The 57,671-nt window shown below is 45.8% G+C and carries 52 protein-coding genes and 3 pseudogenes (2 of these 55 only partly in view); 33 read left to right on the top strand and 22 right to left on the bottom strand.

The features are described 5' to 3' along the window. A protein-coding gene (locus SOHN41_RS15140) for a hypothetical protein (RefSeq protein ID WP_007650634.1) crosses the window boundary here: on the top strand, positions 1–303 show its end. The gene continues 1,068 nt to the left of window position 1, outside the view; 303 of the gene's 1,371 nt are visible here — the last part of the coding sequence; its start codon lies beyond the left edge, outside the window; the stop codon is at positions 301–303. Positions 304–538: 235 nt separating this feature from the next. Next, positions 539–1,660, top strand: a complete 1,122-nt coding sequence (locus SOHN41_RS15135; protein WP_007650626.1) for a sterol desaturase family protein — start codon at positions 539–541, stop codon at positions 1,658–1,660. A gap of 88 nt (positions 1,661–1,748) precedes the next feature. Here SOHN41_RS15135 and SOHN41_RS15130 read toward each other — a convergent pair whose 3' ends face one another. Further along, positions 1,749–3,170, bottom strand: a complete 1,422-nt coding sequence (locus SOHN41_RS15130; RefSeq protein WP_007650622.1) for a LysM peptidoglycan-binding domain-containing protein — start codon at positions 3,168–3,170, stop codon at positions 1,749–1,751. A gap of 208 nt (positions 3,171–3,378) precedes the next feature. On the opposite strand from SOHN41_RS15130, the gene SOHN41_RS15125 reads away from it, so the two are divergent. The 3 genes and pseudogenes from SOHN41_RS15125 (at position 3,379) to SOHN41_RS15115 (ending at position 6,853) form a co-directional block, all read left to right on the top strand. Beyond that, entirely contained in the window at positions 3,379–4,734 is a 1,356-nt protein-coding gene (locus tag SOHN41_RS15125; protein WP_037459354.1) for a leucine-rich repeat-containing protein kinase family protein, read from the top strand. Between the two features lie 398 nt (positions 4,735–5,132). After that, positions 5,133–6,139, top strand: a pseudogene (locus SOHN41_RS15120) (NAD(P)H-quinone oxidoreductase). Between the two features lie 309 nt (positions 6,140–6,448). Next, positions 6,449–6,853 (top strand): hypothetical protein, encoded by a 405-nt coding sequence (locus tag SOHN41_RS15115; RefSeq protein WP_007650614.1) that lies wholly within the window; start codon positions 6,449–6,451, stop codon positions 6,851–6,853. Positions 6,854–7,055: 202 nt separating this feature from the next. On the opposite strand, the gene SOHN41_RS15110 is transcribed toward SOHN41_RS15115, so the two are convergent. The 5 genes from SOHN41_RS15110 to cutA form a co-directional block, all read right to left on the bottom strand. Continuing rightward, positions 7,056–8,090, bottom strand: a complete 1,035-nt coding sequence (locus tag SOHN41_RS15110; RefSeq protein WP_007650612.1) for an aldose epimerase family protein — start codon at positions 8,088–8,090, stop codon at positions 7,056–7,058. A gap of 144 nt (positions 8,091–8,234) precedes the next feature. Then, a complete protein-coding gene (galK, locus tag SOHN41_RS15105) occupies positions 8,235–9,380 on the bottom strand; it encodes a galactokinase (RefSeq protein ID WP_007650610.1) in 1,146 nt (381 codons plus the stop codon). Positions 9,381–9,679: 299 nt separating this feature from the next. Beyond that, positions 9,680–11,320, bottom strand: coding sequence for a cation:proton antiporter family protein (locus SOHN41_RS15100; RefSeq protein ID WP_007650609.1), 1,641 nt, complete (start codon positions 11,318–11,320; stop codon positions 9,680–9,682). A gap of 160 nt (positions 11,321–11,480) precedes the next feature. Continuing rightward, complete coding sequence (locus SOHN41_RS15095) at positions 11,481–13,316, bottom strand: protein-disulfide reductase DsbD (protein WP_007650607.1); 1,836 nt, start codon at positions 13,314–13,316, stop codon at positions 11,481–11,483. Further along, entirely contained in the window at positions 13,313–13,636 is a 324-nt protein-coding gene (cutA, locus tag SOHN41_RS15090) for a divalent-cation tolerance protein CutA (RefSeq protein ID WP_007650605.1), read from the bottom strand. The genes SOHN41_RS15095 and cutA overlap by 4 nt, the downstream gene beginning before the upstream one ends. A 211-nt stretch (positions 13,637–13,847) precedes the next feature. Between cutA and SOHN41_RS15085 the strand changes: the two genes are divergently transcribed. Beyond that, a complete protein-coding gene (locus tag SOHN41_RS15085) occupies positions 13,848–14,468 on the top strand; it encodes an FxsA family protein (RefSeq protein WP_007650603.1) in 621 nt (206 codons plus the stop codon). Between the two features lie 189 nt (positions 14,469–14,657). Beyond that, positions 14,658–15,038, top strand: a complete 381-nt coding sequence (locus SOHN41_RS15080; protein WP_007650602.1) for a hypothetical protein — start codon at positions 14,658–14,660, stop codon at positions 15,036–15,038. Between the two features lie 178 nt (positions 15,039–15,216). On the opposite strand, the gene SOHN41_RS15075 is transcribed toward SOHN41_RS15080, so the two are convergent. Then, entirely contained in the window at positions 15,217–18,300 is a 3,084-nt protein-coding gene (locus SOHN41_RS15075) for an efflux RND transporter permease subunit (RefSeq protein WP_007650601.1), read from the bottom strand. Between the two features lie 3 nt (positions 18,301–18,303). Next, positions 18,304–19,401, bottom strand: coding sequence for an efflux RND transporter periplasmic adaptor subunit (locus tag SOHN41_RS15070; protein ID WP_037459351.1), 1,098 nt, complete (start codon positions 19,399–19,401; stop codon positions 18,304–18,306). A 133-nt stretch (positions 19,402–19,534) separates the two neighbouring features. Between SOHN41_RS15070 and SOHN41_RS15065 the strand changes: the two genes are divergently transcribed. Then, positions 19,535–20,512: a LysR family transcriptional regulator gene (locus SOHN41_RS15065; RefSeq protein WP_037459328.1), complete on the top strand. Its 978-nt coding sequence runs from the start codon at positions 19,535–19,537 to the stop codon at positions 20,510–20,512. Between the two features lie 17 nt (positions 20,513–20,529). Here SOHN41_RS15065 and SOHN41_RS15060 read toward each other — a convergent pair whose 3' ends face one another. Next, entirely contained in the window at positions 20,530–21,897 is a 1,368-nt protein-coding gene (locus SOHN41_RS15060; protein ID WP_007650598.1) for an MATE family efflux transporter, read from the bottom strand. Positions 21,898–22,123: 226 nt separating this feature from the next. Between SOHN41_RS15060 and SOHN41_RS15055 the strand changes: the two genes are divergently transcribed. From SOHN41_RS15055 to SOHN41_RS15045, 3 genes are all read left to right on the top strand, one after another. Then, entirely contained in the window at positions 22,124–22,414 is a 291-nt protein-coding gene (locus SOHN41_RS15055) for a co-chaperone GroES (RefSeq protein ID WP_006086113.1), read from the top strand. A 57-nt stretch (positions 22,415–22,471) separates the two neighbouring features. Continuing rightward, positions 22,472–24,109, top strand: coding sequence for a chaperonin GroEL (groL, locus tag SOHN41_RS15050; RefSeq protein ID WP_007650592.1), 1,638 nt, complete (start codon positions 22,472–22,474; stop codon positions 24,107–24,109). A gap of 323 nt (positions 24,110–24,432) precedes the next feature. After that, positions 24,433–25,284, top strand: a complete 852-nt coding sequence (locus SOHN41_RS15045; RefSeq protein ID WP_007650590.1) for a DUF2971 domain-containing protein — start codon at positions 24,433–24,435, stop codon at positions 25,282–25,284. Positions 25,285–25,396: 112 nt separating this feature from the next. Here SOHN41_RS15045 and SOHN41_RS15040 read toward each other — a convergent pair whose 3' ends face one another. The 5 genes from SOHN41_RS15040 to SOHN41_RS15020 form a co-directional block, all read right to left on the bottom strand. Then, complete coding sequence (locus SOHN41_RS15040; RefSeq protein WP_237703925.1) at positions 25,397–26,263, bottom strand: hypothetical protein; 867 nt, start codon at positions 26,261–26,263, stop codon at positions 25,397–25,399. Positions 26,264–26,331: 68 nt separating this feature from the next. Continuing rightward, a complete protein-coding gene (locus tag SOHN41_RS15035) occupies positions 26,332–26,895 on the bottom strand; it encodes a recombinase family protein (protein ID WP_007650586.1) in 564 nt (187 codons plus the stop codon). Between the two features lie 171 nt (positions 26,896–27,066). Next, positions 27,067–27,762: a DarT1-associated NADAR antitoxin family protein gene (locus tag SOHN41_RS15030; RefSeq protein WP_007650584.1), complete on the bottom strand. Its 696-nt coding sequence runs from the start codon at positions 27,760–27,762 to the stop codon at positions 27,067–27,069. A gap of 5 nt (positions 27,763–27,767) precedes the next feature. After that, positions 27,768–28,388, bottom strand: a complete 621-nt coding sequence (locus SOHN41_RS15025) for a DarT ssDNA thymidine ADP-ribosyltransferase family protein (RefSeq protein ID WP_037459321.1) — start codon at positions 28,386–28,388, stop codon at positions 27,768–27,770. Positions 28,389–28,509: 121 nt separating this feature from the next. Next, entirely contained in the window at positions 28,510–29,796 is a 1,287-nt protein-coding gene (locus SOHN41_RS15020) for a tyrosine-type recombinase/integrase (protein WP_007650580.1), read from the bottom strand. Positions 29,797–30,766: 970 nt separating this feature from the next. Here SOHN41_RS15020 and SOHN41_RS15010 point away from each other — a divergent pair. The 5 genes from SOHN41_RS15010 (at position 30,767) to SOHN41_RS14990 (ending at position 34,238) form a co-directional block, all read left to right on the top strand. Beyond that, complete coding sequence (locus SOHN41_RS15010) at positions 30,767–31,306, top strand: protein kinase domain-containing protein (protein WP_037459317.1); 540 nt, start codon at positions 30,767–30,769, stop codon at positions 31,304–31,306. Then, positions 31,282–31,800 (top strand): hypothetical protein, encoded by a 519-nt coding sequence (locus SOHN41_RS15005; RefSeq protein WP_037459315.1) that lies wholly within the window; start codon positions 31,282–31,284, stop codon positions 31,798–31,800. The genes SOHN41_RS15010 and SOHN41_RS15005 overlap by 25 nt, the downstream gene beginning before the upstream one ends. A 1-nt stretch (position 31,801) precedes the next feature. Then, on the top strand, positions 31,802–33,283 hold the full coding sequence (locus tag SOHN41_RS15000) for a hypothetical protein (protein WP_007650574.1): 1,482 nt from the start codon (positions 31,802–31,804) through the stop codon (positions 33,281–33,283). Between the two features lie 68 nt (positions 33,284–33,351). Further along, on the top strand, positions 33,352–33,660 hold the full coding sequence (locus SOHN41_RS14995) for a hypothetical protein (RefSeq protein WP_007650573.1): 309 nt from the start codon (positions 33,352–33,354) through the stop codon (positions 33,658–33,660). 179 nt (positions 33,661–33,839) lie between these two features. Continuing rightward, positions 33,840–34,238 (top strand): carboxymuconolactone decarboxylase family protein, encoded by a 399-nt coding sequence (locus tag SOHN41_RS14990; RefSeq protein ID WP_007650571.1) that lies wholly within the window; start codon positions 33,840–33,842, stop codon positions 34,236–34,238. Positions 34,239–34,297: 59 nt separating this feature from the next. Here the strand turns inward: SOHN41_RS14990 and SOHN41_RS14985 are convergent, their stop codons facing one another. Both SOHN41_RS14985 and SOHN41_RS14980 read right to left on the bottom strand, forming a co-directional pair. After that, entirely contained in the window at positions 34,298–34,822 is a 525-nt protein-coding gene (locus tag SOHN41_RS14985; protein WP_007650569.1) for a hypothetical protein, read from the bottom strand. 212 nt (positions 34,823–35,034) lie between these two features. Beyond that, positions 35,035–35,286, bottom strand: a complete 252-nt coding sequence (locus tag SOHN41_RS14980) for a DUF2999 family protein (RefSeq protein ID WP_007650566.1) — start codon at positions 35,284–35,286, stop codon at positions 35,035–35,037. 397 nt (positions 35,287–35,683) lie between these two features. Between SOHN41_RS14980 and katG the strand changes: the two genes are divergently transcribed. The 5 genes from katG to SOHN41_RS14955 all read left to right on the top strand — a co-directional run bounded on the left by katG (position 35,684) and on the right by SOHN41_RS14955 (position 41,369). Further along, positions 35,684–37,906: a catalase/peroxidase HPI gene (gene katG / locus SOHN41_RS14975; RefSeq protein ID WP_007650560.1), complete on the top strand. Its 2,223-nt coding sequence runs from the start codon at positions 35,684–35,686 to the stop codon at positions 37,904–37,906. Positions 37,907–38,078: 172 nt separating this feature from the next. Beyond that, positions 38,079–38,825 carry a hypothetical protein gene (locus SOHN41_RS14970; protein ID WP_037459312.1) on the top strand — a complete coding sequence of 249 codons (747 nt, stop codon included), beginning with the start codon at positions 38,079–38,081 and terminating at the stop codon, positions 38,823–38,825. Between the two features lie 99 nt (positions 38,826–38,924). After that, entirely contained in the window at positions 38,925–40,409 is a 1,485-nt protein-coding gene (locus SOHN41_RS14965; RefSeq protein WP_007650556.1) for an ATP-binding cassette domain-containing protein, read from the top strand. 160 nt (positions 40,410–40,569) lie between these two features. Beyond that, positions 40,570–40,866, top strand: a complete 297-nt coding sequence (locus SOHN41_RS14960) for a DUF134 domain-containing protein (RefSeq protein WP_007650554.1) — start codon at positions 40,570–40,572, stop codon at positions 40,864–40,866. Beyond that, positions 40,863–41,369 (top strand): NifB/NifX family molybdenum-iron cluster-binding protein, encoded by a 507-nt coding sequence (locus tag SOHN41_RS14955; RefSeq protein ID WP_007650551.1) that lies wholly within the window; start codon positions 40,863–40,865, stop codon positions 41,367–41,369. Before SOHN41_RS14960 ends, SOHN41_RS14955 begins: the two co-directional genes overlap by 4 nt. Before the next feature lie 2 nt (positions 41,370–41,371). On the opposite strand, the gene SOHN41_RS14950 is transcribed toward SOHN41_RS14955, so the two are convergent. Together SOHN41_RS14950 and SOHN41_RS20645 are read right to left on the bottom strand one after the other, a co-directional pair. Next, the gene (locus SOHN41_RS14950) at positions 41,372–41,719 is read right to left on the bottom strand and encodes a thioredoxin family protein (RefSeq protein WP_007650549.1); all 348 of its coding nucleotides are present in this window, start codon (positions 41,717–41,719) and stop codon (positions 41,372–41,374) included. A 112-nt stretch (positions 41,720–41,831) separates the two neighbouring features. Further along, positions 41,832–41,882 (bottom strand): excalibur calcium-binding domain-containing protein, encoded by a 51-nt coding sequence (locus SOHN41_RS20645; protein ID WP_420705325.1) that lies wholly within the window; start codon positions 41,880–41,882, stop codon positions 41,832–41,834. 358 nt (positions 41,883–42,240) lie between these two features. On the opposite strand from SOHN41_RS20645, the gene SOHN41_RS14945 reads away from it, so the two are divergent. Then, positions 42,241–42,627, top strand: coding sequence for a PadR family transcriptional regulator (locus tag SOHN41_RS14945; protein WP_007650545.1), 387 nt, complete (start codon positions 42,241–42,243; stop codon positions 42,625–42,627). Between the two features lies 1 nt (position 42,628). After that, positions 42,629–43,585 (top strand): hypothetical protein, encoded by a 957-nt coding sequence (locus tag SOHN41_RS14940; RefSeq protein WP_007650543.1) that lies wholly within the window; start codon positions 42,629–42,631, stop codon positions 43,583–43,585. A gap of 23 nt (positions 43,586–43,608) precedes the next feature. On the opposite strand, the gene SOHN41_RS14935 is transcribed toward SOHN41_RS14940, so the two are convergent. Beyond that, positions 43,609–45,582: a sensor domain-containing diguanylate cyclase gene (locus SOHN41_RS14935; protein ID WP_007650541.1), complete on the bottom strand. Its 1,974-nt coding sequence runs from the start codon at positions 45,580–45,582 to the stop codon at positions 43,609–43,611. Between the two features lie 293 nt (positions 45,583–45,875). Continuing rightward, positions 45,876–46,691, bottom strand: coding sequence for a hypothetical protein (locus SOHN41_RS14930; protein ID WP_037459309.1), 816 nt, complete (start codon positions 46,689–46,691; stop codon positions 45,876–45,878). Positions 46,692–46,988: 297 nt separating this feature from the next. Here SOHN41_RS14930 and SOHN41_RS14925 point away from each other — a divergent pair, with 297 nt between their 5' ends. The 6 genes from SOHN41_RS14925 (at position 46,989) to SOHN41_RS14900 (ending at position 54,034) form a co-directional block, all read left to right on the top strand. Further along, a complete protein-coding gene (locus SOHN41_RS14925) occupies positions 46,989–48,485 on the top strand; it encodes an alkaline phosphatase (RefSeq protein WP_007650535.1) in 1,497 nt (498 codons plus the stop codon). 44 nt (positions 48,486–48,529) lie between these two features. Continuing rightward, a complete protein-coding gene (locus tag SOHN41_RS14920; protein WP_007650533.1) occupies positions 48,530–50,167 on the top strand; it encodes an alkaline phosphatase in 1,638 nt (545 codons plus the stop codon). Positions 50,168–50,310: 143 nt separating this feature from the next. Continuing rightward, the gene (locus SOHN41_RS14915) at positions 50,311–51,081 is read left to right on the top strand and encodes a hypothetical protein (RefSeq protein WP_007650531.1); all 771 of its coding nucleotides are present in this window, start codon (positions 50,311–50,313) and stop codon (positions 51,079–51,081) included. 216 nt (positions 51,082–51,297) lie between these two features. Then, the gene (locus SOHN41_RS14910) at positions 51,298–52,140 is read left to right on the top strand and encodes an AraC family transcriptional regulator (RefSeq protein ID WP_007650530.1); all 843 of its coding nucleotides are present in this window, start codon (positions 51,298–51,300) and stop codon (positions 52,138–52,140) included. Between the two features lie 253 nt (positions 52,141–52,393). Further along, positions 52,394–53,104, top strand: coding sequence for a LysE family transporter (locus tag SOHN41_RS14905; protein WP_007650528.1), 711 nt, complete (start codon positions 52,394–52,396; stop codon positions 53,102–53,104). Between the two features lie 99 nt (positions 53,105–53,203). Further along, complete coding sequence (locus SOHN41_RS14900) at positions 53,204–54,034, top strand: hypothetical protein (RefSeq protein ID WP_007650527.1); 831 nt, start codon at positions 53,204–53,206, stop codon at positions 54,032–54,034. Between the two features lie 421 nt (positions 54,035–54,455). Here the strand turns inward: SOHN41_RS14900 and SOHN41_RS14895 are convergent. Beyond that, positions 54,456–54,725, bottom strand: a pseudogene (locus tag SOHN41_RS14895) (IS110 family transposase); the annotation flags it as partial. A gap of 130 nt (positions 54,726–54,855) precedes the next feature. Between SOHN41_RS14895 and SOHN41_RS14890 the strand changes: the two are divergent. The 4 genes from SOHN41_RS14890 (at position 54,856) to SOHN41_RS14875 (ending at position 56,600) form a co-directional block, all read left to right on the top strand. Further along, complete coding sequence (locus SOHN41_RS14890) at positions 54,856–55,287, top strand: SRPBCC domain-containing protein (protein WP_007650526.1); 432 nt, start codon at positions 54,856–54,858, stop codon at positions 55,285–55,287. Positions 55,288–55,323: 36 nt separating this feature from the next. After that, positions 55,324–55,635, top strand: a complete 312-nt coding sequence (locus SOHN41_RS14885; protein ID WP_007650525.1) for a hypothetical protein — start codon at positions 55,324–55,326, stop codon at positions 55,633–55,635. Between the two features lie 122 nt (positions 55,636–55,757). Further along, a complete protein-coding gene (locus SOHN41_RS14880; protein ID WP_037459304.1) occupies positions 55,758–56,063 on the top strand; it encodes an NIPSNAP family protein in 306 nt (101 codons plus the stop codon). A 123-nt stretch (positions 56,064–56,186) separates the two neighbouring features. Continuing rightward, a complete protein-coding gene (locus tag SOHN41_RS14875) occupies positions 56,187–56,600 on the top strand; it encodes a GFA family protein (protein ID WP_007650523.1) in 414 nt (137 codons plus the stop codon). Between the two features lie 251 nt (positions 56,601–56,851). Here the strand turns inward: SOHN41_RS14875 and SOHN41_RS14870 are convergent. After that, a pseudogene (locus SOHN41_RS14870) lies at positions 56,852–57,671 on the bottom strand (EAL domain-containing protein) (it continues 1,120 nt past the right edge of the window).

Below are 57,671 nucleotides of genomic sequence, written 5' to 3'. Positions count from 1 at the left end.
TATAGCTTTAAGTTTGACATAGTAAGTTTTGCCGATAAAAGCAATCTCACTGTGTATTTCTTAAAAGCAAATGACACGATTGAAACTGCGGCAAATAAAATCACTGCGGTTAATCCTGCGAGCCCTCAGTCAGTGACTGTGCCTGCGGGCGAATATTCCATTAAGGTTATCGCTGTGGAAAACGGTACCAAAACCGTTGTCTACGCATCGGATCTAATGGATTTCAGCAATGAAGACAATGTCACTATGGTGTTGAATAAAGATCCTTCTACTAGCTTTGGTTATAACTTGATTAAGATCTAACCATTAAGGTGTAATACAAGAGCGCTACTTAGGTAGCGCTTTTTTTTTTGCTGTTTTTTGTGCTCGTTTTAGTGGGCTTAGTAGATTGAGCATTATTGTCTTAGCATTCACTTTTTATTGATTGTGGTCGAGGGGTTAATGTAGGCTAATCGGCAAAAATTAAGCCGATTGATTGTTGTGTGAATAGCGCTGTGGTGTGAATAACGCGAGCAATATAGGAAAAGGAGTTCACTGTATGAGTAAAGGATTTAAAGACGGCCATTTCCAAATCGGTGAAGGCAGTATTAGTGGCGCCATAGCGTGTATGTTAGCGATATTATCATTTCTGGGTGTATTGGCGTTTCATTTCCCCGAATATCTCACTACCCCCGAATTACGCCAAAGCTATAGTGTCGATGTTATTCGCAGCTTGATATTTGTCGCCTTAGTGGTATCGGGCAGCTTAGGTTTATTGAATTTTATTCGAAATAAAAATAAGCGTTTCGGCTTTGTGGCTTGGGTATTCGTGAGCTTAGCGATTGCCTTTGGAGGCCATCAAGTCGAGGTCGAGCCTTTTGCCAATCATAAGGTCTCACTGGGTTTAGATTGGTTTATTTTAGACTTATTAGGCTCAACGTTAATTTTCATTTTTATCGAGAAATGGTTACCCCATAAACCAGAACAGCCAATATTAAGACCCGAGTGGCAAGGGGATTTAAATCATTTTCTGGTGAATCACTTAGCGATTGGATTTGTATTATTGGTGGCAAACCAATTTGTACAGTCGACCTTTTCTTGGGCTATTTCCAGCACAGTGCAAAGTGTTATCGCGGGTCTTCCCTTTGTGTTGCAACTGCTGTTGATTCTATTGGTCGCCGATTTAATGCAATATGCGGCGCATCGCGCTTACCATGAGATCCCTTTCCTGTGGCGCTTCCATTCGGTGCACCATAGTGCGAAACATTTAGACTGGTTGGCTGGGTCAAGACAGCATATGGTTGAGTTGATCGCCACCCGTTGTTTAGTGCTCACGCCGATTTTTATCTTGGGATTCTCTAAAGATATCATCAGTATTTATGTGATTATCGTTGGCGTACAGGCGGTCTTTAATCATGCCAATGTGCAGGTTAACTTTGGCTGGTTACGTTACTTAATCGTCAGCCCGCAGTTCCACCATTGGCATCATGCTTCCGATAAGGCGGCTATCGATCGTAACTATGCTGCCCACTTTTCATTTTTAGATTATCTATTTGGAACCGCAGTTCGAGGTCAGCAAGAATGGCCAGAGAAATATGGGGTTGTCGGTGATTATATGCCCGTTGGCATGCTTAAGCAGCAATTGTATCCCCTCGGTTTAGCGAAGAAAAACACAAAATAATAGCGCTAAGAGTGGGACAGAAAAAAGCCCAACACAGCGTGTTTAATTCGCGCTGTGTCGGGCTTTTTTGCTGTTAACACCGCAAGTGTTATTCGCTGATTTTCAATTCTTGGCCGGGTTTAATAATGCTCTTAGCATTGAGCTGGTTCCACTTCATTAAATCAGCCAGTTTAACTTTGTTTTTACGGGCAATTTTATCCAAGGAATCGCCAGATTTCACCTTGTAGGTCGTCGCTTTTGCCGCTGGCTTATCAACGGGTTTAGCGACTGCATTTGGCGTGTTGCTCGCTTTTGCCTTGGTCGATGACTCCTTACTCGTGTTCGTTTGAGCTTCATCATTTGCGGCCATAGGCGTTAATAGTGTGAGCTCTTGGCCTACTTTTATCCGGTCCGATGTGAGGTTATTGGCTTGTTTTAAGGCACTGACTGACATATCAAATTTAGCCGCAATTGCACCTAAGCTATCACCAGATTTGACTATGTAGCTTTGACTGTCATAGCGTTTTTGGGCGTAGAGCTTATCGTGATTTTCCTGATATGGACCTATGTTTTCCAGCGGCAGTGCGATTTGATATTTGCCTTTGCTCGGGGTCACGCCTTGGCGAAATCCAGGGTTATAGGTTTTAAATTCTGCCTTGCTAAGCCCTGCTGCATTGGCGATTTGGCCAATATCCACGCCATTGGGGGCAGGGACTCTATCTAAGAAAGGACGGTTGGCAATCGGTGGCAGTGTGAGATTGTAATGATTTGGGGTGCGAATAATCTGGATAAATGCCAACCACTTAGGCACAGTTTGTACTCGCTTGGCAGGGATGCCCAGTGACCAAAAGTCTGTCGGTTTTCCCTTGGCTTTGTTCTTGTCTATAGCGGCCTTAATCACCAGTTCACCGGTATTGTAGGCGGCGACGGCGTTGATCCAGTCGTTATCTAAGGTATCGTATAAATGCTGTAAATAGTCGAGCACTGCATCGGTTGAGGCCAGCGCATCTTTACGGCCATCGTAGGCTGAATTGATGGTGAGGCCAAAATTACGCCCTGTGGCGGGGATCATCTGCCACAGTCCTGCGGGGCCATTGGCTTGGGCCAGCGGATTATAACCACTCTCGACTATGGGCAATAACGCCAATTCCAATGGCATGTTACGTGCTTCGAGCTGGCTGACGATGTAATACAAAAAAGGCTCGGCGCGTTCGCCGACTTGGTTCATAAACTTCTGTTTATCATCGAAAAAGTTACGCTGTTTGCGCACTTCGGCATCGTCATGGACGTCAATAGCATTGGCGTGTTGGATCTTTTCCCAAACGTCGCTGTACTGCTCAACCACAGCGGGTGGTGTGTGCTGCTGGTGTTGTGGCGAGTGGTCGTTAGCGTTACTCACATCATTTGCTGTGGTACTGAATTCCGTGGTCGATGGGCTTGCCGACGTGGCCGCGCAGCCGCTCAATTGGGCCACGAACATGGCTAGCATAAGCACGGTAAAAGAATGAATTTGGCGAAAATGTTTCCGCATGATTGTCCTGTGATGAGTTAACTTGGCATTCCATATTGGTGCACATGCTAATCTGTTTTCGCATTTCTGGATAGCTCCCCACGCTTTCCTCCTATTTACAGCACCCGCCTAAAGCCGAACACGTAGCATTTTGGCTGGGATCTTGCGTTTAGCTTTAGCCATTAATGCGCTACCATAGCGGCGATTTTTCATTGACTTGGGCAGTAAAGTGCAGACATTAGCGCAGTTAAGGGCAGGGCAGTTACAGGGGATCACGCGTCTACAATTGGTCGAGGAGCTGACCGAGTTTCCGCGGGAAATTTTTGACTTGGCCGATAGCCTCGAAGTTCTCGATTTGTCGAATAATCAACTGAGCACTCTGCCAGAGGATCTGCACCGTTTAACGCACTTAAAGATAATATTTGCCTCTAATAATCGCTTCGATCACTTACCCGTGGCATTAGGGCGCTGTGCGAATTTAGAGATGATTGGCTTTAAGGCGAATCAAATCCGCACAGTGACAGCCGCCGCATTACCGCTACAAACCCGCTGGCTTATCCTAACCGATAACCAAATCGAGACGCTGCCTGCTGCTATGGGTGATTTAACTCGTCTGCAGAAATTAGCCTTGGCGGGCAACCGGTTAATGGCATTGCCCGAGTCGATGGCCAATTGCCGTAACTTAGAGCTAGTGCGTCTTTCGGCCAATCAGCTGCAGGCGCTGCCAGCTTGGCTACTGGGTTTGCCTAAGTTAACTTGGCTTGCCTTTGCGGGTAATCCGTTCAGCCATACCTTGGTCGATCCCCATGCCGATGTAGCTACAGTGGCAAATGTGACGCTGGATGATATCAGCTTGGCCGAGAAGCTGGGCGAAGGCGCCTCCGGGGTGATTTACCGTGGCGATTGGTTGAGTCAGGCCATGATAGCCGCGACGGGGTCATCGCAGATCGCGGTCAAACTCTTTAAGGGCGAAGTGACGAGCGATGGTTATCCTGCCGATGAGCTAGATTGCTGTCTCACAACGGGAGATCACCCGAGCCTGATCAAAGTCGTAGCGCACATTAGCCAAAAAGATCAATTGGGTTTAGTGATGGAGCTTATCCCGCCGGGGTTTAGTAACTTAGGATTACCGCCAAGCCTAGCGACTTGCACTCGAGATACCTTTAACGCCGATACCCAGTTCAGCCTTGATGATGTGGCTAAGATTGCATTCCAACTGGCCGATGCGATGGCGCACATGCACGCCAAGCAAGTGAGCCACGGCGATGTCTATGCCCATAACATTATGGTGGATCAACAGATGAACTTGTTGTTTGGTGATTTTGGTGCGGCGTCCAATTTACGTAATCTATCGACGGTAGAGCGCTTGGCGATGGAGGCGATTGAAGTCCGGGCGCTTGGTTGCTTGATTGAGGATCTGTTGGCCTATGTGGATGCGTCGGCCTATGTGAGTGCCTCGATTGGCCCTCTGCGCTACAGGCAGTTGAGTATGATTAAGGACGAGTGCATGCAATTAGCTGTAACTCAGCGCCCCTGTTTCACCGAGGTGAAAAAGGCCATCGGAGCCCTGCTAAAAGGCGAGTAGTGGCTTGCTAACAGGCTGGCTTTCCATCTGTTTCTCGCTTGTTGTGGTTTATATTTCTTTGAGTGGTTTAAGTTTTTTATATAGCTGTTTGTTTTATTTTAATATCCTATCTGGTTTTTACTGGCAATCTCTGGGGCCATACCTTTAGGCTATGGGCCCAAACCACCGCCAGTTGGCTGTCAGGTATCAGCGCTCGCACCTTTATGGTCATCAAGAATAAATCTGGCCATTGGGCTTGAAATTGCGTTAGCTTAGCCCAACAAACCCTATGACGACTTGCTTATCTTTGGTCGAAAACCGTCTCCTATTCCATAGATTAAACCTTAGAATATCTCTGAGTGTCATTGCACGCTGAGATAACTCGGGGGGAGCAGGAACAAAAATTTTAGGAGCTATCTATGCTAGCTTTACCAAGCGAATACACCCATATCCATGTTGAGCAGCCCGGGGGGGCCGAGGTGATGCAGCTATCGCGCTCACCTTTACCTGTGCCTGCCGCAGGCCAAGTGTTAATCCGTGTGCATGCCGCGGGGGTGAATGGTCCGGATATCAAACAAAGAGTCGGGGCTTATCCGCCACCACCTGGGGCATCACCTATTATTGGGCTTGAGGTCGCTGGGGATATTTGTGCTCTGGGTGAGGGGGGTTTAGCCAATGGCAAATCGGCGATAAGGTATGCGCCTTAGTGCCGGGCGGTGGTTATGGTGAGTATGTGCTCACCTATGCGGCCCATTGTTTGCCTATTCCAACGGGTTTTAGCTATGTGCAGGCGGCCGCGTTGCCTGAAACTTTCTTCACCGTATGGGGCAATCTATTCATGCGTGCGGGACTGAAGGCGGGCGAGACAGTGCTGATCCACGGTGGCTCGGGTGGTATCGGCAGTACGGCGATTCAGCTCGCTAGCGTATTAGGTTCAAAAGTGATTGCGACCACGGGGCAGGATGAGAAGCGTGAATATTGTTTGAGCCTCGGTGCCCTAGAGGTGATCAATTATCGCACTCAACATTTTGTCGAAGCTGCTATGGCATTCACCCAAGATAAAGGGGTCAATGTTGTGTTTGATATCGCGGGTGGCGACTTTATCAACCTCAATTTACAGGCACTCGCAATGGATGGCCGCATGGTCTCTGTCGCCATGCAACGTGGCCCTAGGGCCGAGATCGAACTTTTTCGTTTGATGGCCAAACGCATTGTCTGGACGGGGTCGACCCTAAGACCGCAGAGTGTTGAAGCCAAGGCCGAGATCGCTAAACAGTTACGTGAGCGTGTGTGGCCGCTGCTCGATAGCCATCAAATAGTGCCCAATATTTTTGCCACTTTCCCGCTTAGTGAGGCTGCTAAGGCCCATGCATTAATGGAGTCGGGAGCACACAGGGGAAAAGTGGTCCTCACATTGGGCGAATGAAGCGCTTTATTCACCTTAGGTGAGTTTTTCTTCGGCGAGTAACATGGGGCGAATAAAACTTGCTGCGATGATTTTTTCGACTAAAGTCGTTAGTGAGCAAACTTTTTAGGGACTTTGGTCGAAATTAATGCGTAATAAGTGAAAATTTCATGGTATGAGGCATTGATTATCGGAAATATTCTGTAAAAATACCCAGTTGAAAACGTCAGAGACTTTCCGGCGCTATTCGTGGATCAAAGCAAGCGACGCTTCGCTTATTCAGACTAAAAAACTCATAGTGTATGTGTTGATTTAAGGGTATTGGCATATATGTATAACACAGCAAAGAAACAGGTTTGGTATGGTGAGCTGAGAACATCGAAAGGCAACGCGATTGTCGTGCATGACAACCAGCTGCCAGACGCCTCCCCCGGACGTATCTATTTATACAACACAGATCGTGATGCGATCATTGAGTATGTTGAAGATATAGTCAAAGTGAACCTATATGACTTAGATGAGGCTGCGTTAAAAGCTGCTGAGGCTAAGTTTGGTGGGGCATGGAAGGCGGCTAGGGCTCAATTCATGAGTAAGCATCAAGCTCGTATCGACCTGAACAACGTTAAGGAAACTGGGCCTGTGCGTAAGGCCAAACCTGAAGTTGAGCCTGAAATTGAAACCGACGCTATCGGCGCGGATTTTGATGACGATTGGGGCGATGATTTTGATGATTAACACAGCGCCAGCCTAAGGGCTGACTCTGTGAGTGTAAGGGATAAAATAGTGTTTATTTTATTCCTTATCGCTGCCTTTCCCTACTGCACCTCGTTCCCTGGCGTAAACAACCTCATCCCCGTTCCTCGCCCATTTATGTTAAGTCTTGGACCCGCACAGTCGATCACTTTTTAGGGTGATGTAGCCTATTAGGCCCAATGATTTAGGCATCAATATCAAATTGATAGCGGCTAATATGATGATAAATCTTACCCGGAACTAGCCACACTGCATCGCCAAATAACTCGGTTTGATTGGGCGAGTCTGGCAGCATTTGCGGCTCCAAACATACGCCATGGTGTTGATGCAATACCTGTTGATTACGACCCAGAGTTCCTTCTAAGAAGTTGGCGCAGTAGAGTTGTACGCTGGGTTGGTTGGTGAATAAGGTCATAGCGCGGCCACTGATAGGGCTACTCAAACAACCAACACGGGCGAGTGAGCCGTCGGCATTATCCATAAGATAACAGTGATCATAACCGCGGGTACTTTCAAGCACGGGATCATGAAGTTTATCCCCAAGAGTGACTCCTTGAGTCAAATCGAAAATGGTTCCCTTGGCGTTGGCAATCCCCGTTGGCACTCCGACATCATCCATGGTGAGATAACGTGTCGCATCAATTTGCACTAGATGATCATGGTTAGTGTTTGAGCCATCGAGATTGAAATAGCTGTGCTGGGTTAGACTCACTGGGCAGGCTTTATCCACAGAGGCTAAGATTTCCACAAAGAGATTATTCGCCGCTAGGCGATAATCTAATTGCACTGTGCAATTTCCAGGAAATCCCATATCGCCATCAGGGCTCATTAAGGTCAGGCGAACACCATCGGGTAGTGGACCTAGGTGCCAGTTCTTGCGATTAAAACCTTCGCTTCCACCGTGTAAGCAGTTAGTCGCTTGGTTGACATCTAATTGATAGTCTTGCCCTTGATAGTGCATTTTGCCGTGGGCTATTCGGTTGGCAAAACGTCCGGCGATGGCACCTAAATGGGCATTTTGTGTTAGGTAATCTTCGGCGCTATCGCAACCTAATACTATGTTGCCACGCTCGCCGTGTTTATCTGGAGCCCATAGGGAGCGGATAATACCGCCTAAGCTGATGATTTCTAATGCAAGTATGCCATTATCGATCCTTACCCGTTCGATATCGCCACCGCGGGGATCTGTCCAAGGATCTAATACGCTGAAATGTACCATTTAGCTTCCCTCTATATTGAATATGTCAGAGTAACTGTTTGATTTTGCCTTTTAAAAATAATGAATACCATAGGAACCCTAGCTGAATTCGTATGGTATTGAGGGCTATTTAGGCTGTGACTGTGGGCGCTTAGGCCGAATGACTCAACTGTCGATGCGGCTGGCTCCAGCACTGGCGGAGCAGAGGTAAACAGTTGCATCTATTCCCGTTTGATCGAGGAACTCATGTTCTACAGCTGCGACCACTGCATCCGTCAATTCATGGTCAACCAAGGCCACCACACAACCATCGGTCATGCGGATACCACCACGCTCGCCAATCACTTGGCTGACAATATCGACTAAGGTATCAAACTCTGGCAGTGTCACCTCAAAATCATCCCGCAACGAAGCATGGGACTGTGCCATTAAATGACTGAATTTTTGGATATTATTTTGCTCCAGTGCGCGGGCTGCACTCTGAGTTCGTTGATTCTCTGTGACTACGTGTTTCGCTCTGCGGTATAACACCTCATCCAAATCAGCCTTGGCACCTTCTAGTTGACGTAAATCGAGGTGGCGCAGTGCATCTAAGCCAAAGTGCTCGGCGGCTTGGGCACACTCATCGCGGCGTTGCTGGTTAGTCGCGGCTAAACGTTGTTTCTCTATATGGGCATCTATGATGATCAGGCTTAAATTTTCTGGGATGGAAATGGCTTCACTGTCCAGATCTAAGCAGTCAATCAGCAGGGCATGATCCTGTTCACCCATAGCGCTGATCATATGATCCATAATGCTGTAAGCCGAGGCGACATAGCGGTGTTCACCGCGTTGGGCTAATTGCGCCACTGCCATTGGGGATAAGTGCAGTTGGCTACTGTCGCTAATCGCAGTGCCAAAGGCCACCACTAAGGCGCCGGAGGAAGATAAACCCGCCGCTAGTGGTACATCACCTACCACGGCTAAGTCTAAGCCCTTGGCTAATAACCCCGTGTGGGCCATAGCGGCGGTGAAGCCCTTTAGATAATTGACCCAACCGTCTTCCGGGTTCATGTCGGTTTCTTGACCAAAGGTCCACTCTTTAATTTGTCCGGGAAAGGCGTCGGCAACGGCACGAAATTTAGTGTCTTCACGGCGTTTTACCGCAATAACAGTGTGAAAATTAATGGCGGCGGGGAGTACGAAGCCGTCATTGTAATCTGTGTATTCACCGATCAGATTAACGCGGCCAGGAGCTTGGTATAAATCGTCGGCTTTAGTGCCAAAGGTTTGGACAAATAACTTAGTGGCGCGTTGCGCAGGATTTGACATGCTGTGAAAACTTCCAAAAAAGCTGAGCTCATTTCGTTCTTGTCTTCGATTTATATCACGACTGAGTCGGCTATGTAACTGAGATTTTGTATGGCAAAAGCGTTATCCTCATCAGACAAAACCGACACGGATTTTATGCGTGGCAATGCTACCCTAGATTATCTATCTAGTAGATTGATTTAAAAGGAGTAGATGGTCATATCGAGGATAGAAATACCGAATCAGGGAGAGATTTCTCTGAATCGGTATCGTGTGTTATTAAGTGATTTTAATTCAAGGCAGCTTTAGCTGTAGCATCACTAGACTTGGGGTGTCACACTGGCGTTGAGAGTGGCTTTATTATCAGCATCCTCACTCTCTGAGCCTGACAGCAGCTCTTCGGCCACATGGTCGACAAAACCCGCACCCGCCGCTTCATAGAGGTTGTATACGCTATGGACACCGGAAGCTCGCAGGGAGGCCGCATCATCGCCATACTGGACTATGGCGCTGAGCTTACCCTGATAATTGAGCTTTTTGAGTTGCTCAACGGCGAACAGATTCCCCGTATGTTGGGGCATAGCGAGTAGTACCAATTCGAGATTGGGGGCTCTGTCGAGCTTCTCCCAAAAATCGGTATCGGCGGCGTCGCCCTGTACCACGTTACGGCCTTTGGCTCGATGCAGATCAACGATTTCCTGTTTATGTTCGATCCCAAGGATTTCACCGCTGAACCTAGTGTGCAGCTCATCGTAAGCACCACTACCTATGCGCCCCATACCTAGAATCAAGAAACGCGGATTACCTATGGCGATAGGTCTGTCCTCTGGGTGCAACGGCCGTTTTTCAAGTTTGACGAGACGTTGCTGGAATCTTTGATAAATTCTACCCACGCTCGCATTTAGCGGTGCAGCAAGCAGGAAACTAAAGCTTAAGGCAACCGCGATAATGACTAGCCATTGCGGTGGTAGCCAGCCCTTGCTGGTGGCCACTGCCGCCACGATAAGGCCGAACTCAGAGAAGTTACCTAAGTTAAATGAGGCCAGCATTGAGGTACGCGATCTCAGTTTAAAGCGGGTGAGTATGTATACAAACAGTAAGATTTTCAGTGGGATTAGCAATACCAAGAGTGCCGCAATAGCTATATCCGATATCGTAGGAAGACCATTGAGGCCAATGGTTAAGAAGAAGGCAACAAGGAAGAGTTCCTTAAAATAAAACAGGGATTTTGCCAGTTCAGAGGATTTTTTGTGCCCCGCCAGCAAGATACCGATAATCAATGCGCCGAGATCCGGTTTGAGTCCAACGGCTTCAAATAGCCAAGCACCGACAACCAACGCCATCACTAGGCCGAAAAGTACTAATAGTTCACCGTGGCCGACACGGTCAAAGGCTTTGTAAATAAGTGGCTTAGCCAGTGGTAATAGGAGTAATGTGAAAGCCCATACGGAAGGTATATCCCCCTTGGAAATGGTTAAAAACAGTACGGCAAAAATATCCTGCATAATCAAGATCCCTATGGCGACACGGCCATAGAGGGATTGCATATCCCCTTTATCTTCCAATACTTTTACCGCAAAAACCGTACTGGAGAAGCTTAAGGCAAAGGCGAGTAAGGTCAATTGTTCGAGGGTAAGACTCGTGAGCTGGGTTAACCCCAAAAGGCCGAGTAGTTTGAGAATAGGCACAAAAACAAGGATGGATATGATCAAATGAATACTCGAACCCGCCCATACTTCAGCTTTAAATAGGCTACGAATATCGAGTTTTAACCCTATGGCAAATAACAGTAATGTGACCCCGAGGTTAGCGAGTTCTTGTAGCAGCGGCAGACTGTCTTTTTCTATTCCGAATACAAACAACACAAAACCCGCCACTAGGTAGCCGATAAGCGGTGGCAGTCCTATACGGCTGACGAGCATGCCGCAGATAAGGGTGATAATCAGGATGGCAGGTTCCATAATGCTCCAATCTAAAAAGTCCAGATGAAATGGGAATTGTATAAGAAATCGATGACAGTGCGATAAAAAAGCGGACTTTTAATGAAAAAAGTCCGCTTTTTGTTGAAGTTGCGCTAAATCTAACAGGGGATGCGCCGTGGCGTGAGTGGTCTAAGTTTGGCTATTCCACCAGATGGTCTAAATGGGCTGCAAAGTCTTTAGGGCCCATAAAACCCGTCACGCGTAAATCTTCCCTTTGTTCACCCTGCTCGCTAAACATCAAGAGAGTGGGTAGACCGAGCACATTGTACTTTTCTAACAGTGCTACATCTACGGCATCACTTTTAGTGACATCCGCTTGCAGTAAGACGATTTTATTCATGCGAATCAAGACATCGGCGTCCTTAAAGGTGATGGCCTCAAACTCTTTACAGGCAACACACCAGTCGGCGTAGAGATCCAGCATCACAGGTTTACCTTGGGCGGTAGCGGCTGCAATTTCTTGTTCAAGATCTTCAATGGATTTAATCCGTTTAAAGCCGTGGGGTTGTTCAACGGTTGCCGCCGTGCCCACTACATTATGGGTAAAGCCGAAATGCCCCATTACCGCCTGGAAACCATAGGAGAAGCTGGCCAATAGGGCCAATGTCAGCAGCACTGAACGGACTGTCTGTTTCCAGTTAAAGGTACTGAGTTTATTTTGGTGCATCAGGTAACCCGTGAAGCTAATGCCCCACAGCGCCCAAAGCACATCGGAGACTAGACCCGTCCAAATACGGCCGAGCATCACGATAGACACGGCAATCAACAGGAAACCGAACACGGTTTTGATGATGTTCATCCAAGCGCCCGCGCGCGGCAGCAGCTTACCACCCGAGGTACCTATGATCAGTAAAGGCACACCCATTCCCATGCTGAGCACATAGAGCGCGAGAAACCCCTGTAGCAGATCGCCGGTTTGTGCGACATACACGAGTGCGCCAGAAAGTGGTGCCGTAGTGCAGGGCGATGCCACTAAACCTGAAATCACCCCCATCAAAAATACGCCGACTAAATTGCCGCCCTTTTGATTGTTTGATACAGAGTTCATCTTCTCCTGCCAGCTCGATGGCAGCTTCAAATCATAGAGACCAAACATAGATAAACTGAGCACAAAGAACAGAATAGCGAGTACGACTAATACGGCGGGATGCTGTAGCGCCGCCTGGTACTTAAGCCCCGCCGAGGCGACGACTAAGCCTAAAATCGAGTAAGTGATTGCCATACCTTGTACATAGGCCATGGACAGGGTAAAGGCTTTTGCGGTCGAGAGTTTTTGCCCTTGGCCGACAATGATGCCCGATAAAATCGGGTACATAGGAAAGACGCAGGGGGTTAATGCCAGACCTATACCTAAACCAAAGAAGATCACTAAGGTCCAAATCAGGCTGTCGTTTGAGAGCATTTGGCTTAATGTATCTTGCTGAGTAATAGGCTGAGTGGGCGCTTGAGCGGCACTGGCTTCCTCGGCATTGCTTGCACCTGGCGCATCGGCATTGTCAGTGCTCACTAACAGACCATCATTGGCGGCAACGGCTTTGAGGGTGACATCGCGTTTGGTCGGCGGGTAACATAATTTGCCTTCGGCACAGCCCATAAAGGTGACGCTTAGGATGCCATTCTCATCGGCTTGCTTTAGGCCAATGGGAATATCGATATAGGTGTAATACACCTCTTGCTCGCCAAAATACTCATCGTTATGGGGCTTACCCTTGGGAAGATCTATTGTGCCTAGCTCGGCACCATTGACGCTGAACTTAAGCTTATCGCGGTACATATAGTAGCCGTCGGCAATCACCCAATTGAGAGTGACCCTATTGCCCTCTTGCTTAAAGTCGAAGGCAAAGGCCTGATCGACTGGCATAAGTTCAGGCTCATTCTTTAAAAAGCCAAAGCTATTGGCCGATACATTGCCGCTGTGGGTTAAAGGTGCAAGGAGCAATAAAGAGGTGAAGATAAGGCTAAGTAGTTTTTTCATGGCTGAGTGTTATCTTTTATCCAATCTAAGTAGGCTGGTAGCCCGTGAGTTACGGGTACGGCAATGATTTCAGGTACTTGATAAGGGTGTAACTTTTGCACTAGCCGTTCTAACTCTTCGTAGCGGCTTTGTAAACATTTTATCTGTAAGCTAATTTCTTGTTCTTCACAGGTTTTGCCCTCCCAAGAGTAAATCGAGCGTATGGGGGCTGATATATGAACACAAGCCGCGATACGGGATTTGACTAAAGCGTGGGCCAAGGCATTGGCCTGAGCTTCATCTGGGCAGGTGGTGCTTACCACTAGATATTGATGCTGCATGGTATTAGATATAATCCCCCCACAATCTTAAACTTCGCTTAAGCCCGTTAGGTTAAGCTACTTTACGTGTTTTAATGGTCTCATACATTAGCGTCTTAACAAAAGGGTGAGCTAAATTACATTCCCTGCCGACTTTCCCTATGACGACTTGAATTTAGACCGGATCGCCCCCATTTAGTTTTCAAGAATGTGAGATAAAACTGAGGTCAGTATGTTTTTAATCCTATTTTTATTATTTGTGTTGATCCCAGTTGTTGAACTGTCAGTGTTAATCCGTGTGGGAGATGTGCTCGGCACTTGGACCACTGTGGGGTTAGTGCTATTTACCGCCGTAGTGGGTGTCTCTTTAGTGCGTAGCCAAGGGCTTAGCACCCTAATGCAAGTGCAGCAAAAGCTGGTACGTGGCGAAGCACCGGGGCAAGAAATTGTCGAAGGCATGATGTTGGCTATGGCGGGCGTATTGCTAGTCATTCCTGGCTTTGTAACTGATTTTATTGGTCTATTATTACTGACCCCCTTAACGCGTCGCCCGATTGCCGCCTTGGTCTTTAAGCGTATGCAATTAAGGGTTGTTTCCGGATTACAAGGTGGAATGCACGGTGGTTTTGGCTCCGGCCCATTTGGCCCACAATCGGGCTCGCAGTCGAATCCTTTCGGGCAGCATCCCTTTGAGCAAGATAAACATTCCGATGGCAACGTGTACGAAGGTGACTTTGAGCATAAGGCCGATCCGAGCGATAAACATCCCGAGAGCCATCAACTCTCGGACAAGGACTTTGATTCTAAAGAGCATGACTCAAAGGATGTTCAGCCAAAAGATCCCAAGCCTTAGCCATTTATCCTGACAGATTAAGCAGTTGCTCATCCTCACTTTGCCAGCTCCCACAGATGTTAATCTCTGGGAGCTTGTTTTTATTTGGGCTTTGTCGCAATAGTCTGCGGTTGATCGCCTATGCGCCCTTTGCTTCGATTTAGGGGCGTACTATAGTCAACCTCGAACATATTATTATGGAGGTTGAATATGCACCTAACTAAGTTAAAGCTGATTTCGGGATTGCTGTCTGTCCTAACTTGTTCACTGATTACCTATAGCGCGGTCGCTGGACCTTTAGATCCCAATTGTAACCCTGAAAAAGTCGCTAAAAATGCGGCGGTCAAGGCAACAGTTGGTGTGAGTGGCCGCTGTACTCCGGAAAAAGCCGCCGAGCGCAAGGTGGAAGATGCTAAGGACGCGGTTGGGGATGCCAAGGATAAAGTCACCGATTCCGTTAGTGATAAGGTCGATGATATCAAACCCGACGACAAGCTATCCGACAAAGCTGCCGATGCACTTAAGCACGAAGAGCATCATAAAAAAGAGGGTGCCGATGCGAAGAAAATCGTGAAAGAGGTCGTTAATTAATCGCCTAAGCTGTCATCCTCAGGTATTACTCGCGCCTAGATTTTATCTTTTATTAAGCTGAAATTTAGGCGTTTTTGTATCAGCTTTAAGACTGTGAGTCTGGGTAAAGAAAAGGCCAATCGATGAGTGAGAACAGCATCGATCGGCCACGCCGGGAAGCGTATAGGTGAGTGGCGGGCTAGTGGTTCATGCTCGCCACCGCATTCGGTTTAATGTTAAAGGTTAAGCTGTACATCACTGGCAATACGATAAGTGTCAGCAGTGACGCAAAACCTAAACCAAAGATGATAGTGATGGCCATTGAGCCGAAAAAGGCATCAGAGATCAGAGGTATCATCCCCAGCATTGTTGTGATCGCCGCCATCATCACGGGGCGAACGCGGCTAATACAGGAATCGACAAGGGCAAGATAGGCGCCTTTCCCTTCACTGAGTTCGAGGTTGATCTGATCGACCAAGACGATACCGTTTTTAATTACCATGCCCGATAAACTCAGTAAGCCGAGCAGCGCCATAAAGCTAAAGGGCGCATCGAACAACAGGAGCCCGGCCGAAACCCCAATCAGGGCTAATGGCACGGTAAACCAAATCACTAAGGGTTGACGCACTGAGTTAAATAGGAACACAGTGATTAAAAACATCGCCAAATAACCCAATGGAATCGAGCTAAATACTGCGGTTTGGGCTTCACCCGCCGTTTCGTATTCGCCGCCCCACTCGAGGTGGTAACCCGCGGGTAACTCGATAGCTTCGACTTTGTCCCTCACTTTACGTAGCACAGAGTCGGCGGTTTCACCGCTGCCAAGTTTAGGATCGGCCAGCACTGCGAGCATACGCATACGGTCACGGCGCATTAACAGTGGGTCCTCCCATTCAGTGTTAAAATTGCTCACTACTTGGGTCGCTGGCACAAAAGCGCTGTGTTCACTACTCCAAATTTGTAGCTTCCATAGACTGTCCGCCTGTAAACGCTCCTCAGCGGGTGCTCGCGCGACTATGGGCAGCAAGTGGCTGGTTTCACGGTATAAACCAATTTGTTTACCGCTAAAATTCACCAGCAGTGCATTGTCGAGATCTTGCTTGCTGATGCCCGTTTCCCTCGCTTGGGCATTTTCTAACTGTGGGCGGATTAAGGGCACCCGATTGCGCCAATCATGGCGAATGCCGTCCATGCTCGGCTCTGCCTGAAAGATTGCCTTCGCTTGGGCACCGAGTTCGCGTAATACTTGGGGATCGTCACCATAGAAACGCGCTTCTATTTTTGCGGCGGGCGAAGGGCCATTTTCCATATTCTTGAGGCGATACTGTGCCTGCGGGAAGCGTTGATTTAACAATTTATCCAGCTCAGACATATAGACCTGCAGTGATTCAAGATCCTGCATTTCGACGATCAATTGGGCGAAGGCGGGGTAGCCCTTCTCCGGTTGATAGGGTAAAACAAAACGCTGGGCGCCTTGGCCTATGACAGTGGTGAGATGGACAAGTCCTGTATGCTGTTGCTCGGCTTGTTTGAGCAATAGCTGCTCTATATCTGCGGTAAAACGCTCGGTTGCCTTAATATCTGTGCCCTCCGGCATCCAAATATCCACAAAGAAGATTGGCGTATTTGACGCAGGGAAAAACACGTTTTTGATATGACTAAAACCAACCACAGCACTGACAAGCATGGCGCCAACCAATAAAATACTGGCGATTCGAAAACGTAGTGCAAAGGTCAAACTGGCGCGATAAAGACTGAAGAACCATCCCTTATAAGGATCCTGTTCTTCCTCATCTGCGGGGGCATCTTTAAACAGCAAATGGCAGAAGAAGGGGGTCAGGGTAATCGCTGTTATCCAACTAATAAATAATGAAATCATCAGCACTTGGAACAGTGAGCGGCAAAATTCCCCGGCGGCATTCTGCGATAAACCAATAGGCGCAAAGGCGATAATGGCGATAACGGTTGCACCGAGCAGCGGCCACTGGGTCTGTGCCACAATTTGCTTGGCGGCTTCGAGGCGAGTCTTACCGCGACGCAGACCAATCAAGATGCCTTCGGTGACCACAATGGCGTTATCGACCAGCATACCGAGGGCGATGATCAGGGCACCGAGGGAAATGAGTTGCAGCTCAATGCCCAGCACTTTCATCACGATAAAAGTGCCGAGGATAGTCAGCAGCAGGATGAGTCCCATCAGCAAACCCGAGCGCAAGCCCATAAACAGCAGCAATACGGCGATAACGATGGCAATCGACTCGATTAAGTTGATTAAGAAGCCGTTGACTGTCTTATCGACCGCCAGACTCTGGTTATAGACAGTGTCTAAGCTCATGCCTATCGGACGTTGGGATTCGAGTTCGCCTAAGCGATCGTTCACTCTCTGGCCCACCTCCACCACGTTTACGCCACTTGAGAAAGATATCCCTAGGGATAAGGCCGCTTCACCACGGTTGTGGTAGAGCACATCCGGGGTCTCATCGTAATCCTTTTCGATATGGGCAATATCACCGAGATAAATCAGTTCAGTGCTACCGGGTGGGCTCACAATCAAGCGGGCGAGATCCTGCACACTGCTAAATTCCCCTGTGGGATGGATGCGAATGCGGTTGTCACCAATGACGAGACTACCCGCATTGGAGACCACGTTTTGATTGTTGATAAGACCATAGATATAGCTTTGATCGAGCCCCAGTGCCGAGAGCTTTTGCTGGGAGATTTCAATCACGACTTGTTCAGTTATACTCCCTATTACCGAGACTTTTTTAACCCCAGGCACTAGCACTAGCTCGCGGCGCAGGTAGTCGGCATAGTTGCTTAATTCGCGGTTGCTATAGTCTGGCCCCGAGAGGTTAAATAGAATGCCATAGACATCGCCAAAGTCGTCTAATACCTTGGGTGTGCTGGTGCCGGGAGGCAATTGCCCCGCAGTATCATTGACCTTACGACGCACCTCATCCCACACCTGAGGCAGGCTGGTTTTATCGTAGGTTTCTTTAATCTCTATTTGGATCTGCGACAGGCCAGCACTGTTGATGGAGGTCACGTGCTTAACCGCATCGAGTTGCTGTAGGGCATCTTCGAGGGGAAGGGTGACTTCCTCTTCCACTTGCTCGGGTGACGCGCCTGGATAGGCGGTGATCACTAGGGCCTCTTTAATGGTAAATTCGGGGAATTCTAATTGCCCAAGACCGGTGAAACTCACACCACCGCCCACGAGCAGCAGTAACACAAACATCCAGCTAATGACTTTGTGGCGGATTGAATACTCAGCAATATTCATTATTTAGACTCCACGCTGCCAGCGTAGTGGTTTCACTTTCATCCCGTTGGATAATTGGGATACGCCCGCACTCACAATCAAGTCGCCCTTGTTGATCCCACCTAATACTTCGATGCCTTCGGTGGTGACTCGCCCTAAGGTGACTGCTGTGGGTTTGACTTCGCCCGATTGGGTTTGATAAACCCAAACTTGGACTCGGCCATCCTGATCGCGTTTATCGATGGCGGTAACGGGCACTATGGCCGAAGCGGTTTGATCGGGAGTTTTTACTAAGGCGAGGGTTAACTCGGCGCTCATACCTGGAAGTAACTGAATATCTTCGGGCTGCGGTAGGGAAAACACGACTTCATAAGCTTGGGTACCTGGGGTGACTTGGGTCGAGTATTCCTTGAATTTCGCATCAAACTCCATCCCCGCTAATGCGCTAAAACGCACCTTAGCGATAAAGTTTTGCTGCTTGATATACTCGTTTAGGCTGGCGGCCATGGCCTCGGGCACTTGGATGCTGACATCGAGCAGGTTATTGTTTTGCAGTGTTAGTACGCCTTGATTGGCTTGCACTATTTGGTGATTATCGACTAACCGTTTGGCAATAGTGCCGCTAAAGGGGGCGGTTAAGCGGGTGTAACTGAGTTGATCGCGGGCAGCGGCTAGGGCAGCCTTAGCGGATTTCAATTGGGCTTGGGTGTTATCAAATTCGGACTGGGAAATCAGCTTGCGATTGAGCAACTCAACCTTACGTTTAAAATCGGCGGCTAAGAGTTCATGCTCGGCCTCCCGGGTCATCAGATTATTGTGGGCGTCTCTGTCGTCGAGCTTCGCCAGCAAGCTCCCTTCGGTAACCCTTTGCCCCTCCACTAATGCCAGCTCGGTTAACTGGCCTGAAATACGAAACGATAATTCGGCGCGACTATTAGCGGCGACCCTTGCTGGGAAAGTTCTAAAACTATCCCCATTGAGTTGCACTACTTCGAACAGTTTCACGGGGCGAATTGGTGACGTTTGTACTGAACTTTCTGCGGGTGTGCAGCCGCTCAGCAGTGCTGGAAGCAACAGTACAGGAACCAGCATGGCTGAGGACAAGAGTCGATATGATATCATTGTCATGGTGATGTATCCTTTGTAACCATTTGTTAGCATTTTAGGTGGCGAAGATAACAGCTAAGTAGGTTGCAATAAACGGGATTATTTGGGATTATCAGTCTCACTTATTGAGATTGAATTTAGGGCGAATATGAAGACAGAGGATTTAGCGTTATTCCACCGAATAGCTGAAACGGGCAGTTTGATCGAAGCCGCTGATTTACTTAACTTACCTAAATCCACGGTCAGTCGTCGTTTGCAGGCATTGGAAGATGAACTGAACATCAAACTATTCCATCGGCAGAGTCGTTCAATGACGCTCACTTCCGCGGGTAGCCATTTTTACCAGCGTTCGCAAAATATCTTGGCTCAGCTCGATGAGACCCTGTTCGAGATGACCAATGACAATGCCGAAATAAGTGGGCATCTGCGGATCCAGATGTTTCCCATCCACAGTATGAATGTCTTGATGCGGGCTATTTTCCGCTTTATGGATCTGCACCCCAAACTCACAATTGAGCTGATCAGCAGTGCAGAATCCGTTGATATGGTTAAAAATAACCTCGATGTTTCCTTTGTGGTTGAGCCTGCTTTAGACACCTTAGACTTAGTTGTGCGGCCTGTGTTTACGACGGATCTGCGTTTCTATGCCAGCCCCAAATATTTAGCAAAACACGGCACTCCAAAAACACCCCAGGAGATTGAATCCCACAACGTGTCTTTGTTTAGGCTATCAAACGGCAAAATCTTCAATGAGCTTTGGATAGGTGCCGAGCAGGAAGTCAGAGTCCGAGGGAACTTTTGCACTAACAGTGTCGAAGTCGCGGTGGAGTTTGCACTGCAGGGGCGGGGAATTGTGTATGCCCCCGCCGAAGTCGTGGTCGATTTTGTCGAGGCTGGGGAGCTAGTTAGCCTACTGCCTGAAATCGAAGCCCACCAGGGAGAATGCTATTTAGTATACCCATCGAGGCGTTATGTTAGCTTGGCGAGTCGTCGTTTTATCGACTTTATTATGCAAGAACTCGCCCCCAACGGCGTGCCGACCAACATGAGCGAAACGGGCTCGCGCAGAATATGTAAGGCATCGAAGGAAATGTTTCCCCACGACGACCTGCGTTTTCGGGAGTGATCCCTCGGGAAATGCCGTCAGCCTTCGAGACTGGCGTCTGCGGTGGTGATCTTTGCGGGTTCACAGATCCGCTGCGCTAGGTAGTAGCAGGCAATCCCCATCAGCAGATTGGTGATTGGGAGCGCAAGCAATAAGCCTTTCACTCCATCGACATAGGACCCCAGGGCCGCCAGTGGCAGCATCAACAGCACTAAGCGGCACAGGTTAATCACTAAAGAACTCATGGGCCTGTGGTAGGCATTGAGGGCGGTGGCAAAAATAATCACTATCCCTAATGGGCCGTAGGCGCAGGGCAATACCAGAATATAAAAACTCAGCCACTCTAATACTTGCGGATCGGTACTAAATAAATGGGCTATAGGTTGAGTCCAAAATGCCACAGGGATATAGAGTAAGGTCTGAAATACAAAGATAAACTTAAGGGATAACAGCAACGCCTGCTTCGCCCTTTGCGGTTGTCCTGCCCCTAGGTTTTGCGCGATAAAGGGCATTAGGCTCGACGATAAGGCCATTACCACAATCAAGAGGACGGATTCTAAGCGTGTGCCCGCACCGAACGCCGCAACGGCACTATGGTCGATATGTGCTAGCATCGCCATAATCACGGCATTGGCTAATGGATTGATTAAATTCATTAATGCTGCAGGCTGGGCAATATGGGCCAATTGGCTCCAGTTGGTGCGCATTCTGTCTATATCGAAGGCGGCCCATTCCAACATTTTACGCTTAATAATCAATAGATAACTAGATAATGAGAGGGCGACAACCCAAGCGATAAGCGTCGCAATCGCCGCCCCTTGGATTTCTAAACGTGGAAAGGGCCCAATACCGAAGATCAGTAAAGGATCGAGAATAAGGTTAATCATGGCCGCCAGCGCCATAATCATCGCTGGCGAGCGAGTATCGCCCGTGGAGCGTAAACCTTGGTTTCCCACCATCAGCAACACCAGCAACGGAGCGCCGACATACCAGTAAATCATATAGTCTTGGATCAGCGGTAAGCTGCTTTCATTGGCGCCGAGCAAACTAAATAGCGGTGTAATAAAGATGCTGCCAAGGGCGGCTAAACTGGCAATTAATGCAAAGGTGAGCAGTAGGGCATCGTGTAAAAATACTTTCGCCCTAGGGGCATTCCCCGAACCAATAAGTCGACCTAAATTGGTCGACACCCCAGCGCCAATGCCGATGGCAATGCTCGAAATGACTAAGGTCACGGGAAAGGTAAAACTAATCGCAGCTAGGGCCTCAGTCCCTAACTGACTGATAAAAAAAGTGTCAGCGAGGCTAAAACCCAGAATGGTCATAATGCCAATCAAGTTGGGGAGGCTCATGTTGAGCAGTACACGACCAATTGGCGCGGTTAGCAGCCCGTGTCTGTCTTTCATGGGGGAAATAGTGCCTTGTTTGCGAGCGGAGGCGAGATTCTAGCAGGATTGTGCCCACTTGAAAAAACCGACATCAAAAAAATGAAATTTTTTTTGTAAAGACACTTGGATCTGGGGGGCTTAAACCCCATATCACAGACATCAAAGGGGAAGGCGGACGTGCCTCCTCTTTTTCATCACAAATCGCCTCGATTGTTGGGCATCAAATCATTAGGAGAGTTCATAGATGAATATTCGTCCATTACATGACCGCGTAATCGTTAAGCGTCTAGAAGTTGAGTCAACTTCAGCGGGTGGCATTGTTTTAACTGGTAGCGCCGCTGAAAAATCAACCCGCGGTGAAATCCTTGCAGTGGGCAATGGCCGTATTTTGGAAAACGGTACAGTCAAACCACTGGATGTGAAAGTGGGTGACGTGGTGATCTTCAACGAAGGTTACGGCGTTAAGAAAGAAAAAATTGACGGTCAAGAAGTCTTGATCCTGTCAGAAGCTGACCTGATGGCAGTAGTAGGTTAATCCTTCGCATCAATTCGACATTCCAATTAATCATTAAAAATGTAAAGGAAATTCAAAATGGCAGCTAAAGAAGTTGTATTTGGTAATGATGCTCGCGTAAGAATGCTGGCTGGCGTAAACATTCTCGCGAACGCAGTGAAAGTGACCTTAGGCCCTAAAGGCCGTAACGTGGTATTAGACAAGAGCTTTGGCTCACCACTGATCACTAAAGACGGTGTATCTGTTGCCAAAGAAATCGAGTTAGAAGACAAATTCGAAAACATGGGCGCGCAAATGGTGAAAGAAGTTGCTTCTAAAGCCAACGACGCCGCCGGTGATGGTACTACTACTGCAACTGTACTGGCTCAAGCCATTGTAGTTGAAGGCTTAAAAGCCGTTGCAGCCGGTATGAACCCAATGGATCTTAAGCGCGGTATCGACAAAGCCGTTATCGCTGCCGTTGCTGAATTAAAAGCCTTATCACAACCTTGTGCAGATTCAAAAGCGATTGCGCAAGTTGCGACTATCTCTGCAAACTCTGACGAATCTATCGGCGATATCATCGCAACAGCGATGGAAAAAGTTGGCAAAGAAGGCGTGATCACCGTTGAAGAAGGCCAAGCGTTAGAAAACGAATTGGACGTAGTAGAAGGTATGCAGTTCGACCGTGGCTACCTGTCTCCATACTTTATCAACAAACCAGAAACCGGCAGCGTTGAATTAGATCACCCATTCGTACTGTTAGTCGACAAGAAAATCTCTAACATTCGCGAACTGTTACCTATCCTTGAAGGTCTGGCAAAAACCGGTAAGCCATTGCTGATCGTTGCCGAAGACGTTGAAGGCGAAGCCTTAGCAACTTTAGTTGTGAACAACATGCGCGGTATCGTGAAAGTGGCTGCGGTTAAAGCCCCAGGCTTTGGTGACCGTCGTAAGGCAATGCTGCAAGACGTAGCAATCCTGACTGGCGGTACTGTTATTGCTGAAGAAATCGGCCTAGAGCTTGAAAAAGCAACGCTGGAAGATTTAGGTACAGCTAAGCGTGTTGTGATCACTAAAGACAACACCACCATCATCGATGGTAACGGCGAGCAAACACAAATTGCTGCCCGTGTAAGCCAAATCAAACAACAAGTTGAAGAGTCAACTTCTGACTACGACAAAGAAAAACTGCAAGAGCGTATGGCTAAACTAGCTGGCGGCGTAGCAGTGATTAAAGTTGGCGCAGCGACTGAAGTTGAAATGAAAGAGAAGAAAGCCCGCGTTGAAGACGCCCTGCATGCAACTCGCGCTGCGGTAGAAGAAGGCGTGGTTCCTGGCGGCGGTGTTGCTCTGGTTCGCGTAGCTTCTAAGATCGCTGAAGTTGAAGTATTAAACGAAGACCAAAAACACGGTGTGGTTATCGCACTGCGTGCAATGGAAGCGCCACTGCGTCAAATCGCCACAAACGCGGGTGAAGAAGCGTCAGTTGTTGCTAACACAGTGAAGAACGGTAGCGGTAACTTCGGTTACAACGCCGGCAACGACATTTACGGTGACATGTTAGAAATGGGTATTCTTGACCCAACTAAAGTGACCCGTTGTGCATTGCAATTTGCTGCGTCAATCGCAGGTCTGATGATCACTACAGAAGCTATGGTTGCTGAAATTCCACAAAACTCTGCGCCAGATATGGGCGGAATGGGTGGTATGGGTGGAATGGGCGGCATGATGTAATTAACGCCCACGGCATAACCATCATATAAAACAATAAGTTAAGGCTACCGTGTTGACACCAATGTTGACCCCTACGGTAGCCTTTTTGTTTCTAGGTGGCAAGTATAAACGGTCATCAATGCTGAAAGCTCAAGGCTTCAATTGATTAGTTAATACTGTGATTATAGCTAGGGGGGTATGCGTGGGGTATCTTGATGGTCTTGCGATTGCATCACCCCCTAACTCGTAAACAAAACGTGTGATTGAAACTTTGTACTTTTCAATTTACTTTAATTGGTTAATTAATTGACGATGTCATTTAACTTAAAATTTGTGAGTGTTAAATGTATCTCTATAAATTTAGAACATTAAATAAAAATTCTTTAAGTGGTTTAGCCAATAGAGAGTTGTGGTTCGATAAATTGACCAATCAAAATGACCCATTTGAAGGCGGTTGTATAATTGATTCAAGCTTAAGTAAAAGTCTTCAACGTTATGCACAATCCCAGATAGGTCTTAATCACATCACTTATAATACAGATCTCTTTAAATTAACTAGTGTCCATCACCCTGACAAACTATCTCCAACTGAGTTACTTGTTGAATTTGGGAAGAGGTGTGCTAGTGATTTCATCCGAAGGATTCGAGAAGAAAGCCTTATCTGTAGTTTTTCCTATTTCGATGAAGGTGAAATTGATGATCCATTATTTAATACACACATGTGGGGGCATTACTCTGATGGATTGAGAGGGTTTTGTCTTGTTTTTGATGAAAAATCACTTTCCGAGGATATCTTTAATAATAGTGGGAAATTGGCTAAAGGTTTTCATGTTGAATACCAGAATAGCCCTAAAAGCATTAACATTAGTGAATTACTTAAAGTTGATAATGGTGTTATAAAACTTTCAAATGAACTTGAAGTGGCTAACTTAGTTGCAAGGATTTCAACAACCAAATCGGAAGATTGGGCACGAGAAAAGGAAGTTAGGTTTATCTCATTCTCGAAAAATCACTTACTAAAATTCAAGCAAACATCTTTGTTAAAAATAGTAATTGGTGAAAAAATGAGTAGCCCAGATCGCGAACTACTACTGAGTATAGTCAAACTTAAATACCCTAATGTTGAAGTTTTGATAATGAAGAGACAATATAACAGCTATCGTTTAGTCACACATCCAATGCAGTCAACGATTTGATAAACCTGTTGTGTACACCCTAAGTTACCCCAAGGTGTACACACGTGTACGGGGTTGTTCAGAATCCCCTGAAGGCCTTATTGTGTAAGGGTTTCGGGTTCACTACGTGATTCTAAAAGTCGTCTTCGTCTAGAGTATTAACATCATAATTTGTATCACTACCTTGGACTGAACCAGCTTGTTCTAGCCATTTATCTCGTTTAGATATCGAAATACCAAGACCCATTCCTCTAGTAAGTTTCCTTAAGCCTTCTCTAAAAATATCTGGATCATAACGCTCAATGAGACGGTTGAAATCCTTAGTGGCAGCTTCAATTAATTCTTGCTCCCTATTTTCATCATCAGGGATAAATTCTTTACCAGTAATAGCATCTGATAACCGTCTAATCTTGGGGAATCCTTTAGAGTCCCAAGAGCTATCATTTAATGCGTATTTGGAATTAATGCCATTCTGAAGGTATTCAGTGAAATCTTTTAGATGAGTTAACTCGCTTCTATCAAAATCACCTAACACAGCCATGCAAACTTTAAGTCCTCTAGCAATGTGAGCAGCTTGACCCTGACTACAGCCTATAGTTTTAGCAATTTCTGATACCGATTTATTAAAATCACCAGTAACGATCATTGCTCTAAACTTAGATTGCATAACTTCATCAGGGGTGACGCCCACACCATGAGCTTGGTTTGCCTCTTGTGCAGCAAAAAAAGCCTCTTTGTAGGTGCGATTCTTAACGACTAATGCTTCAATCATTAGGTCTGAATCAGGGTTTTCTTTAAGGTACTTCAAGCAAGCATTAGTTCGATGAAAGCCATCAACCACTAAGTAAATATCGTTAACTATAAACACTGTAATAGGCAGTTTAATGGGCACTCCGTTGCGGAGGTCTTCAAGTATCGCTTTGTCTTGTGCTTCTTGCTTGATCTCTTGGGCTGACCGTAGTCGTTTGTCTTTGATTAATTCAACATCGCGAGCTTGCATTGCAGGGTCAAGCGTAAGGGTTCTAGGGTCTAACTTGGTAAGCCTACTGTCTTGCATATACTGGTTCATTAAGTCTTCTCTAAGGCCGCTAAAGCCCTTTGTACGGTTGATAGTGATACACCTACTTCCTTGGCTATCTTCCTTAATGAAACACCTTGTGAGCGTAACTCAGCGATCTGCTGGTGGTTCGTTTCATTCGTAGGCCTACCTTTGTATTTACCAGCAGACTTAGCCTTCTCAATGCCTTCCTGACGCCTTTCCTGAATCATTGCTAACTCAAACTGAGCAACAGCTCCAAGCATGTTAAGCATTAACTCAGACATGTGGTCACTGCCACCAGCATTGAAGCTAAGGCCTTCTTTATGGAACTTGACGCTAACACCATTCTCATTCCATTCATTGACCAATTGTTTCAAGTCAACCAAGTTACGAGCGAGACGGTCAATGCTATGGACATGAATAGTGTCACCTTCACGGGCGTAGTCTTTAAGCTGAGTTAAGGCTGGACGAATGGTAGAGCCACCACTGCATTTATCAGTGAAGGTCTTATCAAAGGGAATGTTCGCATTGGCAAGCTGACGGTCAGTGTTCTGGTCTACAGAAGAGACTCGAAGGTAAGCGATGTGTGCCACGAGGTGTATCCATTTGGTTCTAATAGGTCACGAAGAGTAATGTACCCACTATTATAATTCAAGCCTAATGGGTACTGTTCGATCACTGTTTGACCGTACCTGTATGGGTATACCTAATGGGTACTATATTGGTATTCCAGTTTAGCAATCATGGTAGAAGAATTAGATAGACTACAACATCTTCTGTTGTATTGGTGTAGCCCTCAATTGATTTAGATATTGTGCGTGAGTTAATTTGAAGAAAGTATTGATAGAGCTTAATGCAGCATCTAGTTGGTTACTGCGTTTTAAGCTTACATACAGCGCAGCGGCGAAACCTTGGCAGTTGATTGATTTCTTGGGGTTGAATTCAATGTCAGTAAAACCAGAGTAACTGGATAACTCATTTGCTAACTCTATGTTTTGGTTCAGTGCGTTTATATATAGCCAGTCGTAAAAGAAAGTTCTAGGTTCCGTAGGGAAGTCTTTACCAAGAAAGTTAAAGCCGATCAAATTACCAGAGTTCTGTAACCTAGGATCTTTTTTGGCAGAGAGGGAATCTAACTTCATAATGTCAGTATAGGGGCCACCATTCTCAAAAACTTTACTACCTTGAAACGCTGATTCTACTGAGTAAGTATCCCCTAGCTTTTTAGTCGTAAACATCAGATTGAATGCACTAAGCTTTACCCCTAGGGCACTCTCTGATTTACTTGATATTTCGAGCAAAGCTTTATGTCCGAGTTTTTCTGCAACGCTGTGTAAATCTCTGATTGATTTCTGCTTTTGTGAGATAGCCATGCCAGCTGCCCACGTAAATTCAATCATTTTCTCTTTTACGCCGATTTGTCCCTTTTCCAAGGGAATGAAAATTGGTCTTGTAGCCATAGGTATTAATACTCAAGTAAGAAAGTTCTTGTGCCATAAAACCCTGAATTTGGCAGATTGACCGAAGACTTTTTCCCGTTTATGCGCTGGGCATATTGAATTTGCGTTTGCCGATCAGGAAACACTACTTCCATGATGTAGTTGGAGGGAATTGTATCGAATATTAATACCTCTGCTTGGACATCTGTTGGATGGCAGGGCTTTAATTTTTGGTCAGCTCGGCTTCGCTGGCTTGCCATTTCTTGAAACATCCCTCTAAACGCATCAGGTGTCTGTAAATCTTGAAGTTGTTGATGGCTCATTTCTCCAGTAGCTGCATTATTTTTACAGAAAGCTGCCCTGTAATCCCATAACACTTGAGGGTGGACTTTTAGTACACAAAACTTTTCGTCTGAATTGTGCCACAACTTATAGAACATTTGGCAATTGGGAAATGCTACCGATAGTGAGACAGAGTCTGGATGACCGTCAAAACGATGCTGATCATTGAAGTGAACTGGTGTTGCAAGTTGCTCCAGACGGTTTCTAGGTAATAGCCCTAGACGCATAATGCTATCGAGATGACGGACATCAGTGAAGTGTACAAGGCTCGTAATCTCTCTTTCCATACATATTTGTTTAATCATTTGCAGTTCCTTTGCTCAGTGCTTATAAGCGGTTAAAAACATCATACTCTTAAATGGCTAAGACTAAAAACAAGAGCTTGATATTTTGAATTTTATTGTGCTCACTGGTTAGCTTTCAAAGCTATGATATTCCCTTTAACCAATCACGTTTGATTACTTCTGTAGCTGCTTCTACAGCATCTTTGAGACGATGTAATTCGTCAGCTTTTGCGTAATAACCGTATGACATTGTCTTACCGCCTTTATGTCCCAGAATGAATGCAGCTGTCAGTTCACTAATACCCGCACGACTGAACGCTGTAGCCATATGAACACGAAAACTGTGGAAGCGTTTGGTCTTATCTGTCGTGATACTCGCGGTCTTGAAGCGGCTAAAATCTCGACTCGCATTCTTGCCGTCTATACCAAACAATGAGGACTCTGGCTGTAGTGTCTTGATAAGATCTTGGATGTCGTTCATCAGCTCATCGCATAACGGTACAGTTCTCTGTGCTGCGCCAGTCTTGCCTTTACGAACGTAAAACGCCGCTAGGTTTCCTTCGATACAAACATCACAAGCTCGAAGGGCGCATATTTCACCTATACGCATACCTGTAAATAGCCCTGTTTTCACTATCAGGCGCATGCTATTTGTTTGAGTATCAGCCCATTGCATGATCTTCTGTATTTCTTCAGGACTGAACATTTGGGTTTTCTGAGTAGTACTCTCTTTATAGAATGCGAGGTCATGGTCAGAGAATGGACAGGGTCTAGGTTCAATCAGACCTATTTGCCAAGCATGTTTATATAGTGTTTTCAATCTACTGAGGTTTGCTGCCATAGTGCTGACGCTACAGCTCTCAATAGTTTGCTCAATGTAGTCAAGGACATCTTTACGATGGATAGATTCAAGCTCAACATCAAAATGACCACAGTGTTTTAAGAACTTGTCTGTAGTGGATTTCATCTTTGATATGGTGTCAGCATTTTTGCGTGAGTTACGTTGAAGCCATGAGTGCAACGATTCTCGTAAGGTTGGTCGATAACCTTCGGGGATAATGCCAGTTGTAACTGTACGTGAGGCCGCTAATTGAGCATTAGGGAAGGCTTCGGTATCAAGAATATCTTGGGTCGATAATTGATAGTACGCCTCATAAGGGTTGCCTCTGGCCTCCTGTTTGGCTTCTTTTAGTGTCTCAACAAAGGCTAGGAAAGCTCCCCTTTCATTGCTGAAAGTTGACTCTTTCTGTGCTGCTATTTCACCCAAAATTCGATCCCTACGGATACGAGCTGTTTTTATACAAGATGTACCAAGTGTGCGGGTGATGAATGTCTTGTGAGGGTAGAGGTGCGCTAACGCTTTTGGGACTCTCATATTGAACTGATAGGTGTCCTTACCACTCTTCTTAACGATGTACTTGTCCTGCAATGTTTACCCCTTTGTTGACCACAATGTTGACCCCTATGATACCTGAAAGCCTTTGTTTCTACGAGATATAGGGTTTCAAGCTGATTTAGGCGGCATGATGTGATCCTAGCTGGTTAAAATCGTTTATAGCTGCGTTACTTTGTTACTCGTGTAGAAAAACACTACACGTCGCAACAAAAAGCCTTGCTCTAAAACGATTTTTCCTGTGCTAGATTAGCAAACATCTGCGGTCTTTAGCTTAATCGCTTAAACCTAAATTCTTGTAAGAGAAAAATGAAAGCCCCGACACTGGCAACAGTGTCGGGGTTTTGTTTTTTATCTGGCAACTTGATTAAGTTTCAGGTGTACTTAACTACACTTTTTGGGATTGAAGCGCTGAAATCGTTACTAAAAGTGTAACATCGTATACTTTTACTGGTGGTTAGACAGTCTCATCTTTCTACATTGTTAGTCATTGCGGCCTAACGGCCGAGGTGAATCAAAGTCGTGGGGTTTCACCCCACACTCGACCAAAAGGGGAAAAGCGCCTGCTCCCCTTTTGGAAATCCCCCGGTGTCCCTAACGAAGTAATATGCATTGACTCTCTATTTATAAAGTAGGGCTTCGTGCTTATTCGAAAATCGCTAACGCTTCCGAAGGCTCCGCTTACATCCATGTAAAGCCCCTCCAGTTCGACAGTCCATGCCTCTCGCTCATAAGCGCGAAAATCATCGATTTTCATTTGCCCCTTCCCCGAAAGCTACGCAGACGTCCTGTCTGCGTCACGCGCCATTCTTTCAATAAAGAGTCTTCAGCGCCCTTCAGCAACTTCGCAGGGGGAGGGTGAACTTTTGTGATCTCGGTGTATGCTGTTAATCCCAAAAGAGTTATGCATGCCCTATCTTTCTTTTGATTCTAATAAAATGATTCGCCAAATATGACTTATATATGTAATGTACAATGTAAAATACATGGATGATATGAGGATTCTATGCCGTCTAACACACTTTTGAATCTTACAACACCGTGCGGCTGGGAGATTTTTGAAAAAATTTCAACCAAACAGCATAGTGGTGGAAACTTCTGTGCTAGATATAAAGTTAGAAATGCATCTGGAGAAGTTGCATTTTTAAAAGCTATGGATTTCACTAGAGCCTTTGGCTCGCATGACCCTATGGTGGCAATTAATAACATTACTTCTGAGTATTTGTTTGAGAGAGAGATTTTATATTATTGTAAGGAAATGAATCTTTCTAAGGTTGTTATACCTAAAGAGGCTGGTCAAATAACAAACCCTTTGCATTCCACACCCTTAAACAATGTTTACTATATTATTTTTGAACTTGCAGATAGTGATATGAGGCAATCGTTCATTGATAATTTAAATATTAACTGGTATGCATTTTTTAAAGCTATGCAACATATTTGCATGGGATTGGAACAACTTCATTTTGCCGGGATTGCACATCAAGATATAAAGCCTTCTAATATTCTCCATTTTAAAAAATGGAAAGTAAAATCGCTGATTTAGGTCGTGTAGTCGATGCCGGTGGACGATCACCGTATCTATCTTTGAGATTTCCTGGGGATCAAACTTATGCTCCTATCGAGATTAGGTGCGGTGTTTCTTATAAAAGTTTCCAAGATAGATATTTAACTGATATTTATTCTGTTGGAAGCCTTATATATCAATCTATAATGGGGGTTGGATTGACTCCATCACTGTCAGGAGAAGCTTTGCTTCTGCATAATGGAATATTTTCAGTTAGTTACGAAGATGCTTTGCCAACATTCTTAACAGCCTATTCTACACTGTTGGCTAGATTTTATGCTGAATGCTGTAATTTAATTAAAGATGATGATGTTGCATTGGAAGTTGTTAATGTGGTGAAGGAAATGTGCCATCCTGATTATAATAAAAGAGGAGCCCCAAAAGTAAAGTCAAGACCATACAAAATAAATATGAGGCGATACTCAAGTAAAATGGCGAATATCCAGGTAATGCTTAAAGTCAAGGGATTGTAAGATGAATAATAATTTATTCCTAATGGACAATAGGCAGCTTATTCCTAGATGGCATACGTCAAGAAAATCTATGAAGCTTCAATTTCCAGTTCTAAAGAGCCTTGAAGACAAAAAAATAAAAGAACCAGATTCATATTTAGAAGAGTACAGAGAACGATGGAAGCAAAGTAAGTTAATATATAATGCTACTGAATTGAACTCGGCATTGTTTGTTCGTGGAATGCTTGATGATCCAGACTATAAAGATACACTTAGATTTTTATTGGTAAATGAAAATTTAGTCCCTAAAGGGGTAAGTAATTTTATTCTACCTGAATTAAAACAGGTTGATAAGGAACATTATTATTCTACAGATAGAACAGCAGTATCTGTCATTATAAGGAAGTTGAAAAACATATTAAAAATTTTCCCGTCTGATGCTATGACATGGATAGATTTGGCTTTTTATTATTCAATATTGGGAGAGTATTCTAAGGCTGGAAGGGCGATTGAAGTCGGTAGAAGCATCTCTGGTGAAAATTCCTTTGTTCTGAATTCATATGCCAGATATTTAGTCCATATGGATGAGCCGGATAAGGCTGTCTGGTATTTGAATCGTTCTAAAAGTATTAAAGAAAATCCACTAACGATGAGTGCGTCATTGTCTATTTCGACATCATTTGATATCTCCGGAATAAGTGTCTCTCGAGGAAAAAAATTATTAGAGAATTTTGCTGGTAATAGTTTTTTCAAGTCTGATCTTGCCGCATGCATTGGTACTATGGAACTTATGAATGGTAATACTAAAGGTGCAAAAAAAATGTTCAAAATAGCATCTGTATCACCCTCTGAAAATACAGTATCTCAATACAACTGGTTGTACCATAAACATGGATTTAGATTGGGTAACGAGTTTGATAATTGGCCAATAACGTCACCTGAAAGCGAAGTTAATAACTTCTATGTAAGTAGGGAATATAAGAAGTGTCGTGCTAAATTATTAGAGTTACATCAGTTCCAGCCTTTCTCTGATAACGCCTTGGCCGATGCTGGATATATATCTATGGTAGGGTTGGGTGATTATGAGTTTGTTATTGAAATGTCGGACAGCAGAATCCCAAGACCTCACATGAGTTTTAAAGAGTTAAATAACTTGGTCGTGGCTAAATTACTTAAGAATAAATTAATTGATATAGATACAGATCTATTGCTTCTTACAAAGAAAGTCAAAGGAAGTGATGATGAAAATATTGGGGTTTTGAGGGCTACTTTGGGGTTGTACTTTTTGAAAGCTGGATTTGTAGAAAAAGGTGCTCGTTGCTATGAAGATGCGATTCATTTTTTTAAAAATATGGGAAGTATAAGTTCAGCGATGTTGGCAAAGCATTTCTATTCAATAGCAATGAAAGAGCATGATTTAAAGAAATATATAGAGTTAAGAGCGGAAATCGTTCCATATGCTAAAAAAAATAAGAAGTTTGAACTAATATTAAAAGATGAATAATAATACTAAAGGGAAGTACCTTTGAGACCGAATTTAGCCTCGTTGACGGTAAGCCAACGCTAACACGTATGCCTAATTTCTTAGTGAATGACGATAAAGAAATGAAAGTGCTGGAAATATATGAACGCATAGGCCACAGACCTATAGCCGCATTTGGTAACTCGGATGGCGACTTAGCCATGTTGCAATGGACCGCTGCGGGCGACGGCCTACGCTTACCTATGTATATCCACCATACCGATGACAAGCGCGAGTGGAAATACGACCGTGACTCCCATATCGGTCAACTTAATAAAGGCTTAGATGAGGCTATGGCCAAAGGCTGGCCCATGGTGGATATGAAAACGATTGGAATCGTATCTATCCCTAATCACTAACTGCTCTCCCAAGCTTTGGATTTAATAAATGGGTTTATCAATCAATTGATAGGCCCATTTTTATTGTCTGTTGAAGGGATTTGTCCTATTTGGCCATCCACTTAAGGAGTATGGCACTAAGGCTTGCTATTCCCTAAAGTGAACCCTCAGTGGATTCGATAAATACAGAGGCTGAATAGATGAACGATGAGCAATACCAGAAAGGGCTTGAGGTGCGTCGTGCTGTGATGGGCGATAGTTTTGTCGATAAGGCCCTGAGCAGCGCGACGGATTTTACTCGGCCATTGCAGGAGTTAGTGACGGCAAACTGCTGGGGGGAAGTGTGGGTGCGCGAAGGACTATCCAAGCAGACTCGCAGTTTGATAACTATTGCAACTCTGGCGGCATTAAAGGCACCCGCGGAGTTAAAAGGCCATGTGCGCGGCGCACTGCGTAACGGTTGCACAGTGGACGAAATCCAGGAAGTGCTTTTACATTCAACCATGTATTGCGGTATGCCCTCAGGCATCGAAGCCTTTAGGGCCGCGAAGGAAGTGATTGAAGAGTGGCAGGCTGAAAACGGTGAGTCCACTTGCTGATGCCGTTCACAGGAGCCTTATTGACGATGAATAAGGCTCTGCAATCACTCTTGTCTAGCTCAAATACGTGGATCAGTAGATTGACTATCGACTTGGCCTATCACACTAATCTCACTCAGGTTCGAGAGTGTTCCCCACTGCTGAATGGTCATCATGCCGGTGATTTCCTGCGCGGTAAAACTTAAGCGTAGGCCATCTTTTCGATATTCCTGCGGTAGATTTTTCGGCAGGATTTGTTTGCCATCATCGGCGACAATACCCCAAAAACCTCCTTCTAAATTCATATATCTAACAGTACCTTGAAGCATCACGCCTTCTCCTTTGACTGAAATACTGGGTTTGATAAAGGCGCTATTGTCTGGTTGTTGAGCCCGAGCAGTATCGAGTTCGTTGAGCTGCTGTGGTGCTGGTGTACCCGTTTCTGAGTCTGTTGGTTGAGTACTTTTATCAGAGAGTTTGTCAGCTTTTTCTGGAACGGTCGCTGGCTCATTGGCTGTTACTGCTGTGGACTGAGCCTGCTCATTACAGCCGAGCAAAAAGATTGCTAGCACAAGGGATGTTGAAATAGTTGTGATTGGGCGCATATTAGCTTCCTTTTCAGATCGATGCGTAATAGGACCACTCTAACAGAACCGCGGACAGAGGAGCGACAAGGTTTTTATATCTTTATGTAACGACTTCAATCTAGGAATGAGTTTCTTAGGTAAGTATTTGAAATTTGAATTTTTTGATGATTAAAGAGGTAAGGTCTGGGATACGCTTACCTCTGATAGATTCAAGCCAACGGGGTTGAAGCTTACTTTTGTAGTTGGGCCTTTGCCGCTTCAACTTTGGCGAAATCTAATCCTAGTTCAAGCACTGCTTCTTTGATTAACGCAGGATTTTGCATCACTAATGCCATAAGCTGTTGCAGTTTTTCTGGAGGGATACCCAGTTGGCCGATGATACCCATTGCCATCAATGGGTTATCTGTTAATGCTTGAAAAAGTTCGTTAATTTTAGCATCAGTGACATTGTGTTCTTTTAAGATGGCAATAATGGGATTCATTGCAATACCTTGGTGGAAGTTAAAATAATAGTGCTGATTTTATCACAGATAGCTATGAGTAGTGGATGGGCAAATAGCCCATGATTTTATTGACTATCACCCTCAATACCCGCCGTCGCAGATACAGTATGGATTTCTGTAATCGCCAACTTTCTTAATGCTTTCATAAATTAACCAATACTAATCTATTTTTGCGATTCCAATCATCGATTTTAATCGTTTCAAATACTTACAATCCTATCATTACACTGCAATTACGGTTGTGTTAACGGCATTAGCCATAGTTTGCCTCGAAACGACACAACCGAATGGATTGCTGTATGCCGTTAAACAGCAAGCGGATGGCCACCTTTAACACGCGTTAATGGGCCGAACAGGACGAAACTAGGTAACTATCATGAAAATAAACACCCTTCCTACGCTATCGGCGTTAACCTTGGCTATGTCTCTCGCATTAGGGGCAGGAGTGGCCACTGCGCAAGAGCAAGTCACTGGTAACCAATTTTGGTGGCCTGAAAAATTAAACCTAAGCCCGCTACGCCAAAATGCAGTTGAATCAAATCCTTATGGTAGTGACTACCAGTACGCCGAAGCGTTCAAATCCTTAGATCTCGAAGCCGTTAAGAAAGACATCAAAGCCGTGATGACCGAGTCTCAAGACTGGTGGCCAGCTGATTATGGTCATTATGGTCCTTTCTTTATTCGTATGGCGTGGCACAGTGCCGGTGTTTACCGGATTTTTGATGGACGCGGTGGTGCATCGGGTGGCCAACAACGTTTTGAGCCATTAAATAGCTGGCCAGATAACGTGAACTTAGATAAGGCGCGTCGCCTGCTGTGGCCAATTAAACAAAAATATGGCAGCAAGATCTCTTGGGCCGATTTAATGGTATTAACTGGTAACGTTGCCCTTGAATCCATGGGCTTTAAAACCTTCGGTTTTGCTGGTGGTCGTGTGGACGACTGGGAAGCGGAACAGGTGAACTGGGGCTCTGAAAAAGAATGGCTCGATAGCAAACGTCGCAATGAAAAGGGTGAGCTTGCCAAGCCTATGGGCGCGACTCAAATGGGGTTGATTTACGTCAACCCAGAAGGCCCGAATGGTGTCCCCGATCCGTTGGCATCTGCTAAGGAAATTCGTGACACCTTTGGTCGTATGGCGATGAATGATGAAGAAACCGTGGCACTTATCGCTGGTGGTCACACCTTTGGTAAAGCCCATGGAGCCCATGATCCGGCAAAATGCGTGGGAGCCGATCCTGCAGCTGCGGGTGTTGAAGCGCAGGGCACAGGCTGGAAAAACAAGTGCGGTAAAGGCCATTCGGAGGATACCGTCAGCAGTGGTTTAGAAGGCGCTTGGTCATCAAATCCAACCAAATGGACAATGGAATACTTAACTTGGCTGTATACCTTTGATTGGGTACAAACCAAGAGTCCTGCAGGCCATATCCAGTGGACCCCAGCCGACGGCAAGGCCGCAAATCTTGTTCCCGATGCCCATCTGCCAGATAAGCGCCATGCGCCAATGATGTTTACCAGTGATATCGCGCTGAAGGAAGATCCTATCTACCGCGAAATCACCACCCGTTTCCTTAAGAATCCAAAAGAGTTTGAGCTGGCCTTCGCTAAGGCATGGTTTAAGCTAACTCACCGCGATATGGGGCCAAAGACAAGATACTTAGGTAGCGATGTGCCAGCAGACATGCTGATTTGGCAGGACCCTATCCCTGCGGTTGATCATCCGCTTATCGATAACGCCGATATCAAAGCCTTAGGTAGCAAGATTTTGGCATCGGGCTTAACTGTACCTGAGTTAGTCAGAACCGCTTGGGCCTCGGCGAGCAGCTTCCGTGGTACTGATATGCGTGGCGGTGCAAACGGTGCGCGTATTCGCTTAGAGCCAATGATGAACTGGCAGGCTAACAATCCAAAAGAGTTGGCTAAGGTGCTGGCGAAGTTAGAGAAAGTTCAAAAAGACTTCAATAGTTCACTGAAAGGTGGCAAGAAGGTTTCTCTGGCGGATGTGATTGTCCTCGGCGGTAGCGTTGCGGTTGAAAAAGCGGCTAAGGATGCGGGTGTGAGCGTGTCAGTCCCCTTCACGCCGGGCCGTATGGATGCCACTCAGGCACAAACCGATACAGCTTCATTTGCGGTACTTGAGCCGAAGGCAGATGGTTTCCGTAACTACTATTCAAAAGACAGTAGTCACTCTCCAGCGGAAATGCTGATTGAGCGTGCCAACATGTTGAACCTGACCGTACCCGAAATGACAGTGTTAGTCGGTGGTCTGCGTGCTCTTGATGCCAACAGCGCGGGCGTTAAACACGGGGTGTTTACGAGTAAGCCTGGTACGTTGAGCAATGACTTCTTCGTTAACTTACTCGATATGTCGACTCAGTGGAGCAAGTCAGAGAAGCAAGAGGGCATCTATGAAGGACAAGATCGTAAGAGCGGCAAACTGAAATGGACCGCAACACCTGTCGACTTAGTCTTCGGTTCACACTCAGAACTGCGTGCCGTGTCTGAAGTTTATGGCGCCCAGGATGGTCAAGACCGATTCGTACACGACTTCGTTAAAGCTTGGAACAAAGTCATGAATGCAGATCGCTTCGACATCTAATTTGCGAGTGTAAACTAAAGTCCATCCGCGACCTCCTGCGCGGGTGGACTTTTTATTAGTTGCCCAGAATCGATTTTTTGGCTTCATGGGCGCAGCTTCTTGGCCTTAGAAGTTTCCTTATCGCCCTTAGCCAAGTAGTATCGGGGGAAATTTCTTCGCAGCGAATTATAAAATGATCTCAAAATCTCACCCCCATCTGGTAAGGCCCATGCGTTACTCAGGCCAAACGCTAAACCTTTGGCAGCGGGGTTTTACCGGTGTCCAAGTGCTGTTGATGATATTGGTGACCATAGCCGTGACCGTGGGGGTCACGTTTTTTGTGGTACGTAGTTATATTTTTCCTAAGCCACTGACTCCCGTTAGTTTAAATGCCAAAGATGAAGCAAAGTTGGATGATAAGCTCAGTCAATTGGGATGGCAGGCAGAACGTCGGCAACCGACAAGCCATACCGCGGCGAAAACTCCGGGAACGGCTTCTGCACAAAAAGAGGATTTACAACCCGAGCCCTACCGTGAGCGACCGGAGGATCGACAGGTGACCTTTAGCGAACGGGAAGTGAATGCCATCATCGGTCGCAATCCCGATTTTGCCCAGAGAGTTGCCATTGATTTTTCAGATAATTTAGCCAGCGCCAAAATTCTTGTGCCTATACCTCGGGATTTTCCGATCATGGCGGGGGAAATTTTACGGGTAAATGCCGGATTAGATATTCATTTAGATGCCAATCGCCGTCCTAGTGTTGTTTTAGTTGGCGTGAGTCTGATGGGCGTACCCATACCTAACGCTTGGCTTGGGAATATGAAAAATGTGAATTTGGTTAGCGAGTTTGGCGACCGAGGATTTTGGAATGCCTTTGCTGATGGCGTTGAAAATATTCAGATCCGTGAAGGCGAGCTGTATATCAAGCTGCGGCCTTAATCGTTTATTTTGATTCGTATATTTGCATAAAGTCTAAGGGACATAGGCGAATAGTGCTTGTTAGACTCCCATAAAAAATAGCCCCAAAGGAAACCGCAAATGGATGAATCAACCACTCAGCCTCAAGTTATCGGTATCAAGCAGTTGCGTTATGGTCGTGGTAATGAACTGTTAGTGGTCGATGATTGGCAATTAAATCCGGCGGAGCACTGGGCAATTTTTGCGACAGATAGCTACAGTGGCTCGCTTCTCGGGCGGATCTTGGCCGGAGATATTCAACCCGATGAGGGGCAGATAACGGGACTGCCATCGCGCATTGGCTGGGTATCACTCGGTTTACAGCAGGCCCTGCTGGAGCGCGAGTTAGCAAAGGACGAGTTAGATTATGGCTCGAGTGTGGCGTCTTTAGTGTTGGAATGCTGCCAAACGGCAGACCAATTAGCTCCACTATTACAAAAGGTTGAGCTTGAGCATTTAAAGTTGCGGGGTTTTAGGCAGCTATCGACGGGGGAAACTCGTCGAGTGATGCTGGCACGCGCTTTGGCTTGTCTGCCTAAGCTTTTGATCTTAGACGATCCTTATGCCGGGCTAGACATTGAACATCAGTTAAGTTTGTCGCGCTTACTCACTGAGATCGGTGAGCATACTCAGTTACTGATCATTACCTCGCGCCAAGAAGAGTTACCTCCTTGCATTAGCCATGTGGGGTTATTTAATAGCGAGATGCTCAAATCGGGGCAGAGTGTGCACAAACTCAGCCCGCCCATGTCGATTGACCAATGGCGTAATCATCCGGTGATGGCGCAGCTTAATGCCCTGTCGGCGACGCGCAGTGAGGAGCTATTAGCGCTGATGGAGCGTCAGCGCCATAATGCTGAGGCCTTTGATCCGTTGGTCGAGATCAAAAATGGCAAGGTGGAGTATGTCAGCGGTTTAATTTTCAGTGGTGTGAATTGGCGCATTAGCGCGGGGCAACATTGGCAAGTTCGTGGCCCCAATGGTTGTGGTAAGAGTACTTTACTGGGGCTGATCCTAGGGGATCACCCGCAATGCTATAGCAATGATATTACCCTCTTTGGCCGACCGCGCGGCAGTGGTGAGAGTATTTGGCAGATTAAACAACGGATTGGCATAGTGTCATCGGCACTACATCTGCAATATCGGGTGAGTTGCTCGGCGCTTGATGTCTTGCTGTCGGGCTTTTTCGATTCCATTGGCCTGTACCATAAGCCCACTAAACCCCAATTGGATCTGGCGAAGGAGTGGCTCACCATTTTGCATATGAGTGAGTTTGCGACCACGGGATTTAAGCAACTGGATTATGGGCAGCAGCGTTTATTATTAATCGGCAGAGCGTTGATTAAGCAGCCCTTATTATTGATTTTGGATGAACCGTATCAGGGATTAGATTTTATCAATCGCACCTTAGTGATGCGGGCATTGGATATGATCGCCGAGCATCATCTCAGTCAATTGCTCTATGTGTCCCACCATAGGGAAGACGCTCTGCCTTCAATTAAAAACTTTGTCGATTTTATCAAACAGGATGAAGGTTATTCGGTTGAGGTGAGTTTGGTCGAGTGATGTGAAACCCATAACACTCGATGGGTAGAACTGTGATAACGCCCTCGGTTTAAATGGGGTAAATGGCAATAATAGTTTCTGGCCTACGCCAAAAACTAATTAAAGGTGAGTAGAAGATGATATCTACTTACCGATATTTACCCTTGAGGTGCCATCACGAATGCCAAGACCCAAAAAATGCCGCCAATTATCGAGTTGTGTGCCCTGTAGTTTATTTAAACCTAATGGCATACCGGCGGCTAACTTACCCCAGATCCTACTCGCCGCAGACGAGTTTGAGGCTTTAGAACTTGGCGATGTTAAGCGCTTGAGTCAGCTTGAGGCCGCCGCACAAATGGGGATCTCACGGCAAACCTTTGGTTATCTACTCGCCAGTGCCCGTCAAAAAGTGGCAACCGCAGTCACTCAAGGACTGGTGTTGAAATTACCGACTCCAAACGATAAGGACCCAGTATGATTATCGCTCTTCCTATCAGCCGTGGACGACTCGCCAGCCATTTTACTAAGGCGCAGCAAGTTCATTTTTTTGATGAAAATCACCAGCTTTTAATTTCTGTCCCTAACCCGGCCCTTGGCGGAAATTGCCAAGATAAAAAAGCATTGTTGGATGTCATTCGCGCCCAGAGGACCAACATTGTTGTTGTGCAACATATTGGTGAGCGCATGTTAGCTAAGTTACTCGATGCTGGGATCAGTGTGAGTCGAGGGAATAATCAATTATCGATAGCGACTCTGCTCGCCCAGAGTCAGGATGTGAATTTGCGCTTAACCGAAGCGTCACAGGGGCGGGCATCCCTTAAGCATTTAGCTAAGGGCGGGTGCTGTGGTGCTAAAGGTAGCTGTAGTTGCAGCGGTAAGGTTAAGGCAAGTAAAACCATGGTGAGTCTAAGTCTCCCTACATCGACATTCACCTTAGGCAAGCCCATCGCATACAGCGGCTTTAGACCACTGCAAAAATAGCGCTAACTTTCTTTGAGTAATCCATAGGGGCGAGCAATCGCCCCTTTGAGATCGCCGAGGGAAAACACTTTTGAAAAGCGCGCAAAGCTTCTGCCATAAAATACTGTTTCTACCACAGGTAGACTAAAGACATTATGGCTGGCGGCAATCGCTACTTGAGCCTCACAGTCGATATAGGCCATACGCATCAGCGGGAATTCTTGCGCTAACATCTCTGCAATTCTCGGCTTGAGCGTTTGACATACGCCACAGTCTGGCGCACCAAATAACAGCAGCACAGCAGCGTGCTCAGTTAACAAGGACTCAAGCATCTCAGGTGAATCAATTTGTTGTATTAAATCAGTGTGCATACATTGCCATATGGAGTTGATATCTGAGTTTGGGTTATGTGTTTTTAGAGTTAAAGCCAGCCCATTGTTGCTGCGCTGCTACCTGTGCAATGTGCTTATGTTTAACTTTAGCCTAACCGCACCATTGGCGTTCGCAGGGGATACCATCTCCGTCACCATCCATAAGCATTTTCTATGTCCTTAATATATGCCGTTTTGCCGATACAGCCGATCTTAGGTTAATAGGTCAGCGATTCAATGTTGGCTGCTAAGTTACTCAAGCATAGGAAGTTTTGCAATTTTTTATCTTAGATTTGCTTATCTATGAGTCATTCATTTTAGATGTATGACGGCGGAGACTTGAGCTGTGTGCGCAAAGGTTGGCATTTTTATAAATTCAACATAAACAATGATTTGTATCTATTTCAAACAAAACGAATAAAAAGTGTACATTAAAACTTGCATTATTACTGTGTGCTGCATAGTATTTGCTGTGTGGCGCACAGTGTGTGTGACACAGTGTTCAAGATAGGAATTTGACCATGACAAGTTCACAGCTAGTCAAAATGCGACTCGAGTTGCGCCGTGGGGTATTAGTGTTGGCGGTACTGGGATTATTAAAACAACCCCACTACGGTTATTCGCTCCGCAAACAGTTGCAGGAGGGCGGTATCGATATTGACGAAGGGACGCTGTATCCCTTAGTGCGCCGCCTAGCCGATCAAGGATTGTTGGATAGTGAGTGGCGACAGGCCGAGGGGCGTGAGCGTCGTTATTACCAATTGTCGTCATTGGGAGCCGAGTTGCTCAGTCAGCTTACCGATGAATGGCAGCAACTTAATGGTGCCTTGGCTTTTTTGCTAGAGCAAAGCGCCGACACTAATAGCGCTGATATTAACCGCGCAGACGAGAATGCAGAGGAGATTTGATATGGAATTAGTCGACCGCTATATCGCCGCGGTGCAGCGAGAATTGCCCGAGAATAAACGTCAGGAAATTGGCCGTGAATTAAAGGCCAATATCTGCGACCAATTGGATGCTCTGTCTGAACAAGGTGAATTGACCGAATCACAAATTGCCGCGGTATTAAAGCAAATGGGTCATCCCTGTAAGGTCGCGCAGCAATTTGTACCCTCTGTACCTATTATCGCCTCTGAGGATATTCCGCTGTTTAAACATACCCTGTTTATGGTGCTTGGCGTGTTGTTTGTGCTGCAGATTGTGGGCGGTACGACGCAATGGTTGGGCTCGACAGAGGGAAATCTATTCGGGTTTATCAAGCATATAATCAGTGGTTTTATCGGCGATGCCAGTCTTGCCATTACCGCGATTGGCTTGTCCTTTTGGAGTTTTTCGGCCCAGGGGAAACCTATTTCGGGCAGTAATTGCCAAAAATGGCAGCCGCAGAATTTGCCAAAGGTCGGGCCCGGTTGGCAGCATATTAGCCTAAGCGATGTGTTTACCGATCTGGCGACATATCTCTTTCTCCTGCTGGTGATCTGGTGTTCTATGTGGATGAGTAGCGAGCAATTAGCTGCGCGTACTGTGATTTTTAGTGCTAATGCCCAGCAATTACTGCAATGGTTTAGCCCTATTATTCTGCTGTCAATGGGGAATAGCCTGTGGCAACTACGCCGGCGAGTGTGGACTACTGAATTGTTATTGGCGAATGTGGGGATCAATCTTGCTTATGCCTTGTTCTTAGTTGTTCTGGCCTTTAGTTCGCCACTATTACAAAGCCAAGTACAAAGTGCTGAATTACAAGGGAGGTTTACACTACTGCAGTTAGAACAATGGCTCAGTCATAGTCTAGTGATTGCCGCTATGTTCCCAGGCTATGAGGTGATTCGCGATGGGCTGCGTTGGCGTAAATTGGCACAGCAATAGGGTTTAACCAATTCCCTTAAGGCTCATTTTATTGGTTTTTTCATCGAATACATGGCCTGATCTGCATGATTGATCAGGCTTTTTGCATCTGTCCCATTATCTGGATAAACCGCCGAGCCTATGCTGGCACCTATATGTATTAAGTGGCCGTCAATTGTGTATGGCTTAGTGACTGCGTGGACAATTTTTTCCTGTAATATCTGGACGTTTTCGGCATTGGGTAAATGTTCTAAGAGGATCACAAATTCATCACCACCAAGGCGTGTGATGGTATCGATTTGCCGAATGGCAGAGGAGAGCCGTTTCGCCACTTGCTGCAGCAGTTTGTCGCCGACATCGTGACCAAACTGGTCATTTATCGGCTTAAAGTTATCTAAGTCCAAAAACAATACTGCAAAAATACCTTTGGTTCTCTGAACATGCACTATGGCTTGTTCGAGCTTAGCGTAGAACAGCACCCGATTGGGCAGATTAGTTAGGGCATCGTGGTGAGCGATATGACGCAGGTATTCTTCCTCTGCCTTACGCTCGGAAATATCTGTGATGACGATGACAAAATGAGTGAGCAGATCCTGATCATTGCGTACTGTATTGATACGTAAACTGAGTGAAAGTTTGTCGCCCAATGGGGTTTCCTTGAGAATTTCACCTTGCCATTGTTCGCCCTGTTGCAACAGGTTTAACATAGCTTGGTAAGCGTCTTCAGTTTCATGCCCTGTATTGATAAAGCGTGCCGCATCCCCCTGTAAATTCTGTTGGGTAAAGCCTGTGATATCTGTAAAAGCTTGATTAATTGAAATAATACTTAGTTTTGGATCGGTAATGATGATGCCATCGGTACTGGCATTGAATACGGTTGCTGCGAGTCTAAGTTTATCTTCGGCCTGTTTACTGGCACTTAAGTCCATAAAATAAGCCACCCCTTCCTGATCACTCCCATTTAAGAAACTGGCCCCTAACATCACAGGGATTAAGGCGCCGTCCTTGCTGATGAGTTGTTTTTCATACTGTTGGCAGTGGCCATATTGCACTAACTCGGTAATGGCGATGGCATCTCTCGCTTCACATTCTGGCGGTGTGAGTGAGCGCCAGTTAATTAGGCCCGAGGCTAAGTCAGCGCGGTCGAAATTGAGCATCTTGAGGAAATGATCATTAGCATCTTGGATGGTGCCATCGAGCCGCCATGAAATAATGCCAATGGTGTTAGAGTTTTTCAGGCTGTTAAAACGAGATTCACTCATGAGCAACAGTTGTTCGGACTTGGCAATGTTGTTGATAATGTGCCGACTGGTGAAGATAACAATGCCGATAAACAGCAATAGTGCGCCGAGGCTAATCAGCCATGTCATTTGCTTTACCCAGCGTGCTCCTTCACTGAGGATCTCAGAGAAGGCAATTTCGAGGTGGAGTAATTCACCATTGGCCTCAATCAACTGTTGGCGATACTGTGCAAGGATTTCTGGTCTGCCACCAAATTGATTGATTTCATTATGTATATTTTCAGCGAGTCGCATTACAGACTTGAAACGTTCGTCGGCTAAGCTCCACAATTGAATAGCTTTTTGCATATGGGGTGTCGAGTGAAAGTGACGGAAAAACCAAATGAGCGACTCGGTATCCTGCTCGTGATTGAGGCCCTGAATAAAACCGAGTTTTGCGGTTTGTTCATCGACTGGAACTGAGAGTAAGGCCTGACGGGCCTGATTATCACCCAAGATAACGCTGGTTGCGGCGAGGTAGCGATGGTAGTCCACTTCATCTTTATCGTAGGAGTAATGTGTGAGGTAGAAGATGGCATCTTTTTGTGCCTTAGCCCACAAACCTTCCCCACGGACATAGGTGCGTACACCATCAAAAATATTGCCTTGAAGATACACTAGATTGACTAAAACGATACAGACCCCAACAAACATCCCTATAATTAATAGTACCTTAGCAACCGTTGAACGAGTTCGTTGCCGTAAAATAGCTAATGTGCGCGCGAACTGAGTCCCCATCTTTATGCTCCACAACCAATACAGTGGTGCCACTGCAGAGTGGGCAGCTTAGGGGGAAGGAGTGAATCAATTTGCCTGCTATTTTTGAAGGTTATTTTGTTGTTCATCTGTTCCTTAGATTGATTGTGCCACATGTTAAATCAAAGTACTGCTTGGTTGTGGGTCAGCCTCTTCGTTGGGCAATGCACTGTCAGTTAAGCCATATATGTCAGCGACATACTTTAGATAACACTAAAACGCTTTGAAATTAAGTCAATGAAATAATTGAAACAAGATTGGCTATGCCGATTGCGTTATTGTGGGGTATCGCCATTATTTATTGCATCATTAAGCGATTTTCGCGCCTGCTGTTTATAGGTTTCAAATATGCCTTCTTGTTTCATCTGTTTTAGCTCCCGAGCAAGATTTACGGCGAGTGCCGCGTGACGTTTATTCAGGTAACCATAGCTAGTGAGTTCTTCTAGGGTGGCAATCGCGATGATCTCGCTACCTTGAAACTCTGGGGTTTGTAATAGATCCAATGAGCTTGCCTCTGTATCAATATAGATATCGATTCGGTCGCGGAGCATTTTACGAAAAGAGCTCACAGGGGATGAGGATTCCGTCAGGCGCTCCTCTGGAATGAGTCCCTTTAGCTTTTGTTCTGCGAGGAACACGCCTCGATAGTATTCGATCTTATATCGACTCTTTTGCAGTGCTTGCCAGTTGGTAATCTTGATTTTGGGATTGTGTGCGAAGGCAATTAAATGGGTATCGACAACCGGTTCCTCGATGCGAATGAGGTTGGTAAACTTCTCGCCATAACGAAATACGCGCCCCGGCTCGCCATCCACTTTTCCTGAGTCCGCCATCATACTGGCGCGGGCAGCGGGAACCACTTGATAGGAGAAGCCATAGCCTAAGCGTTCAAAGGCTTGAGTGTAAATCAGCTCAGCCCATTTAAAGTAGAAGTTGTGTTTGGGGTCCTCATAAAACGCCATGGTAATGATAGGTTTATCAGCAAGTGCCGCTGTGGTTTCTGCTGTGGATTTACTGGTCGCATGAACAGAGAGACAAAAGAATAGGCCTATCAACACACTCCAAATGCGCATATTGCTCCGTCGCTGCATAACCTGTTCCTAGCCGTGTTGAGTTAACTAGAGTATAGCTAGCCTGATAAATGGGTTCATTTTTATTCAAATTTAATCATCCGTTTCCATGAGCTCACATCAATAGGACATTAAAACGTGATCTGCTGGTGGTCAAACTTAACGTCTTGCATATTGTTAGTTGAAATAAATTCAACACTTAACTGCAATAAAACCGCAATATCAATCACACCAGTTCGTCATATAGATACCTGAGAATCGGGGGGCCTCTACAGGGAATACCCTCATACACTCAATAATAAATCGGTGATGAACGTGATGAATATTAAACGGATTGCTGCAGCCATTTCATGCAGCTTTATGACGGTTGTGGCCCATGCTGCAGTCTTACCCGCAACGCAAACAGACAGTCAGTGGTTTAAGGACAGTGCGGCGAATGTGGTTGCTAAAGCCCAAGTCGAAACGAAAAAAACCGCTAAAAATGTGATTCTATTTGTTGGTGATGGCATGGGTGTGTCGACACTAACTGCGGCGCGTATTCTGCAAGGGCAGGAACAAACTGGCAACCAAGGTGGGGAAGAAAACTTCTTAAGTTTCGAACAGTTCCCCCATTCGGCCTTAGTGAAAACCTATAACACTAACCAGCAAACGCCTGATTCTGCGGGCACTATGACGGCCATGGCGACAGGCGTTAAAACCAAGGCGGGCATTATCTCTATTTCAGATACCAGCTTACGTGGTAACTGCTTGTCTTCTAAAGGTAATGAACTAGTTTCTCTGGTCGACCTTGCTAATGCCAAAGGGTTATCAACGGGCATAGTTACTACGGCACGTTTAACCCACGCCACGCCAGCGGCGGCCTATGCCAAATCCCCAGAGCGCGATTGGGAAGGCGATTCCAACTTACCTGCCGAAGCGGTTGCTAACGGTTGTACCGACATCGCGAGTCAATTGGTGATGCGCGATGAAGCCAATGCGTTAACAGTGGCATTAGGTGGTGGTCGTAGCTATTTCTTACCGAAGGAAGTGACTGACGGCGAGAACAAAGCCGGTAAACGTAAAGATGGCAAAGACTTAACCAAAGCTTGGGTTGATAACTTCAGCAAGTCGGCCTATGTGTGGGACAAAAAAGGTTTCGACGCCATTGATACCGCCAACACAGATCACTTGCTCGGCCTATTCAATCCATCCCATATGGAATACGAAGCGGACCGCGCCGATGATGTAGCTGGTGAGCCATCGCTGACTGAAATGACCACCAAATCCCTCGAAATTTTAAAGAAGAACGACAAAGGCTACTTGCTGATCGTTGAATCTGGCCGTATCGACCATGGTCACCATGCGGGCAATGCGAACCGTGCGCTGACCGATGCGGTTGAGCTATCTAATGCAGTCAAAGCGGCAATGGATGCGACGAGCAGTGACGATACTTTGATCATGGTGACAGCGGATCACAGCCATGTGTTCACTATCGCAGGCTATCCAAAACGCGGTAATCCAATCTTAGGTTTAGTACATAACGTCAATGGCTCGTTAGCGATAGCGAATGACAACAAGCCTTACACCACACTGGCTTATACCAATGGCCCTGGCGCGGTGGAAGGGGTTCGTGACGACTTAACCTCAGTCGATACGCAAGATAAAAACTTCATGCAACAAGCGCTTATCCCAATGGAAAGTGAGACTCACGCCGGTGAAGACATCAGCTTACATGCCCGAGGTCCAGGTTCGAATCTGGTTCAGGGCGTGATTGAGCAGAACGTGATCTTCCACATTATTAACCAAGCACAGCAGCTTGGCGGCACTAAGTACTAATCATCAACGATTAGTTTACTGAGTCCTTACTTTTGGAGTTAAAAATGAATAAGAAATTACTAGTAGTCGCAATGTCAGCCATGCTGGGTTTAGCTGCGTGCGGTAGCGATGGCGATAATGGCACAGCAGGAACGCCTGGCGCCGATGGTTCCAATGGCTCAAATGGTAGCAATGGCAAAGACTGGACAGCAGTGAATCAGTGGTATGTCGATGCACAAGCGCGCGTGACCAAAGCCGAAGGCTTAACTGTAAACAATGATGTTGGCGCCGCGAAAAACGTGATCCTGTTTGTGGGTGACGGTATGGGTGTATCGACCATTACTGCAGCACGTATTTTAGAAGGCCAGCTAAAAGGCAAAACGGGTGAGGAAAACTCGTTATCTTTCGAAACTCTGCCCTATGTGGGCCTTTCTAAAACCTATAACGTCGACGGTCAAACGCCGGATTCTGCAGGCACTATGTCCGCGATGATGACAGGTGTAAAAACCGATGTGGGCGTGATTTCACAGGCCGAAGGCGTAGTACGTGCTAACTGTGCTTCGACTAAAGATCAAAATCTGGTGACATCACTAGAGCTTGCCGCAATGGCGGGAATGGCAACGGGTGTGGTGACGACTGCGCGTTTAACACACGCAACTCCTGCGGCGACTTATGCCCATGTGCCAGAGCGTGATTGGGAAGCCGATTCAAACCTGCCAGCTGAAGCTGTAACTAATGGCTGTAAAGATATCGCCGCGCAAATGCTCGACTTTAACTACGGCAACGGTCTTAACGTGATGATGGGTGGTGGTCGCCGTAGCTTTATTCCTAAGACGACAATCGATTTAGAAGGTAAAGCCGGTAAACGCAGCGATGGTCGTGACCTCACTGCTGAGTGGATGACCAAATACACTAACGCCGCTTACGTGCAAGACAGAGACGGTTTCCTAGGTGTGGATGTGGCAAGTACTGATCATTTGCTCGGCCTATTCAACTCATCACACATGGAATACGACTATGACCGCACCGAGTCGGGCGTGAAGGGTGAACCTTCATTGGCGGAAATGACGGCTAAGTCGATTGATATTCTGAAGAAAAACTCAAAAGGCTTCGTGCTGATCGTTGAAGCTGGTCGTATCGACCATGCTCACCATGCAGGCAATGCGGCGCGTGCCCTGTATGACACAATGGCATTGTCTGAAGCGGTACGTGTGGCCATGGAAAAAACCTCGGCAAACGATACCTTGTTAATGGTCACAGCGGATCACAGCCATGTGTTCACCATTGCAGGTTATCCAACCCGTGGTAACCCTATCCTTGGTCTAGTGAAGTCGAATGACGCCAACGGCGTTGCTGAAGTGACTAACTCTACCGATGCTAACGGTTTGCCATATACCACAGTCGGTTACGCTAACGGCATGGGTTATGCGTCATTGGCAACGGGTGGCGATGAGCGTTACAGCTTCCCAGTGGACGCGGGTCGTAAGGACTTGAACTTTGTTGATACCCAAAGCGCAGGATTCCACCAAGAAGCGCTAGTGCCATTAAGCGATGAGACCCATGCAGGGGAAGACGTGGCGATTTTCGCCCGCGGCCCAAGTTCAGATCTTATCCAAGGCACGGTTGAGCAGAACCACATTTTCCACGTGATGAACCGCGCGGCAAATCTAGTGGCTAAAGCCGAAGCCGCCGCCGCTAAGTAAGAAATAGTGAAGTAAGAATAGCTAAGTAAATGCAGTGCTGATGGATGGCATATGTCATCCATCGGCTTTTAGCCTAACGATTTAACATACCGAAGCGTTTACAAAGCTTAAGTGTTTATCCTGTTCAGCAAGTGAGAAGTCTAATGAAAAACCGTCTATTGGCTCTAATGTTATCCAGCTTAGTTTTGCCCAGTGTGGCTATGGCAGCGCAGGCCACACCAACCAAGGCACAGATGCCAGAGGCTAAGGTGCTAGAGACTCAGTGTCCAACGCTACAAGCCGAGCATTTAAAGGCTCAATATCAAGTGACCAATGGCAAAGGTCAGCAATGGCAAATGACCCTGATCCGTAATGGACAAGACTTTATCATTCAGCGTGATGGATCAACATTTGAACAATGGTCGAGCAATGGCGAGTACGTGCGCTATTTCCCCGTTGAAAAACGTTCTGTGACTTACCGTAAAGGTGATTTACGCGCACTCAACATTCAGCACGATCGTGATCAACTGTACCATGTGGTATCGCCAGCATTGCCGACCCATATGACCAAAACACAAGCGAAGCAAGAGGCGTGTTTTGCGACTCAAGGCTTTGAAGGTAAAGTGAACGGCTTAGAGAGTGAGCTTGTTTGGATTGATACTATCGGCCTGCCAGCTGAGTTTATCTTAGGCCAATCGCAACCGAATCTAACCTACAAGCTGGTGGACGTAGAGCCATTTGATAGCGATGCTTTTGTGGTATTAACGCAAGATTATCAAGATATTGATTTTGCCGATGTGGGCGACAGTGAGTCCGATCCTTTTATCGCTAAGATGATCAACCAAGGTTTTATCGAACACGGCAGCAGTGGTTTTTATAACAGCGAAGGCCAAGCGATTGAAGCCCAAGGCGGACACGGTAACCATTCACATTAAGTGCTGAACCTAGAGCCTACTATCAATAAGCGCCCATAACGTTGGGCGTTTTTGTTTTTCTTCGGCGCTAATTAAGCTGGCAAGCTTAAACGCCATCAAACGATATGACTGCAATAATTTACTATTCCCGCGCTGACAATGAAGGCTAGAATGAACCTCAGTGGATTTGAGTTCCCCCAGTTTTAATGCTGATGTTATAGGTAATAGCCACGAGCGATGAGTACAGCAACACCCATTGAAAACATTAACTATTGGCGCCATCCCAGCTTATCAGGCATAGAACTGAGTCAGGCGGAATTCACTCATTTCAGCTTTGATAAACACGTGCATCTGGATTACCACTTAGGTGTGGTCACCCAAGGTGCGCAGCAGTTCGTAAATAAGGGCAGCAGTTATCAACTCGGTCCGCACAGTCTATCGACCTTAAACCCTGACGAAACCCACGATGGCCAGAGCCGCGATGCCGACGGTTATCGGGTGAAAGTCATGTCTATCCCCGTGGAATACATGAATGAAGTCAGTCAAGAACTGGGTTTGAAGGAGCACTTTTTCAGCGCGCCTATGGTGGATGACCCAACGCTTTACCAATATTTTATTCGGCTACATGAGCTATTAATCCAAGGCCAATGCAGTGCGCTCGCGGGTGAGTCCCATTTACTGAACTTTATCCATCTGTTGCTAGCGCGTTACCCTAGTGGCGTTTCATCTGGTATATCTAAGCCGAGCGAGCAGCAGGGGTTATCTAAGTTACAGGTAAGCTTAGTGAAACAGCGAATACACGATGAGCCTTGGCACAATACTCAGCTTGAAGCCTTAGCCAATGAAGTGAGCTTAAGTAAGTTTCAGTTTTTACGGCAATTTAAACAGGCAACAGGGATGACTCCCCATGCTTATCTCAAGCGAGTGCGTTTAGAATTGGCGAAAAAATCCTTAAGCCATGGCGCTCTAGTGGCGGATGTGGCGCAGCAATTCGGATTTTTCGACCAGAGCCATTTAAATAAAGCCTTTAAGCAGGCATTCCTATTATCGCCGGTGCAATTTCAGCGACGCATGCTGTAGTTTTTCCCGTCTTTTGACGATTGCAGAGTTGAATATTGCGGCTTTTAACGCTGTTGATTTGAAGACTGTTACTTCAACAGCGTCATTTAGAACATCATTGATTAGAGAACTGTTGCCTCGAAAGTCACTGAATCAAAAACACTGATTCGAATAAAACAAAATAGTGCAATTTATTACAATTCAGCCCAGCGACAAATTGCCATACTGGCTGCCTCTGTTATCGTTAATAACCTTTTTGCGGAGCCGCATATCTATGGATTTATCTTTATTACTCACCTTGGCCGTGATCCATACGGTTGCCTTAATCAGTCCTGGACCCGACTTCGCCATCATGGTCAAGATTGCCACTCAGCAGCCCAGAAGCACAGCGATTGCTGCGGCCGTGGGGATTTCAGTGGCCATTTTAGCCCACACGATTTTAAGCCTGACGGGAGTGAGTCTGCTGATTAAGAGTTCGCACACTCTGTATCTATTAGTGCAAATTGTGGGTGCTTCCTACTTAGCTTGGATGGGGTTTGGTGCCCTGCGCGCAGGCATTGCGATACTGGCTAAACGTAAAGCGAGTGCCAGAATCCATGCTGGAACACAGATAGAAACCATCGGATCTGCCGAGGTTGAAGGTACTGCGCCTGTTGCGGCTGGCTTAGCTGGCGCTATGTCGTGCAGGCAAGGTTTTTTGACTGGTCTTTATACCAATCTCTTGAATCCAAAAGCATTGGTATTTTTCTTAACCCTGTTTTCAGCCTTAATTACGCCGAGCGTAACCACCAGCACTAAAATCGCCGCTGCTATTTTACTGTTGTTACTCTCTGTTGCATGGTTTGGCTTTGTCGCTGTGATGTTGTCCAAGGCGCAGGTGCAACTTAAATTGCAGCGACTGACGCCGATTATCGATGCGGCAATTGGCGTTATCTTTATGTCGGTGGCGCTGGCGATTTACGCTAACCTGTTGCTGACGGCTTAGTCAGGCGTTGCGCCAATCAGCTTAGGTTTTAGTCCTGTGCTCCTATGTTATTCTTAGCCTTTGGTCTTCACCGAGACGTTTGGGATGTAAGGGATAAAGATGTCACACTCCTTATCAGTAAATATAATCAAATCAGCTGGTTTAGGTGGAATTAAGCTGATCAACATTGCATTTTATGCCGCGTTGATATTCGATACTATGGGTTTAAGCATCAATGCAAACGCCGCCGATGAGGCTTTGCCAAAGGAATATATTCCGCTGGTGCAAGGGCTTATCGATGCGGCCAAAGCGAATGATCTAGAAGCCATTGCTAAGCGAGTGGCTTACCCACTTAAACGCGAATATCCGATCCCAGCTATTCAAAATACCCAGGAAATGGTTACACGTTTCAACCAAGTATTCGATCCACAACTGCTTGAGCTGATTGCCAATTCTAAGGTTGAAGCCGATTGGCAGACTATGGGTTGGCGCGGCATTATGCTCGGCAGCGGTGTGGTATGGCTGGATTTTGGTGGCAAGATTATTGCCATTAATGCTCAAACATCCACAGAGGCAGCATTGAAGGCTGAGCTTATTGCCAAGCAAAAAACGGCATTACATGCGAGCGTGAGTGAGTTCGTTAGCCCAGAATTAACTTGGGAAACCGCCAAGTTTACCATCCGTGTCGATAATATGGGCAACAGCCAATACCGTTATGCCGCTTGGGCAAAGGGTAAACCATTGAGCGAAAAGCCAGATCTAGTGCTGAATAAGGGCAAACTCGTATTCGATGGTAGCGGCGGTAATCATTCATACCAATTTCGTAGCGGCCCATACCAGTATCATTGTTATGTCACCGTCTTAGGCACCAGCGATAGCCCACCAGGCGAGCTTGTGGTGTATAAGAATGACCAAGAAATACTAAAACAAACCGTCATTAAAGCAGACTAGTCTCGTTTCTATATCCCTATGAGCGAGATTTAAAGCCGCGACCCTAGGTTGAGGGTCGCTGCTGCAATAATCCTAACGACTTCCTTTAGCTGTTTGTTTAGGTAAACGGTTATCGCTCCAAAGTAAGGCTGATGAGTTATGAGGTATTAATTGTCATTGCTTACCCAGTGACACGCCGCCTATTTCTTTTAAAAGAAGCATCCCAGATCGACTAAAACATGTTTTAGAAGGTCACTGGTGCAACAATGCCAAGCCGAACCAATCCTTTCGCTGTTCATGTAGCTAAAAAGCTAATGCCCCAAGGTGTGTTTCGCAGTTCAAATGGGAAATAGGCCAAGTAAAGCTTTGCCTATAGAAAAGTTGATGTGAAAGGGTCTCGCTCGACCTAGAAGTTATGCCTGTCCCATCTTTTTATCTTTTTTGCTGGCGCGATAACGTAGCAACAGTGGCCTAAGCTAGTGAGGAGACGATAGATCCAATAGCCACAAGGGCCTGCTTCGTAGACAAAGTGCAGTGTTGCATCTGGATACTTGGATTGAAATTGTTTTGCTAGTTTAGTGATGGAGGCTTTTGCACTAGAAACGCGGCCGTAATGTACCGCTTGTGCCCCATAATCATCTTCGATGTAGGCGACCTCGACGAATGCTTTATGAGTATCTAAGCCAATGAAAAGTATGTTATGTTTTATCATGCTGATCTCCAATTTTTAGTTTCTTTGACAAAACTATTATGGCTCTAGCTTTCAGCTAACCCACGATTGATTGGAGATCAGCATCTTTGTGGGGAGTTATGTCTGTGTATCTTGGTATCGGAAGCCATCTATGAAAAAAATAGAAACTCAAATTCAGATTGATGCATCGTTAGAGAGCGTATGGGACATATTTTCGGACTTTAAAAGATACCATGAGTGGAATCCATTTTTAACTGAGATTCAAGGATCGCTTAATGAAGGTGAATTCTTAAAAATTAAAGTTGTACTATCTAATGGCAAAGCTAGATTCGCTGATCCCAAAGTAGAAAAAGTTATTTATGGTAAAGAAGCCTGCTTTCTTGCCGAGAGAGGTGTTCTGTTTACTGGAAAACATTATTTTATTTTTGAAGCCATTTCCCCAGTTGAAACACGAGTTATTCACGGAGAAATATTTTCAGGCGTTTTGCCATTTTTTCTTTGGCATAAAATTGAAAAAGTATTTACTGCTTCGTTTGAAGAAATGAATAAAGCGTTAAAGTTAAGGGCAGAAAAGCACACATAATATGTCACTTAGCTCGGCGTTATACCGAGGATTAATATGCGTAACATTCTCACAATATTGCTTGTTTTAGCTTTTAGTGGCAAAACCATTGCTGCCGATGAAATTACCATCTTCGTTAAGGAGAACAGCTATTTCATTGATAGTTCAAAAGAAAGCCTTTCTGCAGTAGAGCTGGAGGAAAAGCTAAAACACCTCCAATTCTCAAGTGTCACTTTAGATATTGATTATTGCGCGATTGAAACTCTTGCATACGCTTACGTTGCAATTTCCAATGCTAAGCCATCTGTCACAGATATAAAATTGAAAGCAAGCGGCAACCATGAAGAAAGCAAATGTAATGACGTATAACAAGTTGTTTGATTTCGTTTCGACCACAAACCGCATGGCCTCCACTGGACTGCCTACGCTGCGATGCGGCAACCCATTAACAAAGCGATGCATCCCTAATATTCAAGATAAGGAAATTTTAAGTGGTAACCTGTTATTTGAGATATGTGATCGATCCGTACAAGCTGGTAGAGTTCGAGAAATACGCAAAAATGTGGATTCCGCTCGTAAACAAGTTTGGTGGCCAGCACAATGGCTATTTTCTTCCTTCAGAAGGTGCTAACAATATAGCCTTGGCCTTATTTACGTTTCCAAGCTTTGCAGAATATGAGAGATATCGTCAAGATTCATTCAAAGATGACGATTGTATTGCTGCCTTCAAATATGCAGAAGACACAAAGTGTATTCTCAGCTATGAGCGTAGCTTTTTTAAGCCAATTTTCGAGTAGCAAGCAAATGCATAACAAGGTGCAGCAACCGAGTTTCGGCAACTATCACCTTTTTTGCTTGTGTAAAAATGACGCCTGTTACCCCGGCGGCCGTGTATGACGTTATGTGAAAAAGGATAAAAAATGAACTCAATTAAACTTACCGGAAGTTGCCTTTGTGGATCTGTTAAATATTCAGTCACGACAGAAATAAAGAAATTTTATTTTTGCCATTGTGAACAATGCAGAAAAATTACTGGCTCATCATTTGCTTCAAATATTTTAGCTAAACCATCAACAGTTACTTGGGTATCAGGTTTAGAAAAAATTAAACGGTTCGATTACCCAGGCGAAAAATCATATACAAAAGTATTCTGTTCAGAGTGTGGTTCAGGCTTACCATTTTTAAATGAAAGTGGTAATACTTTGTTCATCCCGGCTGGTTCTCTGGATGGCGATTATGATCTAAAACCAGATCATAATATTTATTGGGCTGATAAAGCGTCATGGTATGAAGCAGGTATTTCAGCCGAAAAATGCCCTGAATTTCCGGCATAGTTATGCTAAGTACATAACAATCGCATTCACTGGAAAAAATAAAGCTACACCGCTTCGCTATGTACCATTATTTCCCCAGTGATGCATGGCGTTAACCCATAGAAATTATAATTCGAAAGTTACAATTCAGAGTATTTGCACTAACTCGAAAATGTCCCAATGTGAGTTATCACGGTAGGTGGTAATGGCTATTCATGCAATATGGTTAAGTGGTTTGAATTTGTGAAATAAAAAGAGCATTAAGGTAATCCTTAATGCTCTTTTTTATGGATAAATTCCTGTTCAAACTGACTTGCGGTGATGGGTTTACCATAGAGGTAGCCTTGGCCTAAGTCACATTCTTCATTACGGATAAAGGCATCTTGTTCTAGGGTCTCAACCCCTTCGGCTATTACCTCTAAGTTCAGTTTTTTCCTATGGCAATAATTGCTTTAGTTAGCTCCCTATCTTGTTCGTTTTCTTCGAGTTTATTGATAAAGCAGCGATCGATTTTTAAGGTATTGAAAGAGTATTTTTGGAGATAACTTAAGGAGGAATAGCCAGTACCAAAGTCATCTAGGGAGATGCGGATGCCGAGTGCTTGCAATTTTTGGATGGCATTGTGGGCTAAGTGTTCGTCCTGCATTAGCATGCCTTCGGTGATTTCAAGTTCTAGGGCAGTGGGTGGCATTTGATAAAGTGCTAACAGATCGGCGATATGCTCGACAAAGCGGGGATTGCGCATCTGAATTGGAGAGATGTTAATGGCAATTTTAAAGTCGTGCTGGAGGGCTCTGCACCATTTTGCGGCTTGGGAGAGCGCCGTGTGTAATACAAAGTTACCAATATCAGTAATCTGACCATTACGTTCTGCCAAGGCAATAAATCTGTCGGGGGCAACATTGCCAAGGATGGGATTATGCCAGCGTAGCAAGGCTTCGGCACCAATCACAGTATTGGTTTTTAAATTTATAAATGGTTGATAATTTAGGCTTAATTCATTTTTGTTCAGGGCGTCGACTAAGTGTGATTCGAGTTGATAACGCTGGCGCAATGCAGCTTGAACATCCTGATTGAAAAAATTATAGGCAG

This window comes from Shewanella sp. HN-41 (assembly GCF_000217915.1).
Lineage (GTDB): Bacteria > Pseudomonadota > Gammaproteobacteria > Enterobacterales > Shewanellaceae > Shewanella.
This window is presented reverse-complemented; position numbering and strand designations above follow the sequence as displayed.

Coding starts and splice junctions, on each gene's coding strand:
- SOHN41_RS15115 (WP_007650614.1), top strand. CDS start 6,449: ATGTATAACACAGCAAAGAAACAGGTTTGGTATGGTGAGCTGAGAACA.
- SOHN41_RS14930 (WP_037459309.1), bottom strand. CDS start 46,691: ATGCAGCGACGGAGCAATATGCGCATTTGGAGTGTGTTGATAGGCCTA.
- SOHN41_RS15055 (WP_006086113.1), top strand. CDS start 22,124: ATGAATATTCGTCCATTACATGACCGCGTAATCGTTAAGCGTCTAGAA.
- SOHN41_RS14900 (WP_007650527.1), top strand. CDS start 53,204: ATGTCACACTCCTTATCAGTAAATATAATCAAATCAGCTGGTTTAGGT.
- SOHN41_RS15075 (WP_007650601.1), bottom strand. CDS start 18,300: ATGAATATTGCTGAGTATTCAATCCGCCACAAAGTCATTAGCTGGATG.
- SOHN41_RS14885 (WP_007650525.1), top strand. CDS start 55,324: ATGCGTAACATTCTCACAATATTGCTTGTTTTAGCTTTTAGTGGCAAA.
- SOHN41_RS14905 (WP_007650528.1), top strand. CDS start 52,394: ATGGATTTATCTTTATTACTCACCTTGGCCGTGATCCATACGGTTGCC.
- SOHN41_RS14960 (WP_007650554.1), top strand. CDS start 40,570: ATGCCAAGACCCAAAAAATGCCGCCAATTATCGAGTTGTGTGCCCTGT.
- SOHN41_RS14965 (WP_007650556.1), top strand. CDS start 38,925: ATGGATGAATCAACCACTCAGCCTCAAGTTATCGGTATCAAGCAGTTG.
- SOHN41_RS15135 (WP_007650626.1), top strand. CDS start 539: ATGAGTAAAGGATTTAAAGACGGCCATTTCCAAATCGGTGAAGGCAGT.
- SOHN41_RS15065 (WP_037459328.1), top strand. CDS start 19,535: ATGAAGACAGAGGATTTAGCGTTATTCCACCGAATAGCTGAAACGGGC.
- SOHN41_RS15085 (WP_007650603.1), top strand. CDS start 13,848: ATGTTTTTAATCCTATTTTTATTATTTGTGTTGATCCCAGTTGTTGAA.
- SOHN41_RS14935 (WP_007650541.1), bottom strand. CDS start 45,582: ATGGGGACTCAGTTCGCGCGCACATTAGCTATTTTACGGCAACGAACT.
- katG (WP_007650560.1), top strand. CDS start 35,684: ATGAAAATAAACACCCTTCCTACGCTATCGGCGTTAACCTTGGCTATG.
- SOHN41_RS15070 (WP_037459351.1), bottom strand. CDS start 19,401: ATGATATCATATCGACTCTTGTCCTCAGCCATGCTGGTTCCTGTACTG.
- SOHN41_RS14995 (WP_007650573.1), top strand. CDS start 33,352: ATGCCTAATTTCTTAGTGAATGACGATAAAGAAATGAAAGTGCTGGAA.
- SOHN41_RS15005 (WP_037459315.1), top strand. CDS start 31,282: ATGGAAAGTAAAATCGCTGATTTAGGTCGTGTAGTCGATGCCGGTGGA.
- SOHN41_RS15040 (WP_237703925.1), bottom strand. CDS start 26,263: ATGCAAGCTCGCGATGTTGAATTAATCAAAGACAAACGACTACGGTCA.
- SOHN41_RS14920 (WP_007650533.1), top strand. CDS start 48,530: ATGAATAAGAAATTACTAGTAGTCGCAATGTCAGCCATGCTGGGTTTA.
- SOHN41_RS15095 (WP_007650607.1), bottom strand. CDS start 13,316: ATGAAAAAACTACTTAGCCTTATCTTCACCTCTTTATTGCTCCTTGCA.
- SOHN41_RS14955 (WP_007650551.1), top strand. CDS start 40,863: ATGATTATCGCTCTTCCTATCAGCCGTGGACGACTCGCCAGCCATTTT.
- SOHN41_RS15010 (WP_037459317.1), top strand. CDS start 30,767: ATGCCGTCTAACACACTTTTGAATCTTACAACACCGTGCGGCTGGGAG.
- cutA (WP_007650605.1), bottom strand. CDS start 13,636: ATGCAGCATCAATATCTAGTGGTAAGCACCACCTGCCCAGATGAAGCT.
- SOHN41_RS15100 (WP_007650609.1), bottom strand. CDS start 11,320: ATGGAACCTGCCATCCTGATTATCACCCTTATCTGCGGCATGCTCGTC.
- galK (WP_007650610.1), bottom strand. CDS start 9,380: ATGTCAAATCCTGCGCAACGCGCCACTAAGTTATTTGTCCAAACCTTT.
- SOHN41_RS15000 (WP_007650574.1), top strand. CDS start 31,802: ATGAATAATAATTTATTCCTAATGGACAATAGGCAGCTTATTCCTAGA.
- SOHN41_RS15025 (WP_037459321.1), bottom strand. CDS start 28,388: ATGATTAAACAAATATGTATGGAAAGAGAGATTACGAGCCTTGTACAC.
- SOHN41_RS15130 (WP_007650622.1), bottom strand. CDS start 3,170: ATGCGGAAACATTTTCGCCAAATTCATTCTTTTACCGTGCTTATGCTA.
- SOHN41_RS14940 (WP_007650543.1), top strand. CDS start 42,629: ATGGAATTAGTCGACCGCTATATCGCCGCGGTGCAGCGAGAATTGCCC.
- SOHN41_RS15060 (WP_007650598.1), bottom strand. CDS start 21,897: ATGAAAGACAGACACGGGCTGCTAACCGCGCCAATTGGTCGTGTACTG.
- SOHN41_RS14950 (WP_007650549.1), bottom strand. CDS start 41,719: ATGCACACTGATTTAATACAACAAATTGATTCACCTGAGATGCTTGAG.
- SOHN41_RS14980 (WP_007650566.1), bottom strand. CDS start 35,286: ATGAATCCCATTATTGCCATCTTAAAAGAACACAATGTCACTGATGCT.
- SOHN41_RS15030 (WP_007650584.1), bottom strand. CDS start 27,762: ATGGCTACAAGACCAATTTTCATTCCCTTGGAAAAGGGACAAATCGGC.
- groL (WP_007650592.1), top strand. CDS start 22,472: ATGGCAGCTAAAGAAGTTGTATTTGGTAATGATGCTCGCGTAAGAATG.
- SOHN41_RS14985 (WP_007650569.1), bottom strand. CDS start 34,822: ATGCGCCCAATCACAACTATTTCAACATCCCTTGTGCTAGCAATCTTT.
- SOHN41_RS14990 (WP_007650571.1), top strand. CDS start 33,840: ATGAACGATGAGCAATACCAGAAAGGGCTTGAGGTGCGTCGTGCTGTG.
- SOHN41_RS14915 (WP_007650531.1), top strand. CDS start 50,311: ATGAAAAACCGTCTATTGGCTCTAATGTTATCCAGCTTAGTTTTGCCC.
- SOHN41_RS14890 (WP_007650526.1), top strand. CDS start 54,856: ATGAAAAAAATAGAAACTCAAATTCAGATTGATGCATCGTTAGAGAGC.
- SOHN41_RS15080 (WP_007650602.1), top strand. CDS start 14,658: ATGCACCTAACTAAGTTAAAGCTGATTTCGGGATTGCTGTCTGTCCTA.
- SOHN41_RS14970 (WP_037459312.1), top strand. CDS start 38,079: ATGATCTCAAAATCTCACCCCCATCTGGTAAGGCCCATGCGTTACTCA.
- SOHN41_RS14925 (WP_007650535.1), top strand. CDS start 46,989: ATGAATATTAAACGGATTGCTGCAGCCATTTCATGCAGCTTTATGACG.
- SOHN41_RS14945 (WP_007650545.1), top strand. CDS start 42,241: ATGACAAGTTCACAGCTAGTCAAAATGCGACTCGAGTTGCGCCGTGGG.
- SOHN41_RS14875 (WP_007650523.1), top strand. CDS start 56,187: ATGAACTCAATTAAACTTACCGGAAGTTGCCTTTGTGGATCTGTTAAA.
- SOHN41_RS14910 (WP_007650530.1), top strand. CDS start 51,298: ATGAGTACAGCAACACCCATTGAAAACATTAACTATTGGCGCCATCCC.
- SOHN41_RS15045 (WP_007650590.1), top strand. CDS start 24,433: ATGTATCTCTATAAATTTAGAACATTAAATAAAAATTCTTTAAGTGGT.
- SOHN41_RS15110 (WP_007650612.1), bottom strand. CDS start 8,090: ATGGTACATTTCAGCGTATTAGATCCTTGGACAGATCCCCGCGGTGGC.